This window comes from Comamonas composti DSM 21721, from assembly GCF_000429845.1.
GTDB lineage: Bacteria > Pseudomonadota > Gammaproteobacteria > Burkholderiales > Burkholderiaceae_C > Comamonas > Comamonas composti.
On the sequence record NZ_KE386971.1, the window covers coordinates 288,421 to 343,402 of the forward strand.

Genomic DNA, 54,982 nt, shown 5'->3' on the forward strand with positions numbered 1-54,982 from the left:
GAGGGTGTTGAGATCTTCCGCATTGATGCTGGTCTTGTTACGGAACAACAGCACCAAGATGGCCAGACCGATAGCTGCCTCAGCGGCTGCCACTGTGAGGATGAAGAACACGAACACCTGGCCGTGCATGTCATCCAGATAGCTGGAGAACGCCACGAAGTTCGTGTTCACGGCCAAGAGCATGAGCTCGATGGCCATGAGCAGCACGATGAGGTTCTTGCGGTTCAGAAAAATGCCCACGACGGCCATGGCGAAAAGCATGGCGCCCAGCGTCAGAAAATGGCCCAAAGTCAACGTCATGCTTTTGTCTCCTCGTCAGATGGGGCCACGCCTGCGGGTACCTGTGCTGCCGGCGTAGGTTGCACCTTGACCATCTGCAGACGGTCGGCGGCACGTACACGCACCTGCTCTGCAGGGTTGATGGCCTTGCTGTCCTTGCGCTTGCGCAGCGTCAGGGCAATTGCGGCAATCATGGCCACCAGCAGGATCACGGCGGCGATCTCAACGGGGTACAGGTATTCGGTATAGAGCAGCTTGCCCAGGGCCTGGGTGTTCGAGTACTGCACGACCTGGCCGGCGGCGTTCACCGTGGCGGTCACGGTCTTGGCCTCTTCCACACCGCTGAAGCCGCTCATCAGCACCACGCCCATTTCGAAGGCGATCAGCGCGCCGATCAGCGCCGCGAACGGGAAATGCTTCCAGAAGCCCTGACGCACGGCGTCGATGCGTATGTCCAGCATCATCACGACGAACAGGAACAGCACCATGACGGCCCCCAGATAGACCAGGATCAGCGTGATACCCAGGAACTCGGCCTTGAGCAGCAGCCAGATGCCGGCCGCCTGCGAGAAGGCCAGGATGAGGTTGAGCACGGCATGCACGGGGTTGCGCGCCGTAATCACCCGGAAGGCTGCGAACAGCAGCACGACCGAGAACAAATAAAAGAAACCAGTTTTGGCGTCCATGGATCGATTCTTTTCTCAAGTGATCAAGGAGCCGCTTCAGCGGTACTTGGCATCCGCCGCCTTGTTGGCAGCGATCTCGGTTTCGTAGCGATCACCGACGGCCAGCAACATGTCCTTGGTGAAGTACAGGTCGCCGCGCTTTTCTCCGTGGTATTCGAAGATATGCGTCTCTACGATGGAGTCCACGGGGCAGCTTTCTTCGCAGAACCCGCAGAAAATGCATTTGGTCAGATCGATGTCGTAGCGCGTGGTGCGGCGCGAGCCGTCGTCACGCACATCGGACTCGATGGTGATGGCCATGGCCGGGCACACGGCTTCGCATAGCTTGCAGGCAATGCAGCGCTCTTCGCCATTGTCGTAACGGCGCAGTGCGTGCAGGCCGCGGAAACGGGGCGACAGAGGGGTTTTTTCCTCTGGAAATTGCACCGTGACCTTGCGACGGAAGGTGTAGCGGCCCGTAAGGGCCATGCCCTTGGCCAGTTCCCAGAGCATGAAGCTCTTGAGGAAGTCTTTGATCGAAAAAGGAGTAGCAGCAACCGCAGACATTCTTGCTCCGCTTTAGTTCCAGATGTTCCAAGGCGAATGCATCCAGGCACCCACGATGACCAAGTACACCAGGGTCACAGGAATGAAAATCTTCCAGCCCAGACGCATGATCTGGTCGTAACGGAAGCGCGGGAAGGTGGCGCGAATCCAGATGAACATGGACACCACCAGGAAGGTCTTGATCGCGAGCCAGATCCAGCCAGGAATGAAGGACAGGAACTCGAACGGAGGCAGCCAGCCGCCCAGGAACATGACCACGGCCAGGATCGACACCAGCCACATGCTCGCGTATTCAGCCAGGAAGAAGACCGCAAAGCCCATGCCCGAGTACTCGACCATGTGGCCGGCCACGATTTCGGCTTCGCCTTCGACCACGTCGAAGGGGTGGCGGTTGGTCTCGGCCACGGCCGAAATCAGATAGACCACGAAGATCGGCAGCAGGGGCAGCCAGTTCCAGGAGAACAGGGTTCCCGCGAACACTCCGCCAAACGCCACGCCCTGGGCCTGACCCAGAACGATTTGCGTGAGGTTCATGCTGCCAGAGACCATGATCACGACCAGGAAGCAAAAGCCCAGCGCAATTTCATAGCTGACCATCTGGGCCGAGGCCCGCAGCGCGCCCAGGAAGGCGTACTTGGAGTTCGAGGCCCAACCCGCAATGATCACGCCATAGACTTCGATCGAAGTGATCGCCATCACCAGCAGCAGACCGGCATTCACATTGGTCAGTGCGACCTCGGGTCCGAAGGGAATCACCACCCAGGCCGCAAGAGCGGGCATGATGGCCATGACCGGGCCCACGTAGAACAAGCCCTTGGCTGCGGCCGTGGGCTGGATCAGCTCCTTGGTCAGCAGCTTCAGGCCGTCGGCCAGAGGCTGGAGCAGACCAAAGGGGCCCACGCGATTGGGGCCCATGCGCACCTGCATGAAGCCCAGCAGCTTGCGCTCCCACAGCGTGAGATAGGCCACGGCGCCCATGAGCGGCGCCACGATGGCGACAATGCCCAGCAGGATCCAGATGACGGGCCAGGCCACATCGGTCCACCAGGAAGCGGCGACAAGGCCGGCACCAGCGGTCTTGAGTGCGTCTATCATGCCGCACCTCCCTCATTCGCCAGACGGGCATCGGCCGTCAATTGCAACGACGTCGCGCGGCGCACGATGCCGTCAAGCTGATAAATACGGGCCACCACAGGCTCGCTCAGGTTTTGCGCGCTTGCAATGCTGTCCACCGCAGGCGCAGCATTGCCGAGCTTGCCCGCAGGCACGCGGGTCGCACCGCCGGTCGCGGCAGCCAGCACCTCTTGCGAGGTCTCGTAGTCCACGCCCTTGACGCCCAGCAGATTGCTGAGCACGCGCAGCACTTTCCAGGCGGGACGGGCCTCGCCCAGCGGTTTGACCACCGCATGGAAGCTTTGCAGCAGACCTTCGGCATTCACGAAGCTGCCCGAAGTCTCGGTGAACGGAGCAATCGGCAGCAGCACATCGCTGAACGCCATGTTCGCCTTGAACGGGCTCAGCGTCACCACCATCTCGGCCTTGGCCAGAGCTGCGGCGGCAGCCTTGCCGGCTGCGCTGTCGAATTCGGGCTCGTTGTTCAGCAGGATCGCGGCCTTGAGGCCGCCGGCCAGCATCTGGCCTGCGTTCTGTCCCGTGACATCGGGCTGGACGCCAACCCACTGGGCGCCTACGGTGTTCGCAGCCTCGGTCAGGTAACCAACGCTTGCACCCGTCTGCCCACCAATCCAGTTGGCCAGCGACAGCAGCACGCTGGCCTGTCCATGGTGAGCAGCGGCATTGCCGAGCAGGATGGCCTTGCGATCACCGCGCAGCAGCGCCTGGGCAATGGCCTGGGCTTCCGCATGTACATTGGCCGCAGCCACGGGCGCCTCAACACCCTTTTCCTGGGCCACGGCAGCAGCCACATCGGCCAGGGCCTGGGCCCAGTCGGCAGAGGCGACGACCGAAGCCATGACGGGCATGGCCCAGTCGCGCACGCCTTCGTTGATCGCCAGGACCGAACAGCCCTGGCGAGCCGCCTGACGTATGCGCTGTGCAAACAGCGGATGGTCCTTGCGCAGGTTGGAGCCCAGCACCAGAACCGATTGCAGCTTGGACAGCTCGGCGATGGGCAGGCCCAGCCATTGCACGCCTTGCGTGGCCGAAAAATCCGCACGGCGCAGACGGTGATCTATGTTTTCGCTTCCCAGACCACGCACCAGCTTGCCCGCGAGATACAGCTCTTCCAGCGTGCTGTGCGGGCTGACCAGGGCACCGATGGCATTGGCGCCATGCTCGGACTTGATCTGCTGCAGACCATTGGCCACGTACTCCAGGGCCGTCTGCCAGTCGACTTCCTTCCACTCGCCACCCTGCTTGAGCATGGGGCGGGTCAGGCGCTCTTCGCTGTTCAGCGCTTCATAGGAGAAGCGGTCGCGGTCGGCAATCCAGCATTCGTTGACGGCTTCGTTCTCGAAGGGTACGACGCGCATCACGCGGTGGTTCTTGACCTGCACGATCAGATTGGCACCGGTGGAGTCGTGGGGCGAGACCGACTTGCGGCGCGACAGCTCCCAGGTACGGGCGCTGTAGCGGAAGGGCTTGCTGGTCAGCGCGCCCACGGGGCAGATGTCGATCATGTTGCCCGAGAGCTCGGAGTCCACGGTATCACCCACGACAGTGGTGATCTCGGAGTGCTCGCCTCGGTTGATCATGCCCAGCTCCATGACGCCGGCCACTTCCTGACCAAAGCGCACGCAGCGGGTGCAATGGATGCAGCGGCTCATCTCCTCCATGGAGATCAGTGGGCCCACATCCTTGTGGAAGACCACGCGCTTTTCTTCCTCGTAACGCGAGCTGCTGCTGCCATAGCCCACGGCCAGATCCTGCAACTGGCACTCGCCACCCTGGTCGCAGATCGGGCAGTCCAGCGGGTGATTGATGAGCAAGAACTCCATCACCGATTGCTGGGCCTTGATGGCCTTTTCGCTCTTGGTGCGCACGATCATGCCCTGCGTCACCGGGGTGGCGCAGGCTGGCATGGGTTTGGGAGCCTTTTCCACATCCACCAGGCACATGCGGCAGTTGGCGGCTATGGAAAGCTTTTTGTGGTAGCAAAAGTGCGGGATATAGGTGCCGGCCTTCTCGGCTGCATGCATGACCATGCAGCCCTCGGCGACCTCCACCTTTTTTCCGTCCAGTTCAATTTCAACCATATGCTTGTCTCGCGATCAGGCGGCCGAGGCCGTCTGCTTGGAAGCGTTCTGGATCTTCGCTTCAAACTCGTGGCGGAAGTGCTTGATCATGGCGCGCACCGGCATGGCTGCGGCATCGCCCAAAGCGCAGATCGTGCGGCCCATGATGTTCACGGACACGGAGTCCAGCAACTCGATGTCTTCCGGACGGCCTTCGCCGTGCTGGATACGGTTCACCACGCGCCACAGCCAGCCTGTGCCTTCGCGGCAGGGTGTGCACTGCCCGCAGGATTCGTGCTGGTAGAAGTAGGACAGGCGCAGCAGGCTCTCGACCATGTCGCGCGAGTCGTCCATCACGATCACCGCGCCCGAGCCCAGCATGGAGCCGGCCTTGGCGATGGAGTCGTAGTCCATCGTGCATTCCATGATGATGTCGGCCGGCAGCACGGGCGAGGACGAACCACCGGGAATCACGGCCTTGAGCTTGCGGCCGGTGCGCACACCACCCGCGAGCTCCAGCAGTTTGGAGAACGGCGTGCCCATGGGCACTTCGTAGTTGCCGGGGAGATTGACGTCACCGCTGACCGAGAAGATCTTGGTGCCGCCGTTGTTGGGCTTGCCGCATTCCAGGTAGGCCTGGCCGCCGTTGCGGATGATCCAGGGAACGGCCGCAAAGGTTTCGGTATTGTTGATGGTCGTGGGCTTGCCATACAGACCAAAGCTGGCCGGGAATGGCGGCTTGAAGCGGGGTTGGCCCTTCTTGCCTTCCAGCGATTCCAGCAGCGCGGTTTCCTCGCCGCAGATATAGGCGCCAAAGCCGTGATGGGCATGCAGCTGGAAGCTGAAGTCGCTACCCATGATGCTGTCGCCCAGATAGCCGGCGGCACGCGCCTCTTCCAGCGCCACCTCGAAGCGCTCATAGACTTCGAAAATTTCGCCGTGGATGTAGTTGTAGCCCAGCGTGATGCCCATGGCATAGGCAGCAATGGCCATGCCTTCGATCACGATGTGCGGGTTGTGCATGAGGATCTCGCGATCCTTGCAGGTGCCGGGCTCACCCTCGTCCGAGTTGCACACCAGGTGCTTCTGGCCAGGGAAGGTGCGGGGCATGAAGCTCCACTTGAGGCCCGTGGGAAAGCCGGCGCCACCGCGACCGCGCAGACCCGACTCCTTGACTGCGGCAATGACCTGATCCTGGCTCAGGCCTTCGCCACCGTCCTTGCCCAGGATCTTGCGCAGAGCGGCATAACCGCCACGGGCTTCATAGTCCTTGATGGACCAGTTGCTGCCGTTCAGATCGGCATAGATCTGGGGCTCGATATGACGATCGTGGAAGCAGGTTTCCTTGCCCGAGGAGGCAAACCTGGCCAATACGGAATTCGCTGCGGCGTTCATTCTTGCTTGCCCTCCGCAGCCTTCAGTCCTTCGAGCAGCTCGTCCAGCTTTTCGTTGCTCATGAAGCTGCACATGTGACGGTCGTTGACCAGCATCACGGGGGAGTCTGCGCAGGAGCCCAGGCACTCGGTCTGCTGCAGCGTGAACAGGCCGTCGGCCGTGGTCTCGCCCATCTTGATGCCCAGTCTGGCCTCCAGGTGATGCAAGGCCTTGTAGCCATCGCGCAGCTGGCAGGGCAGGTTCGTGCAAACGCCCAGCTTGTACTTGCCAACGGGGCGCTGGTTGTACATGTTGTAGAAAGTCGTGACCTCATGCACGGCGATCTCGGCCATGCCCAGGTATTCCGCAATCACGGCTTCGCTCTCGGGACTGACCCAGCCCTGCTCCTGCTGGACTATGGACAGACAGGCCATGACAGCCGATTGCTTCTGGTCGGCCGGGTACTTGGCCACCTCGCGCGCAAAGCGCTCCTTGGTCGCTTCGGTAATCATCGGTCAACATCTCCAAACACGATGTCCAGGGTGGACAGCACCATCACGGCATCAGCCAGCATGTGGCCACGGCACATCTCGTCCATGGCGGACAAATGGGCAAATCCTGGTGGACGAATCTTGAGGCGGTATGGCTTGTTCGCCCCGTCGCTGATCAGGTAGATGCCGAACTCGCCCTTGGGGTGCTCGACAGCCGCATAGGCTTCGCCTTCGGGAACCTTGAAGCCTTCGGTGAAGAGCTTGAAGTGGTGGATCAGCTCTTCCATGTTGGCCTTCATGCCTTCACGGCTCGGCGGAGCCACCTTGTGGTTGTCGGTAATCACCGGGCCGGGGTTGGCACGCAGCCAGTCCACGCACTGCTTGACGATGCGGTTCGATTCACGCATCTCGGCCACGCGCACCAGATAACGGTCGTAGCAATCGCCGGTCTTGCCCACGGGAATGTCGAAATCCATGCGCTCATAGACTTCGTAAGGCTGGGACTTTCGCAGATCCCATGCCACGCCCGAGCCACGCAACATGGGGCCAGTCAGCCCCAGATTGAGCGCTCGCTCGGCATCGACCACGCCAATGCCCACGTTGCGCTGCTTCCAGATACGGTTGTCAGTGAGCAGGGTCTCGTACTCGTCCGCGCACTTGGGGAAGCGCTGGGTGAAGTCGTCGATGAAGTCCAGCAACGATCCATGACGGTTGCGGTTCATGAGCTCCAGCGAGCGTGCATTGCGCACCTTGCTGGCCTTGTACTGGGGCATGGTGTCCGGCAGGTCGCGATATACGCCACCCGGACGGAAGTAGGCCGCGTGCATGCGGGCACCCGAGACGGCCTCGTACATGTCCATGAGGTCTTCACGCTCGCGGAAGGTGTAGATCAGCGAGGTCGAGCTGCCTGCATCGTTGCCGCTGGAGCCCAGCCACATCAGGTGATTCATGATGCGCGTGATCTCCGAATACATCACGCGGATGTACTGGGCACGAATCGGCACCTCCAGGCCCAGCAGCTTTTCGATAGCCAGGCAATAGGCGTGCTCGTTGCACATCATGGACACATAGTCCAGCCGGTCCATGTAAGGCAGCGACTGGATGTAGGTCTTGCTTTCCGCCAGCTTTTCCGTAGCGCGGTGCAGCAGGCCGATATGCGGGTCTGCACGCTGCACCACTTCACCGTCGAGCTCCAGCACCAAGCGCAGCACACCGTGCGCTGCAGGGTGCTGCGGACCAAAGTTCAGGGAATAGTTCTTGATTTCAGCCATGGTCTTCCATCAAAAAGGCGCTTGACGCGCCTTTAGTGCAGGCCCCCGTAGTTGTCTTCGCGAATGATGCGAGGCGTGATTTCTCGGGGCTCGATGGTGACCGGCTGGTACACCACGCGCTGCTGCTCGGCGTCATAGCGCATTTCCACATGACCCGACAGAGGGAAGTCCTTGCGGAAGGGGTGGCCGATGAAGCCATAGTCGGTCAGGATGCGGCGCAGATCGTCATGGCCATCAAAGATGATGCCGTACAGGTCGAAGGCTTCGCGCTCGAACCAGTTGGCGCCACTCCAGATCGAGGAGACCGAGGCAACACAGGGAAAGTCATCGTCGGCGCAGAACACACGCACACGCACACGCTGGTTGCGGCTGATGGACAGCAGGTGGCTGACCACGGCAAAGCGCGGACCTTCACGCCCTATTTCGGCATAGGTTGAGTAGTCAACACCGCACAGGTCCATAAGCAGTTCAAACTGGCAATCAGGCGCTTCACGCAGGATCTGCATGACCTCGACATATTGAGCAGCCGAAACTTCAACGGTGACCTCGCCCAAGGCAAGGCTGACGCTGCGAGCCTTGTCACCCAAGGCAGCAGCCACCACGTCCCGAAGCACTTCGGGGTGAATTGCAATAGCAGTCATCATCAACTCCTTAGACGCGAGCGATGGTATGGGTGCGGCGGATTTTTTGCTGCAGCTGGATGATGCCGTAGATCAATGCCTCCGCAGTCGGAGGGCAGCCTGGCACATAGACATCGACCGGCACGATGCGATCACAGCCACGCACCACCGAATAGCTGTAATGGTAGTAGCCACCGCCATTGGCGCAGGAGCCCATGGAGATGACCCAGCGCGGCTCGGACATCTGGTCGTAGACCTTGCGCATCGCCGGAGCCATCTTGTTGCACAGGGTTCCGGCCACGATCATCAGGTCCGAATGCCGAGGGCTGGCACGGAACACCTCCGAGCCAAAGCGCCCTATGTCATAGCGGGCAGCTGCTGCGTGCATCATCTCCACGGCACAGCAGGCCAGACCAAATGTCATGGGCCATATGGAGCCCGTCTTGGCCCAGTTCACCACAGCGTCATAGCTGGTGGTGACGAAGCCTTCCTTCATCACGCCTTCGATCATCGTGCTTCCTTTGTTCTTTTGCTTATTCCCAGTCCAGGGCGCCCTTTTTCCACTCATAGGCAAAGCCCACGACAAGAACGGCCAGGAAGATCAGGACAGCAATGAAACCTTCCCCCCCCACATCCCTGAAGGCAACGGCCCAGGGCACAAGAAAGGCAATTTCCAAGTCAAAAAGAATGAACAAGATGGCAACGAGGTAGTAGCGCACATCAAACTTCATGCGCGCGTCTTCAAAGGCCTCAAAGCCACACTCGTAAGGGGAGTTCTTGGCCGCATCGGGCCTGTTCGGGCCGAGAACATAGCCCAGAAGCAGCGGCACCACACCAACACCGGCACCGACCAGTATGAACAGTAGGACGGGAAGATATTGATCGATGTTCATCGCGTGGCCACCATGAGGAGCACGCCCTAACCGATCACAGCCTGATCAGCGGGGCAGGCTCTTAGTTATTCGTTGGTGCCGTCGGCGAGACTCGAACTCGCACAGCTTTCGCCACTACCCCCTCAAGATAGCGTGTCTACCAATTCCACCACGACGGCTTCTTTACTCACCTCGCCCGGCTGCACCAAACTCTTCATTGCGAAGAAGCTGCTTACCGGACAATCCCTAGATTCTACCCCGAAAATTTCAGCGTTTTGAAGATCCCGGGGTTTCCAGAACATTTATTTGGTCGGGATCTGATCCGCACCTTCAGCAGCAGGCTGAGGCAACTCAGTCGCTGCCGGAGCCGTGACGGCAGGCGCCGCCACCCCCTCAAGCACGCTACCCGAGCTCACGGGGCGCACATTGCCCAGATAAGCCAAAGCCAGCGTCGCCACAAAGAACACCGTGGCCAGAACACCCGTGGTCCGCGAAAGAAAGTTCGCGCTGCCGCTGGCACCGAACAAGCTTCCCGAGCTGCCGCTGCCAAACGAAGCCCCCATGTCTGCCCCCTTGCCGTGCTGAATCAGAATCAGCCCGATCATGCCCAAGGCCGTCAGCATTTGAACAGCCAGAATTACGCTTGCGAATCCACTCATTGATAAACCTGCTTGCAATGGTTGAAAAGTACGCTGCCGCTTACTGGGCTGCAGCAATGATGCTCAGAAAGTCAGCAGCCTTGAGCGAAGCGCCGCCCACCAGACCGCCGTCGATATCCGCCTGGGCCAGCAGTTGGGCCGCATTGCCCGCATTCATGCTGCCGCCATAGAGCAAGACCATTTGCCCGGCCTGCTCGCTGGCAGCCGCCAACTGAGCGCGCAGCACGGCATGCACGGCCTGGGCTTGCTCCGGGCTCGCAGTCTTGCCCGTGCCAATGGCCCAGACGGGCTCGTAGGCCACGACCAGTTCGCTCACGCAGTGGCCGACCTGCTGAATCACGGCAGCAAGCTGACGCTTCACGACCTGCTCGGTCTGACCGGCCTCGCGCTCTGCCAGAGTCTCGCCAACGCAGACGATGGGAGTAATGCCCTTGGCCAGCGCAGCCAGCGCCTTCAGCGCCACGACAGCATCCGTCTCGCCATGGTACTGACGACGCTCGGAGTGACCCACCAGGGTGTAGCGCACACCAAAGTCCTGCAGCATGGCGGCCGACAGCTCGCCCGTGTAGGCCCCGGCTTCATGCTGGGATACATCCTGAGCAGCCACAGCGATCACGGAGCCCGCAAGTTCAGCCTGCGCCTGCGCCAGATAGGCAGCAGGCACGGCAACAGCCACACCCGCCTTGCAGTCACCAGCCAGGCCTTGCCTGAGGGACTCCAGCAGGGCGGCATTCGCAGCCAGGCTGCCATTCATCTTCCAGTTGCCGACGATTAGCTTTTTTCTCATGTCTACCATGTCAAAACAATTTTTCCAGTGTGCTGACTCGACTCCATCAGCGCATGCGCCTGGGCTGCCTGAGCCGCAGGAAAGCTGCTGTGAATCACGGATTTGATCTTGCCAGCCTCGATCAATGGCCAGACCTCGCGGCGCAAGGCCTTGGCGATGGCACCTTTGAAGTCCACGGGCCTGGGCCTCAAGGTAGACCCGGTCACCACCAGCCTTCGGCGCAGCACGAGACCGGCATCAAACTCGGCCTTGATGCCGCCCTGAACCGCAATGATGACCAGACGCCCCTCCTCGGCCAGACTCTGGACTTCACGCGCCACATAGCTACCGGCCACCATATCCAGAATCACGTCCACCCCGCGGCCTTCGGTAATGCGCTGCACCTCTTCGGCGAAGTCCTGGCTGCGGTAGTTGATCGCATGATCGGCCCCCAGGGCCAGGCAGTCCGCACACTTGGCGTCCGACCCCGCAGTCACGATCACGCGCGCACCCCAGGCCTTGGCCAGCTGTATGGCCGCCACGCCAATGCCACTGCTGCCACCCTGTATCAGCAAGGTCTCACCAGGCTGCAAGCGCCCGCGCTCGAACACATTGCTCCAGACCGTGAAGAAGGTTTCGGGCAAAGCCGCAGCCTGAACATCGTCCAGCCCCTTGGGCACGGGCAGGCACTGAACCACGGGGGCCACGCAGTACTCGGCATAGCCTCCGCCCGCCAAAAGAGCACAGACCCTGTCGCCCAGGCTGATGCCAGCCTCGGCCATCGCCGCCTCATCACCGGCAACCACCTCGCCTGCAACCTCAAGACCAGGCAAATCACTGACACCCGGAGGCGGAGCATAGTGCCCCTTGCGCTGAAGCACATCAGGCCGGTTGATGCCGCTTGCCGCAACCCGGATGAGCAACTCGCCCATACCGGCAACAGGCAGAGGTCGCTGCCCCAGTTGCAGCACCTGCGGGCCGCCAAAGCCCGCAAGCTCTACGGCGTGCATGATTTGCTTGTCCATTTCAGGCCTTCGACAAAGTGATCAAAAACACCAAAACGCCGGGCTGGCCGACGCTTTGATCGCTTGCAGCCAAGCAGCCCGGGCCATGGGCCCGGAGCCGCATTATTGCTGCTGCTGTTGCTGCTGATCGGCAGATTCCTCAGCAGGGCGAGGCTCGCGGGGCTCACGCGCTTCGCGGTACTCGCGCGGCTGACGCGCAGCACGCTCGGCAGGCGCAGGACGCTCGCCGCGCTCCATGCCTGCAGGACGCTCGAGCAAGGCCTTCATGGAGAGCTTGATTCGACCTTTTTCATCAGTCTCCAGCACCTTGACCTTGACGATCTGGCCTTCCTGCAGATAGTCGGTGACCTTTTCCACGCGCTCGTGCGCAATCTGGCTGATGTGCAGCAGACCGTCCTTGCCGGGCAGCAGATTGATCAGTGCACCGAAGTCCAGAATCTTGGTGATCGGACCTTCGTAGATCTTGCCGATCTCGACTTCGGCCGTGATCTCCTCGATGCGGCGCTTGGCCTCGTCGGCCTTGGCTGCATCGCTGGATGCGATGGTGATGGTGCCGTCTTCGCCAATATCGATTTGCGTGCCGGTCTCCTCGGTCAGCGCACGGATGGTGGCGCCGCCCTTGCCAATCACGTCACGGATCTTCTCGGGGTTGATCTTCATGGTGTAGAGCTTGGGCGCGAACGAGGAGATCTCGGTCTTGGCCTCGCCCATGGCATCCTGCATCTTGCCGAGGATGTGCATGCGCGCCTCCTTGGCCTGGGCCAGGGCAACCTGCATGATTTCCTTGGTAATGCCCTGGATCTTGATGTCCATCTGCAAGGCCGTGATGCCGCTGGTGGTACCTGCCACCTTGAAGTCCATGTCACCCAGATGATCCTCATCACCCAGGATGTCGGTCAACACCGCAAAGCGGTTGTCTTCCTTGATCAAGCCCATGGCGATGCCAGCCACATGGGCCTTGAGCGGAACGCCTGCATCCATCATGGACAGGCAGCCGCCGCAGACCGAGGCCATGGACGAGGAGCCGTTGGACTCGGTGATCTCGGAGACCACACGGATCGTGTAGGGGAACTCATCCTTGGCCGGCAGCACAGCCACCAGGGCGCGCTTGGCCAGACGACCATGGCCGATTTCGCGGCGCTTGGTCGAACCCATGCGCCCCACTTCGCCCGTGGCAAAGGGAGGCATGTTGTAGTGAAACAGAAAGCGGTCCTCGAACTCGCCGGCCAGTGCGTCGATGCGCTGCGCATCGCGCTCGGTGCCCAGAGTGGAGATCACCAGGGCCTGGGTTTCTCCGCGTGTGAACAGCGCCGAGCCGTGGGTGCGGGGCAGCACGGAGTTACGGATTTCGATGGGGCGCACGGTACGCGTGTCGCGGCCATCGATACGCGGCTCACCCGCCAGAATCTGCGAGCGCACGATACGTGCCTCGATATCGAACAGCATGCCTTCGACCTTGACGCCGTCGAACTCCACGCCCTGCTCGGCCAGGCCCGCCTTCACGGCGGCATAGGCTTCGCGGCAAGCCTGGGTGCGAGCCTGCTTGTTGCGAATCTGATAGGCCGCGCGCAGCGCCTCTTCACCCAGAGCCGAGACCTTGGCAATCAGCTCCTCATCCTTGGCAGGAGCCACCCAGTCCCATACGGGCTTGCCGGCTTCGCGCACCAGCTCATGGATCGCATCGATCGCGACCTTGCCCTGCGCATGACCAAACACCACGGCGCCCAGCATCACGTCTTCAGGCAACTGCATCGCCTCGGACTCGACCATCAGCACAGCGGCCTCGGTACCGGCCACGACCAGATCCATCTGCGAGTTCTTGCGCTGGGTCTGGCCAGGGTTGAGCACATATTCGCCATTGATGTAGCCCACGCGGGCGGCGCCAATGGGGCCATTGAAAGGAATGCCAGAAACCGACAAGGCCGCAGAGACGGCAATCATGGCGACGATGTCGGCATCCACTTCAGGGTTCAACGAGATGGTGTGGATCACCACGTGCACATCGTTGTAGAAGCCTTCGGGGAACAGAGGCCGAATCGGACGGTCGATCAGGCGGCTGGTCAGCGTCTCCAGCTCGGAAGGCTTGGCTTCGCGCTTGAAGAAGCTGCCAGGGATCTTGCCAGCCGCATAGGTCTTCTCGATGTAGTCAACAGTCAGAGGGAAGAAGTCCTGACCTGCCTTGGCGATCTTGGAGGCCACCACGGTGGCCAGCACCACGGTGTCATCGATGTTGACCAGGACGGCGCCCGAGGCCTGACGGGCAACTTCCCCGGTTTCCATGGTGACCGTATGCTGGCCCCACTGGAAAGTCTTGGTCACTTTATTGAACATTGTCATTTCTTGCTCCTGAAAAAGTAGCTGCACCCGCTGGATACAGCTCAATTGGAGTGCAATACAGAACACGATGCCATTCCAGTGCTGCGCTTGCCGCTACAAGTTTCGCAGCATTGGAATGACACAGCTTCGCTCTGTTTTGCGCTCTCCGAAGTAAAAAACGCCTGAGCTAGCGCACTAACTCAGGCGTCTCGATCTCTCACCGTGCTTACTTGCGCAGGCCCAGCTTGGCGATCAGTGCGGTATAGCGATCAGCGTCCTTGGCCTTGAGGTAGTCCAGCAGCTTGCGGCGGCGGCTCACCATGCGCAGCAGGCCTCGACGACCATGGTGGTCCTTGGCATTTTGCTTGAAGTGAGGAGTCAGCTCGTTGATGCGGGCCGTCAGCAGGGCCACTTGCACTTCGGGACTACCAGTGTCGTTCTCGGAACGGGCATTGGCCTTGACAACTTCAGCCTTGATAGAGGCAGCGATCATTTGGTTTTCCTTGGGATTTGGCACTCTCGCAGGAGCACCTTGGTTACTTGCGCCAGGACTGGAAAGGCCCTGACGTGCGTTCTGCACCATGCAAAACCGCACGATTATATCAACCCCACTCAAGCGCCCCTTGAGCAGGCCGGCTCAAGCACAGATCACACGGTTTTCACCATGCTCGCCCCCCACTTGACAAGGATTGACAGCGCAGCAAGGCTCGGCCGCACAAACCCTGCCTGCAACACGGCAAGCCCTGCGCAAAATGTCCGTCATGACCACAACGCCATGGAGGCCGCATGCAGCAGATCACACACCGTTCTCTGACCTTCCTGGGCAGTTGCCTTGGCTGCTACCTGGCTCTTGCGGCCATGCTTGCAGCCGCAGCCACCCCCAGCCCAGCCCAGGCCGGCGGCAGCGAAAGCAGCCAGGGCAAGGCCTACAAACGCCAAAGCAACCGTATCAAGCTCGCACCAACGCGCAGCAGTTCGGAAGAAAGCACGGCCGAGCGGGACAGGCGCCTGTACCGAGAATGTCAGGGGCGCCCCAATGCAGGCGCCTGCGCGGGGTACACACAAAGGCCGCCGTCGCGCCAGCGCTGAGCGCAGCTGAACGCCTCGGACGATCAGAAGGCAAGCCCGCAAAACCCATGTTTTCGCCACTGGTCCGGAAACAAAGCCCACTCGTCCAACTGCCCGGCCACACAGCACAGGCAATACCTACCATGCATGCCATGCATGTTCCGCCCCCTTCGACCTTGCCCGCACCAGAGTCTGCGGCCCGAGGCTTTACCAGCATCGAACTTCTGGTGACCATTGCCATACTGGCCGTGCTGGCCGGCTTGGCTGCCCCCAGCTTCACGCCACTGATCGAGCGCTGGCGTGTGCGCCAGGCAGTCGAAGAGCTGCAGTCGACGTTCTACTTTGCGCGCTCTGAAGCCGTCAAACGGGGAGCTGCCACCATCACCAGTGGCAATTGCGATGCGCAGGATGGTGGCACCAACTGGAGCAATGGCTGGATGGTCTGCAGCACCACCACGATTCTTCAGCAAAGTACAGCCCCCTCGAACGTGACCATCAGCACCGCCACGAAGGCCGAACCCATCATCATTGATCGCTGGGGCCAGTTTCCCAGCGACTTTGCCTTCAGATTCCATCCATCGGGCAAGGACAGCAGCCACGCCAGCGCCGCAACCCTTTGCGTCAGCAAAAGCGGTCGCATCAGGCGCCTCGACTCAGGAAGTGATTCCTGCTGAAAGAAACCAACACCGTATCCGCCGCCATATGTCTTGACCCGTTTCATCATGAGGTATTCGTATGTGCATTCCATCTTGCGCCCCTTTGCAGCCCATTGCGGCAAAAGCCATGGCCCACGGGTTCACCACGGTAGAGCTCATGGTCACGCTATCGATAGCAGCGGTTCTGGCGGCCCTCGCAGCTCCGGGCTTCAGATCCCTCATCGAAAGCTGGCGAGTGACGAAGGTCGCCAGCGATATGAAGTCATCCCTGCATTTCGCCCGCTCCGAAGCCATCAAGCGCGGCGGCAATGTCTATCTTGAAAAGCTGCCCAAGACAACGGCGGGCTGCATCACCGACGGCACCAATCAAGACTGGGACTGCGGCTGGGTGGTTTTCGTGGATACCAATGGCAACAAGCGCTGGAATACCGGAGAAGAAATCCAGCGCATTGATGTTCCAAGAAACATGAACGTCACCCGCTCCAGATCAGGCGCCACGATCCGCGTCGATCGCTGGGGAATGATGGATGGTGCCAGTCTCATCGGCTTCACCATCTCCCCCTCTCCTGCCGGAATTGCCTCACCTGCAGCCAAGGGCGTTTGCTCGGCTGCAGGAGGTCGCATCAGAGTCATCAATCAAAAGGATATTCCATGCCAATAGATCACCGTCCACCTGTGCCCTTAGAGCGGCAACGTGGCATCACCCTCATTGAGTCTCTGGTCGCCATCGTGATTGCAACCTTGGGGATTCTGGGGATTCTGGGGATGCAAATGCGCACCTTGAGCGATACCCAAAGCACCGTGCGCCGGGCCCAGGCCATTCGCCTGATCGAGGACTTGAGCGAGCGCACAAGAGTCAACCCGAATGCCATGGCAAGCATCGAGTCCTATGTTTCAGACTTTGACGACAAGCCCACCCCCGGCAGTTGCCAATCTCAAGGCTGCAGTCATGCCGAGCTCGTCGCCTACGACCTCGGAACCTGGAAGCAGGCTGTCGCCAATACCCTGCCCTTGGGGGAGGCCAAGATATTTCTGCCCAAAGCGGAAAAAAATGCCGATAACAACCGCCGCCAGCTGGGCGTGATGGTTGCCTGGAGAAACAGCGAAAAAACGCCTCTTCCCGAAAACCCAGACAAGGCCAGCCAGGACTGTCCATCTGACATGAGCTGCCACCTCCAATACATCACCGTGGCTGCGCGCTGCGCCCCCTATCTGGGCGCCGTCAAGGATGCAACCAAGTATTTTTGCGCGGGAGCCTGAACATGTGTCACAAGCAGATTCAGGGCTGCCCCAGGACTGGGGAACCAATGCACTTCCAAGCACGCCGGCAAACAGGGGTTACGCTGCTCGAACTAATGGTCGGCATCGCCATAGGCCTGTTGATTGTTGCCGTAGCCATGGGAGCTCTTATAGGCTCGCGCAGTGTGTCAGGCACAGTGAGTGATGTCAGTGGCATACAGCAGCAAGCTGCCTACGCGATGCGCGTCATCGGACAGCAACTGCGTCAGACGGGATCGCTTCGGCTCAACCTCAACCCATCCGGCGCTCCAGCGGATAGTTCCTCGCTGATCCCGGTCGGTTTTGAAGCCCTGATCCCTCTTGACGGCGCCTCCAAGGCCACGGTCATTCCTCTCGTCCACACGACGAACGGCTTCACGACCAACTACAGCCGCTACAAGGAAAGCGCCTTCTCGAACACCAGTGGGACGTCCTTTGCACGCAACTGCCTTGGAGGCCCGAAAGACTCCGAGAGTGACACGCTGCTGGAAAGCATTTTCCAGTTCAGCAATGGCCAGCTCAAATGCGGCGGCAACGGAGAAAGCCCCCAGCCCATGGTGTCCAACGTAGCCGACTTTCAGGTCAGCTATCTGCAGCAGGACAACACCACCCGGGGCGAAACCAGGATCAAGTACATCAGGACCGCCGCAGAAAAAAGCGCATTGCAGTCAACCACCGATGGCATGCTCAAAGTACAGGCCGTTGAAGTCTGCCTGCTTCTCTATGGCGATGAACTCATGGATCTCCCTGCTGACGGCACCTATACCGACTGCAGTGGAGCCTCCCAGAAATACGCAAGCCTCACAGGCACACGTGCACGGCGCATGCATCTGGCATTTCGCAGTGTCTTCCAGTTGCGCAGCCAGGGGCTGATCACGAGCTCGACTTAGACCATGTCCCAGAAGTTTCATATGCGCAGCAAAGCGCCATTACAACAACGCGGCGTGGCGCTGTTCGTCGTCATCGTCTTTGTCATGCTTTCCATGCTGCTGGCCCTATGGGCTTCGCGTACCTCGCTCTTCAACGAGCTCGTGGTCAGCAATGACGCCGACTACCAACGCGCCTTTGAGGCCGCCCAGGCCTTGCTTCAGGATGCCGAACTCGACATTCGAAACGAAAACTCCGATGGCTCGACGTGCGCCACGCCGACCAGCACAGAGGGCAAGGAGCTTCTCTGCCGCCCTGGAAATATTGACAAGGTCCCCCTGGAAGCCCAGGCAATCCTGCCCTTGCTCACAGCCCTGGATGCCCAGCCCAGCAAATGCCGTTATGCACTGTGCTCCAAGCGTGCCAGCGAGCAGGACTTCTGGAACGACAAAGACACATTGAAAGAGATGACCAAGTCCAATGTGGGTGCCAGGTATGGCGACTACACAGGGGCCGCCCCCGGCACCCCCGAGGAGCCGGCCAACCCCATCCTCGCCGATCGCGGCGAAAAAAGCGGCGGTTGGTACTGGATCGAAGTGCTGCCTTATGACGAGAGCAGCAAAAACTCAGGCCTATTCGTGGACAACCAAAGCAAGCTGCTGGGCCTGAACCTGACACCCAACGTGATCTATCGCATCACGGCCTTGGCTTACGGACGCAAAGCCGAAACCATGGTTGTGCTGCAACAGACCTATGCACAGCAAAAGCTCAAGGATTGAGCCTTTGCTGTCATCGCCAATTTCAGTCGCAGGTGCCCGCACCGCTGGCACCTGCGGATCGACGAGAACCATACCAAAGCTACTCCAGGAGGAGGATGCCATGCATCGCACTATGCCCCCCCGTTTCCGCAAAAACCTGCTGGCCCTCGCGGTCGGTGCCGCCCTCGGCCCGCAGATGGCCCTGGCCCTTGACCTGGCACAGGCACCGCCGGGCACGACCGAGCCTTATGTGGCTCCGAACGTCATACTCTCCCTGGACGATTCGACCAGCATGAACGCCACCATGCGCAGCGCCACGGGCGTCGACCTGGGCTGGCGCACAAACGTATTGAAAAACGCAGTCATCGACGTATTCAAAGATACCAACCTGCTGCCCGACGGAAAAATCCGTCTGGCTTGGCAAACCATGGGCAACTGCACCACGGTCAACAGACAGGCCTGGGCCGTTCCCCTGGATGCGAGCTCCGGCACCAACAAGAATGTCATGCGCGTACTCGAGGGCCAGCATCGCGCAAACTTCTTGCAGTACATGGGAAACTACACGGCCTGCACCAACACGCCAACACACTTGATGGTCAGGCGCGCCCATGACTACATGACGGCCAAACTCAACGTCAACGGTCCCTGGGCCTCCGTCCCCGGGGAGAAGGCAAAGCCTTACCTCGGTTGCCGCCGCAATTACCACATTCTGCTGACTGACGGGGGCTGGAACGCCCAGACGCAAAACACCGACCCCAGGAACTATGACGGCGCCAGGCACGTTCTGCCTGATGGAACCGTGTATGACATCAACAGTCCCCAGACCCGCCTCTATCGCGATACCGAAAGCGCAACCACCATTGCAGACTGGGCTTTCTACAGCTGGGCGACTCAGTTGCAAGATCCCAAAAACCTAGAAGGACTCCCTCAGCCTTCGTCGGCCTACCGCAAAGCCCCGTCTCACGAAACATTCACCAGCAAGGAGACGGGAGCCAAAGTCGAGTTGGAGCGCTACTGGAACCCACGCTACGACCCCGCGACCTGGCCCCACCTGGTGACCTTTACCATTGGCTTCAGCAACGATGCCCTGCCCAAGAACAACTACACCAGCAGCGGAGTTCGCAAGAGCACGATCACAGCCCCCTCGTCCATGCTGCCCTATGGCTTTGACGGCAACCTGGCTGATTACGCGAATGGCACCTATGGCTGGCGTGCCGCCGGCAACGACAAGGGCCATGACATGTGGCATTCGGCCCTGAATGGCCGGGGTGAGTTCTACGCCGTAGAAAAAGGGGAGGATCTGAAAAAGGCCTTTGAGCAGATCATAGGCACCATCAACCCCTTGACCGAATCAGATCCCACATCCACGGCCACCAGCGGATCAAACATCACGCGCTCCAGCGTATTCAAGTTCACCAGCGCCTATGAGCCTCAGAATGCCTGGAAGGGCTTGATCAAGGCCGAGACGGTAGGGACCAACGGTGAGCCAGTGCCAGCCGCCGCATGGGGCGGCAAGAATACGGCCGACAAGCTCGACGCCATGGATCTGGGCAAGCGCCTGATTCTCACCTGGAGCGATGTCCGAAGCGGAGACGGCTACAAAGGCGGCGTGCTTTTCAAGTGGGACAGCGCAGAGACGTATCTGAGCACGGCCCAGAAGGCCATGCTGGGACTGAACCCCAATGCGCCCGGAGTCACGGTTGCAACCAACGGGGAAAACCGGCTCAACTACCTGCGAGGCGACACCAGCCTGGAAGATCGCAGCGCCTCCACCTACAGCAGCTCCAAGCCCTTCAGAAAGCGCAAGAGCCGCCAGGGCGACATCATCAACTCCGTGGTCTGGTATGCGGGCGCTCCGGTCAGCAATTACGCGCTCAAGGGGTATGCAACGTTTGCCACGAAAGATCCTGCGCGCACGTCCATGATTTATGTGGGCGGCAACGACGGCATGCTGCACGGCTTTTCTGCTGCCGATGGCAGTGAAAAAATCGCCTATGTCCCCCGAGGCGTGATCCCCTCTCTGCACAAGCTCACCGATCCTCAGTACGACGATATGCACCAGCATTTCGTCGACGGCTCGCCCATGACCGGCGATGTAGACCTGGGCACGGGTGTTCAGGCGCCTGACGATCCGCTCTACAGCAGCTCCTATGCGCCAGACTGGCGCACCATGCTTGTGGGCGCGCTCGGAGCCGGCGGCAAGGGCTACTTCGTGCTGGACGTGACCGACCCGGCCAGCTTCTCGAAAAACAGCGTCAGGCTGGACCGCACCCGAGGCTCGAGCGAAGCCGCACCGAATTGCGAACAAAACGGTCTGACCTCCACCCAAAAAGCCGCCTGCGTGAAAGCCGTGGAGGAAGACAGGGACATAGGCCATATCACGGCCCAGCCCGTACTCGACGAAGCCAACCCCATGCGCACCACGCAGATCACGCGCATGAACAACAACCGCTGGGCTGCCGTCATGGGCAACGGCTACAACAGCACCAACCAGCGCCCCGTGCTGTTGATCCAGTACCTGGACAACAACGAGCTGCTGCGTATTGCGGCCACGAATGATGCGCCGGGCCAGGATCTTGCCGCAGACAACGGCCTGTCTGCACCGCGCCTGGTCGACCTCAACGGAGACGGCCGCCCCGATATCGCCTATGCCGGCGACAACCTGGGCAATCTCTGGAAATTCGACCTGACCGACATAGACCACAGCAAGTGGAAGGTAGCCTTTGACGGCAAACCCCTGTTCACGGCGACAGGGCCGGCCTCGCTGGGCTCGGCACGCAGCCATGCCCAGCCCATTACCGTTGCGCCCACAGTCCGGGCCAATGATCGCTTAATGGTTGTGGGCACCGGCACCAATACCAAGACCCAATCCGTGGGCGGCATGATGGTGGCTTTTGGAACCGGCCGCAATGTGGACCTGGAGGATCCCAACAGCGTCCGGGTGCAAACGCTGTATTCCGTGCTGGACAACACCCGCTACGGCCTGGTCAAAACCAGCAAGGGCATGCGCCTTGCGGTCAAGCCTGGAGACAGCGGATGCACGGCCGCCTCGACCACGGCATGCATACCGCAATCCAAGCCCCTGGGCTCAGGGGTTGTCGAGGCCAAGCTGGCCGAACAGAAAATCACCGAGGTCGACAGCGGCAATTTCGGCACCCTGGGGGCATCCAGCACCGCCAACGCTCTCAAGCCCGCCACCTGGAAGGACTTCAACGGCTGGTACATGGATCTTCCGGCAATTGGCGAGCGCCTGCTCAAGCCCATGGAGTTCTACGACGGCAGCAACGTCCTGGTGGTCTACTCCCAGGTGCCGGCCAAGGGCTCCAAAGTGGACGTCGACGTCGAAAGCTGCGAGTCCACCTCCATCGATGAAGAGCGCCAATATCGCACCCTGGTCAACATCATGGACGGCCAGCCTCCGTCGATACAAATCGTGGACAAGAACAAGGACGGCTTCTACAACGATGCGGATGGCGGCGTTTCCCGGGCCAAGGTCTCCAAGGGCTCGCATACCTTGATCACGCAGCAAAACAGAATCATCGACCTCAGCACCAACCCTGGCAAAGACCAGGACAACAAGGAGCTTCTGGCCCGCATGCCCGAGCAATCCTTGCGGCCCAGCTGGCGCCAGGTGCAATGACGCACAGAAAAAGGAAAAGGAACGCCATGAAATACAAGAATCAAGGCTTTACGCTGATCGAGCTCATGATTGTTGTCGCCGTGGTCGGCATTCTGTCGGCCATCGCCTATCCCAGCTATACCGAGTACATACGCCGCGGCCACCGCGCAGATGCACGCGCCGGCCTGCTACAGGCCCAGCTATGGATGGAGCGCGCCGCAACCGCCATGGGAACCTACCCCACGAATGCGGACAAGACCAAGGTTCTGCCGGATGCACTTTCCTGGAAAAACAACTCATCCAAACGCTACGAGATCGGACTCAAGGCGAGCACGGACAAAAGCTTCACGCTGATTGCAAAGCGCAAAAGCCCCGGGCCCCAGGCCGGCGACAAGTGCGGTGACTTAACCCTGTCCCATACAGGAGACCAAGGAGCAGACAACCTTGCATCAGGGGCATCTGCATCCGACTGCTGGAGCAGGTAAAAGCACGCCCCCTGCATTACCATCGCCGGCATGACCAACCATGCCAGCCATATGCATCAGGCGCTTGAGCAGGCCGCTCAAGCGCTTTTTCTTTCCTCGCCCAATCCTCGCGTGGGCTGCGTTCTCGTGGCACCGGATGGCCGCACCATAGGCCAGGGCTTCACCCAGCAGGCCGGGGGCGCGCATGCCGAGGTCATGGCACTGCGCGATGCGGCCGCTCATGGGCAGGATGTGCGTGGCGCCACGGCTTATGTGACGCTGGAACCCTGCTCCCACCACGGCCGCACCGGGCCCTGCTGCGACGCCTTGATTACGGCCGGCATTGCACGCGTGGTGGCCGCTCTGCCCGACCCCAACCCCGAGGTCGCAGGCCGGGGCTTTGCACGCCTGCGGGCGGCCGGAGTCGAGGTGGAAACCGGTCCTGGAGCCGCCGAGTCGCGCGAGCTGAACATCGGCTTTTTCAGCCGCATGCTGCGCGGCACGCCCTGGGTACGCATGAAGGCGGCCAGCTCTCTGGACGGCGCCACGGCCCTGCACAATGGTGCCAGCCAGTGGATCACCGGCCCCGAGGCCCGCGCCGACGGCCATGCCTGGCGTGCGCGCGCCTGCACCCTGCTCACCGGCATAGGCACGGTGCTCGCCGACAACCCGCGCCTCAATGTGCGCGAAGTCAACACACCGCGCCAGCCGCGCGTGGCCGTGGTCGACAGCAAGCTGGAGATCCCACTGGATGCTCATGTTTTAAAAGCGCCTAGCGCTTGCCTTATCTACACTACAAGCACAAACAAGGCCAAGATCGAGGAGCTGCAAGCGCTAGGCGCTACGGTTATTGATATGCCCAATACCCAAGCCAAGGTCGATCTTGCAGCCATGATGCGCGACCTGGCCGGGCGGGGCACGAACGAGCTGCACGTCGAGGCCGGCTTCAAGCTCAATGGCTCGCTGGTTCGCGAAGGCCTGGTGGACGAGCTCTTGCTCTATCTGGCTCCCAGGCTTCTGGGCACGGGCGCCATGGGCCTTGCCAACTTCGGCCCGCTGGACAGCCTGTCCCAGGGCCTTTGCCTGGAGCTGGCCGAGGTGCAGCAACTGGGGCCTGATCTGCGGCTGCGCGCGCGCATCAAAGAGCGGGCCGACTTTTAAGCCTGCATGCCATGGCGCACAACAGCTCTCGCCCGCACTCTTCCAAGGCCCTGGATTCTTGCGTCCGGGCGCTGGCGCCCCTGCTTTTCATGGCCCTGCTGCTTGCCGGCTGCGCCAGCCAGTTGCCAGTCCATGTGGAGCGCCCCGTCTCCACCGCCCTGGCCCAGCCGCAAGATACGGCCCTGGGCCAGTTGATCGAGCGACAGCGCCCGGCCCGCGTCAAGCCTCAGGCCTCGGCGTTTCACCTGCTGGCCGGCGCCCAGAGCGCCTATGGCGCCCGCCTGGCGCTGGCCGAATCAGCCCAGCACACCCTGGATCTGCAGTACTACGCCATCCATGCCGACCAGAGCAGCCAGCGCCTGCTGCGCAGCCTGGTCTCTGCAGCCCGGCGCGGTGTGCGCGTGCGCGTTCTGCTCGACGACTTCCACAGCACCGGCGCCGATGCCCAAGTCATGCGCCTGGCCTTCGTGCCCGGCATAGAGATGCGCATGTTCAACCCGCTGGCCGGCGCGCGCAGCTCGCCCCTGGGTCGCGCCTATACCGTGCTCACCGACTTCCAGCGCGCCCAGCAGCGCATGCACAACAAGCTGTTTGCGGCCGACAACGTCATGGCCGTGGTCGGCGGGCGCAACCTGGGCGATGCCTATTTCGATGCCGACATCAACGGCAACTTCGTGGACCTCGATGTGCTCGCCGCCGGCCCTGTGGTCAAAGAGCTGTCGCGCAGCTTTGACAGCTACTGGAACAATGCCCGGGCCTACCCCGTACAGTCCCTGATCGGACTTGACGAGCTGCGGCAGCTGCGCGCGCGGTATGCGCAGGACGATGAGCAGACCTCGCAAGAGCTGTCCGACGCCGCTCGGGCACAGCCCGCGCCCGGAATCTGGGATCAGCGCCCCTTGAAGCTCGATGCCACGCCATGGGTCTGGGCTTCGGCCGTGGTACTTGCGGACCGTCCCGCCAAGATCGCGTCCGAGCATGAAGACGCTCTGGAGCAGCCACCCCCTGCCCACCCTGCCCCTCAAAGCCAGGGGCAAAACCTGCGATTGCGCGAGCAGTCGGCCCCGGCCCTGCAGGCCGCCACCGTGGTGGACGGCCTGCTTGCGCTCGTGCGCTCCGCGCGCCGCGAGCTGCTCGTGGTCTCGCCCTACTTCGTTCCCGGGCCCGACATGATGCAGGCCTTTGCCGAGGCGCGCTCACGCGGCGTCAGCGTGCGTGTGCTGACCAACTCCCTGGCCTCCAACGATGCGCCCCTGGCCCATGCCGGCTATGCGCGCCACCGCAAGCAATTGCTGGAGATGGGCGTGGAGCTCCATGAACTGCTGAGCCAGCCCGCGAACCTGCGCTCGGCGCTCAGGGCCGGCCGCAGCGCCTGGGGCAGCTCCGGCACCTCGGGCGCATCGCGCGCCATGCTGCACACCAAGCTGCTGGTCATCGACAACCACCTGGTCGTGATCGGCTCCATGAATCTGGACCTGCGCTCCCAGCTGCAGAACACCGAGCTGGCCTTGCTCATCGCCAGCCGCAGCCTGGCCGGACTGGCCACGCACAGCATAGATGCCAGCCTCGCCTATGGCAGCTGGCACCTGCAGCTGGGCCCCGAGCAGCAGCTGACATGGCGGGCCCCCAGGGACAGCGAGCGCGATGACGAACACAGCGAGCCCGATGCCAGCTGGGGCCTGCGCCTGCTGCTTAGGCTCATAGGCCCGCTGGCACCTGATGAGCTGCTTTGATCAGCCCGGCTGCGCCTCGTCGGCGGCACGCCGCACCAGCGCCTGAATCCATAACGTGATCTCGCGCTGGTCGGTCTGGGTGCGCAGCTCCTGATAGGCCTGTTCGCCTTCGGGAAAGCGCCGGCGCAGCAGGTTCAGCCACTGCTTGAGGCGCCCGGCCCTCTGGCGCGGCTCCAGGCCCTCGCAGACCATGTGCCAAAAGCGCTCCAGCTGCGGCGTCAAGTCCTGCCAGCTCAAGGGCTTGATGGCTGCCGCACCCACGGCAGCGCGAATGTCCAGCGCCAGCCCCGGATCGGCCACGATGCCACGGCCCAGCATCAAGTCCATGCAGCCCGACTCGGCCTGGCAGCGCAAGGCATCCGCCACGCTCCAGATCTCGCCGTTGGCGATCACGGGCACGGCCACGGCTTCGCGTATGCGCGCAATCCTGTCCCAGTAGGCGGGCGGCCTGTAACCATCGAGCTTGGTGCGACCATGGACCACGATTTCGCAGGCTCCGCCATCGGCCATGGCCTGGGCGCAATCGAGCATCAGGCTGCTGTCGTTGAAACCCAGACGCATCTTGGCCGAGACCGGCATGGGCGCCGGCACGGCCGCACGCACGGCCGCAACCACGCGCGCAATCTGCTCAGGCTCCTGCAGCAGGGCCGCGCCACCGCCATGACGATTCACGACCTTGGCCGGACAGCCGAAGTTGAGGTCTATGCCCTCGGGCCCCAGGCGTGCAAGACTGGCCGCGTTCTCGGCCATGCTCTGCGGATCGGAGCCCAGCAACTGGGCGCGCACAGGCACGCCGGCCAGCGTACGGCTGCCATTGCGCAGCTCGGGCATGGTGCGCAGAAACACCTTGTCCGGCAAAAGACTGCCGGTGACGCGAATGAACTCGGACACGCAGCGATCGGCCCCGCCCACACGGGTGAGCACGTCGCGCAGCACAAAGTCCAGCAAGCCCTCCATGGGGGCCAACAGCAGTTTCATGGTCGAGAATCTGCGGGCAGCCCCGCGCGTCATTTTTCCAAGCCGGCATTGTGCACTCGCCCATACCCGAACCGGAGACTCGCCTGTTCATGACCTCGTCATATTTGTTACATCCAATGACGATTGCTTGAACTTCACGCCACGCCATGCAGCTGCAAAAAACCGCCAAAGCCCAAGAGGAGCTGCTGCCCGGCAAACGCAGCCTGCCGCTGCGCCAGCGCTCGCTGCTGCTCATGGTCGAGAGCCACGACCTCGCGGACTTGCGCGACATCTTCGGTCAGGAGATGGAGGCACTGCTGGAGCAGCTCATGGAGCACGGCTATCTCAGGCCCCAGCGACCGGACGTCCCGGTCAAGCCCAGATCCGGCCAAAGCGGCAGAACGGCCCACCCGGCGCTCAGCCTGGACAGGCCCGAGCCTGCCCCTGCTGCAAGTGTCAATCTCGCCAGCACGCGCATGTATTTGTTCGACATGTGCGAACGCCTGTTTGCCAACCGCCATGAGGACAAGGCCCAGGCCATGCGCGAGATGCTGCGCCAGGCCCGTGATCTGTCCAGCCTGCAGGCCGCAGCCCGGGTGTTTCTGCATGCCGTGCGCGAGCATGCGGGCGAGGAAAGGGCCGCCGGCATACGCCAGCGACTGAGCCTGCTGCTGGCTCAGGCCTGAGCGGACTGGGCCAACCCCAGGCGCCAGAGCGAAGTCAGCTCGGCGGCCCGCGCCTTGTGCAGCGGATCGCTCTCATCTGCAGCCTTGCCATGGCGCGGACGGATATCGTCGCGCCCCAGAACCTGCAGGCCGGCATCGCTGATCCAGCCCAGCAGCTCCTCGCGCGTGCGCAGGCACAGATGCTCGGCCAGGTCGGACACGATCAGCCAGGCCTGGCCGTCGGGCAGCAAATGCGTGCCAAGGCCTTGCAGAAAGCCGCGCAGCATGCGGCTACCCTCGTCATACACCGCCTGCTCCAGCCTGGAGCCGGGCTTGCCCGGCAGCCATGGCGGATTGCAGACGATGAGGGCAGCGCGGCCCTCGGGAAACAAATCGGTCTTGAGCAGGCTGGCGCGCTCGCCCAGCCCCAGGCGCTGCAGATTGTCCTCGGCGCAGGCCAGGGCCTGATCGCTGAGGTCCGTGGCCACCACCCTGGGCACACCACGCCTGAGCAGCAGCGCTGTGAGCACTCCCGTGCCCACGCCTATGTCCCAGACCCGGGCCTGGCCCTGATCAGCCTCCAAGAGTGCGGCACGGGGCAAAGCGGCCCGCGCCACCAGCTCCAGATACTCGCCTCGCACCGGAGAGAACACGCCGTAATGCGGATGAATGCGCATGGCAGGCAGATCCGGCAGACTGAGCTCCACGCCCTTTTTGCGCCACTCGCTGGCTCCAAGGGCGCCCAGCAGATCGCGCAAGGACATGACGACCGGCTTGCCCGGCAAGACACCAAAGGCCTGCTGGCAGGCCTGGCTCCAGTCGGGCGCACGGCGCAGACTGCAATGCCAATGCTGATCGAGCTCGATCAGCAGGCTGCCCAGCAGGCGCGCGCGCTGGGCCTGAGCCTGGCGGTAAAGGTGAAAACCGTGGGGAAACTGCAGACTCTGCCCGGCCTTGCTGCGGCGCTTGGACGCCGTGCTCTGGCGCTTTTCCCAGCGCCGCCCCAGGGCCAGCAGCAGTTGGCGCGCATTCTGAAAATCGCCGCGCCAAAGAAGCGCCGTGCCTTCGCTGGCCAGACGAAAAGCCTGGTCGGCGGACAGGCTGTCATCCACCACCTCGACCCGACGCGGCAGGCCCGCATCGGCACGCCACAGCGCACTGCGCGGCGCATCGCCTTCCTGCCAGCACAGCTCGGCCCAGGCCGAAGAAGAAGAGCAAGACATCTGCATAGAAAAAGCCCAGGTAAGCCAGCGAGCAATCAGCAAGCCATGGAGTTGATCACACCGATTGCATAAAACCGGCTCCGCCCAACTCAGGGATGCCGAGCCAGGGCTGCCCCGCAGCCAAGGCAGCGTCCCCCTCCCGAACAGAGGCGAAGGCGTGCAAGCGACTCAGGGGCAGTTGGGTTCAGTTCAAGGGGCGCTTGAGACGCACTTCCTCGATCTTGATGGCGCCGATCTGCGCGGTCTTGGCCGTGGTCATCTCGCGCTTGAAGCCCGCAAGCTCGTGAAAGCGCAGGGCGCGCTCATTGCGCAGCGGCACCCAGGCCGTCACATTGGTACAGCCCTCTTCAAGAAGGCCATCGCGGGCAGCGTCCCACAGGGCAACGCCAACGCCCTGGCTCCAGTGTGAAGGAGAGGCATAAATGGCCCAGATCTCGCCCGTGGTCTGGCGCGATTTTTCATCGCGAGAACGGTCGAAACCCACAAAGCCGACAATCTTGTCGCCATCAATGGCGACCTGTACCTGGGGTTCGCAGAATTCAATGGCCTCGCGCCAATAGGCTTGGCGTTTTTCAACCGAGGACATGCTCTTGAGCTGGTCGTCAGGAAGTAGCCCTCGGTAGGCCTCCAATGCGGAGGCAGTATGGATTTGAGCAATCGCTTTTGCATCACGAAGTGTGGCAGGGCGGACCTGAATACTGGACATGGGAAAACTGAAACGAAAACAGGTGAAAATGTGAGGGCGTGATTGTCACCCCATTCGCGCTTTTTGCGTGTATCCCGGCTCTTAGCCATGCACGCAAGTACGGCTGTGGTCGATTTCTTGCCCTCTGAATGAGGATGTGTTAGGTGCTCATCATTAATGAGCAATTAACACTTGTCCCACAAGACTTTGCGGGGAGCTGCACTGGCTGAAAGGCGCTCGGCGCGATCTGAGAGCGTACCTACAGCCAGCGCTTGAGCAATGCCATGACGTTGTCGAACTTGGGCCCGTAAGGCGGGTAGAGCAGCGAGGCGGCCGACCAGCGCGACTGCACGAACACCGCCTTTTGATGGCTGAAGCGCACAAAGCCCTGCTCGGAGTGGTAAGCCCCCCAGCCGCTATCGCCCACGCCGCCAAACGGCAGGTTGTCGTGTGCGAAGTGCATGAGCGTGTCGTTGATGGACACCCCCCCGCTCACGGTCTTGCTCAGGACCGCATCGCGCACCTTTTCATCGCGGCCAAACCAGTACAGGGCCAGGGGTCTGGGCCCGGCATTGATCGCGTGGATCACATCGTCAAGCCTCTCATAGCTGATCACGGGCAGGATGGGGCCGAAGATCTCCTCCTGCATGAGCTGCATCTGCGCCGTGGCATCGAACACCAGGGCCGGCACCATCTGCCGCTCCACGGCATCGCCCCAGGCGGACTGGCTGCCTGCAGCCGCGCTCTTGCTGCCATCTTCCATCCACTCCACGCGCGCTCCCATGCCCTGCGCCTGGTGCAGCATCTGGCGCAGACGCGCAAAGTGGCGCTTGGTCAGAATCGAGGCATAGTCGGCATTGCCCGCGAAGCTTGGGAAAAGCTTTTGTGCAGCCTGGCGAAAGGCCTGCGCAAACGCCATCTCCTGACCGCGCGGCAGCAGCACGTAGTCGGGGGCAATGCAGGTCTGCCCGGCATTGATCAGCTTGCCGTGGGCGATCTTGAGCGCAGCATCCTCCAGGTCACAGTCCTCGCCGAGGATGCAAGGTGATTTGCCGCCCAGCTCCAGCGTGGTCGGCGTCAGGTGCGCGGCGGCAGCCTGGGCCACGCGCCGCCCCACCGAGGTCGAGCCCGTGAACACCAGGTGGTCAAAGCTCAGGCCCGCGAACTGCGTGGCCACGCTGACATCGCCTTCTATGACGGCAAACTCCTCGGGGGCGAAAAACTGTGAGATCAGGGCCGCAAGCTGGGCCGAGGTATGGGGCGTGAGCTCACTGGGCTTGAGCATCACGCGGTTGCCCGCAGCCATGGCCGTGATGGCCGGGCCCAGTGCCAACTGCACGGGATAGTTCCAGGGCGAGATCACGCCCACCACGCCCAGAGGCTGGCGCTCTATCCAGGCCTTGCCCGGCATCAGCATCAAGGGCGTTGCCACCTTCTGGCGCCGCGACCAGCGCGCAAGATGGGCCAGCACATGCTTTAGCAACTTGCGCGTGACGAACAGATCCAGCATCTCGGTCAGCCTGGGCGAGCGCATGCCGAAATCGGCCTGCACAGCTGCAGCCAGCACTCCGCCGTGTTCGTCCAGCAGCTTTTGCATGCGCAGCAAACGCTCTCGGCGCACCACAAGCGGCGTCTCCACCTGGGCCCTGCTGGCCTGGTGCTGGAGTTCGAAGACCTGGCGTAAATCCATTTGCGTCATAAACCAAATGATAAAAAGCAGCAGCCTGTGACCATAACAGGCCAGCCACTCGACTGCTACAAAAAAAGGGAGCCCCCACATGGGCTCCCTTTACGAGTGGAAAGGACACGCTCCGGCACCCAGGCCGCAGCCAGATGGGGAGGCTCAGGGCTCACGCACCTCCCGTGGCTGAACATCCGTCACCTCACCTGCGCCAGGCAGGGCTCCGGCGCGGCGGCCCGCAGCATAACCGCGCTGGCTGCGCTCGCCCGAGCCGGCCTGGGCCATCCACTGTGCACCTGAGCGATACACGGTTTCCCAGCCCGTACGCGGATTCATGCGCATGGCCCAGGGCGTGATCGGCTGACCCGTGAGCTTGGCCCACAGTGCCCTGATGCCCCAGATCAGCGCCAGCAGCGCCGCAGCAGCAATCAGACTGGCCACAAAAACCAGACCGACCAGCACCAGCACGATGCGAACGGTCCAGCGGCTCAACGTGGTGACGAAATCGTTCAAAACCAAACCTTTCTAGTCCAGTCTCGGGCTTCAGGCCTCGCCTGCTGCCTCGAACCGGAAGACTCCCGGATCCTGTACCGGGTCCACCTGCACCTCAATCGTGCTCTTGGGCGGGAACCTGCCCTCCAGCAACAGCCTGGAGAGCGGATTCTCAATCCTCTGCTGTATCGCCCTCTTCAGCGGTCTTGCGCCGAATACGGGATCAAATCCAACCTTGGCCAGCTCGGCCAGGGCCTGATCGGAAACAACCAAACCGAGATCCATTTTCTCCAAACGGCGCTCAAGCAGTTGGAGCTGTATCCGCGCAATCGACTCGATATTCTTCGCATCCAGAGAGTGAAACACCACGGTCTCGTCGATGCGGTTCAGGAATTCGGGCCGGAAATGGTTTTTAAGTTCCCCCCAGACCGCTTCTTTTACGTCCTCATACTCTGCGCCCACCATGGACTGTATGAGCATGGAGCCGATATTGCTGGTCATCACGATAACCGTGTTCTTGAAGTCCACAGTGCGGCCCTGGCCATCGGTGAGACGGCCGTCGTCCAGCACCTGCAGCAGCACGTTGAACACGTCGGGATGGGCTTTCTCCACCTCATCGAGCAGCAGAACACTATAGGGCTTGCGGCGCACGGCCTCGGTCAGATAGCCGCCCTCTTCATAGCCCACATAGCCAGGAGGCGCTCCAATCAAGCGCGCCACGCTATGCTTTTCCATGAACTCGCTCATGTCTATGCGCACCAGGTGGTCTTCGCTGTCGAACAGAAAACCGGCAAGCGCCTTGCACAGCTCGGTCTTGCCCACGCCCGTGGGGCCCAGGAACAGAAAGGAGCCTGTGGGCCGGTTGGGATCGGCCAGGCCGGAGCGCGAGCGGCGTATGGCATTGGCCACGGCCGAGATCGCCTCGTCCTGGCCGACCACGCGCTCGTGCAGCTTGTCCTCCATGCGCAAAAGCTTGTCCTTCTCGCCCTGCATCATCTTGGCTACGGGAATGCCCGTGGCGCGGCTCACCACTTCGGCGATCTCCTCGGCCCCGACCTGGGTGCGCAACAGCCTGTGCGAGGACTCGCCGGCCTGGCCCTCTTCGCTGGCCTGGGCTTCATGCAACTGTTTTTCGAGCGCGGGCAGCTTGCCGTACTGCAGCTCGGCCACCTTGTTGAAGTCGCCCTTGCGCTTGAGTTCCTCGATCTGTATGCGGATCTGGTCGATCTCCTTGCGGATCTGCTCCGAGCCCTGGGCACTGGCCTTCTCGGACTTCCAGACTTCCTCCAGGTCCGCGTATTCGCGCTCCAGGCTGGCGAGCTCTTCCTCGATCAGCTGCAAGCGCTTTTGCGAGGCCTCGTCCTTTTCCTTCTTCACGGCCTCGCGCTCGATCTTGAGCTGGATCATGCGGCGTTCGAGCTTGTCCAGAGCCTCGGGCTTGGAATCGATCTCGATCTTGATCTTGGCCGCAGCCTCATCGATCAGGTCAATGGCCTTGTCGGGCAGAAAGCGGTCGGTGATGTAGCGGTGCGAGAGTTCGGCCGCAGCCACGATGGCCGGATCGGTGATGTCCACGCCATGGTGGGCCTCGTAGCGCACCTGCAGACCGCGCAGGATGGCAATCGTGTCCTCGACCGTGGGCTCGTTGACCAGCACCTTCTGAAAGCGCCGCTCCAGCGCCGCATCCTTTTCGATGTACTTGCGGTACTCGTCCAGCGTGGTCGCGCCAATGCAGTGCAACTCGCCGCGCGCCAGGGCCGGCTTGAGCATATTGCCGGCGTCCATGGCGCCATCGGCCTTGCCCGCGCCCACCATGGTGTGGATTTCGTCGATGAAGAGGATGATGCGCCCCTCTTCCTGGGCCACTTCCTTGAGCACGGATTTGAGGCGCTCCTCGAAGTCGCCACGGTACTTGGCGCCGGCCAGCAGGCCGGCCATGTCCAGCGACAGCACGCGCTTGTTCTTGAGCGATTCCGGCACCTCGCCGGCCACGATGCGCTGGGCCAGGCCTTCGACGATGGCGGTCTTGCCCACGCCGGGCTCGCCGATGAGCACCGGGTTGTTCTTGCTGCGGCGCTGCAGCACCTGGATGGAGCGGCGGATCTCGTCGTCACGGCCGATCACGGGGTCGAGCTTGCCGCTTCTGGCGCGCTCGGTCAGATCCAGCGTGTATTTCTTGAGCGCTTCGCGCTGGCCTTCGGCCTCGGCGCTGTCCACGCTCTGGCCGCCGCGCACGGCCTCGATGGCCGTCTCCAGGCTGGAGCGCGAGACGCCGGCCTCCTTGAGCAACTGGCCTGCGCGCGTGGATGCGCCGCTGCCATCGGTGAGCGCCAGCAGGAACAGCTCGCTGGCAATGAACTGGTCGCTGCGCTTCAAGGCCTCCTTTTCCGTGGCCTGCAGCAGGCGCGCCAGCTCCGAGCCCACCTGCACCTGGTCCTGATGCTGGACCTTCGGCAGATCGGCCAGCGCCTTTTCGGCCACGGTCTGCAACTGGCCCACATTGGCGCCCGCACGCTGCAGCAGCGCGCGCGGCCCGTCCTCCTGGCGCAGCAGGGCCACGAGCACGTGCAAGGGTTCGATGCTGGCCTGATCACCTCCCAGCGCGAGAGACTGGGCATCGGCCAAAGCTTCCTGGAATTTCGTCGTCAGTTTGTCGATTCGCATGTTTGTTCTTGCTCCAAAACAGAGTCACTGCTCTGAATCTGGGAGCCTCATGCGAGATTTCAAGATTCAGGGCGACCTGCTCAGCCAGCTTGGCCTTTGAATCCCGCAAACTGTGTAGGTCCAAACCCCATCCTCAAACCGCTTCCTCAAACGGAAAAGCCAAGCCAGCGCGCTGGCTCAACGCGGCATTCAGCCACACTCCGCTTTGGCGTCACTTTTTTGCCGCAGCAGGCTCGCTCGTTGGAGATGCAGACTTCTTCTTGCCAGCGGCCTCCATAAAAACACCTGGCCTGTCAAGCGTTCTTGATCTTTTTCTTCCCACGGGCTGCCAACGGTGCTGGCAGCACGCGATCACCATACAACTGCCCTTTGGCGCGCAGTTCCGTCAGATTCTGATTGAAGCTGCGGCGGTAGTTGTTGCCTATCCAGGCCACGAAACCCACCAAGCCATCGCTGATGAGCTGGCCTTGGTAGGCCAAAAGTCCGCACTCGATAAAGGCGCCACTATCACCAACCAGTTCCTTGAGCCTGGTGGTCAGGCATTTGACGGCATAAGCGGCCTCTTCATTGCGGGCATCCATCAGCACGCTATAGCTCGTTGTGTCACGCAGGTAAACCCAGTGGTCCACCCGCAGGCTGAGCACGGCCTTTCGCACATCCTCGGCAACGGAGAGGCCTTTGTCCTGCAGGCTTTGCAGCGCTTGCTCGCACAGTCCGGGGTCAGCCAGCATGGCCGTGCGAGCCGCCACCAGCATCTCGCTCACACTGCCCCACCCCTCCTGCCGCTTGACCAGGCCGCTGATCAAGGCAACCTCGGTCAGCAGCTCCTGATAGTGATTAATGAAATGCAAGGCTTGTTCTTTGGCTATCAGCATGTACAGATTCGGCTCACTGCCGATCCAGGATGAATAAAAAATGCAGGACCGCTCACAGTCCCAGACTCCACCTCTCCAGCGCCTGCTCGTCGCTCACGCGCGCATCCACCCAGCGCGCGCCGGCCGGGGTCTGCTCCTTCTTCCAGAACGGCGCCAGGGATTTGAGATAGTCCATGATGTATTCGCAGGCCTCGAAAGCCTTGCCCCGGTGGGCGGCCGTGACGGCCACGAGCACGATCTGCTCCATGGGCGCGAGCAGGCCCACGCGGTGGATGACGCGCGCACCATGAATGCCAAAGCGCGCCTGGGCCTGGTCGATGATGGCTTCTATGGATTTTTCGGTCATGCCCGGGTAGTGCTCCAGCTCCATGCTGGCCACTTCGTCGCCTTCGTTGCGGTCGCGCACCAGGCCCACAAAGCAGCAGGCGGCACCCACACCTGCATCGCCGGCGCGCAGCGCAGCCAGCTCGGCCGAGACATCGAAGTCCTGGGTCTGTATGAAAACACGGGCTTGTTGCATGCCTGAATTGTCGCAGGCCGGCCCAGCCCGCTGCACAAGCGCTAGCATTGGCCGGATTCATCTGCTTGACGCTCGTATGGCCACCCTGACGATTACCACCCCCGACTACACGCTCTACCCCTCGCCGCGCAACGAGGTACGCGTGGTGTTCGAGCACCAGCTGTTCGTGCCCCACCCCTACAGCATGATCCACCTGCCCGACTACGGCTTTCGCGGCCAGGCCACGCTGTTTGCGGCCCAGCGCCTGGCCGACGGCAGGATGGGCCAGCTCGTGAGCTGCGAGCTGGCCGAGGACATCGCGCGCTTCGAGCGCCTGTTCGAGCCTGACTGAGAGCCGCCATGGACGAGACCAGCCAGATCCAGCCGCCACCGAGCTTCATGGCCTTGTTCGCCGACCGCCTGGGCCGGCTCAAGACCGCGCAGGCTGAAGTCCTTGCACGCTACGAGCTCTGCGAAGACCTGGCCTGCCACCTCGTGGAGCAGGCACAGACGATTTATCACAGCGGCAACTCTTCGGAGGAAGGCGTGCTCGAGGCCATGCACGCCGGCCTGGCCGGCCAGGGCTCGCCCGTGAACCCCGCCGAGGCGCGCTGGATTGTGCTGCGCCTGGGCGAGCTGCTCGAATGGCGCGCGCCCGAGCTCAGGCCGTGCGAGCCGCCGCTCACACCCGGGCAAAACTGAGCAACGGTGCACGCAAACGCTGCCAGGCCAGATGGCGCCAGGCAGCACTGCCATAGCCCGCGCACAGATCGCGCCCCATCGCAGCCCAGGCGGCATCGCTCGCATCCAGGCCCAGGGCGGTGATGAAAGGCGCCTGCACGATGAAGCACTGGCGCCTGTAGGGCAGCAAAAAGCCTTCGGGATCATCGGCCAGCACGGCGGCTGCCTCTTCGTGGCGCGCAAACCAGATGTGCAGCAAGATGCCCGTGCGCGGCGCATGCCAGAAGCTGCCCATGTCCTCGCCGCAGCCGGCCGCGCCGCCCAGCACATGGCGCGCATGCGCCCAGTCGGCAAAGCCAGTCTCGCGCGCGGCGGTGTGCAGTTGATCGCGCAGCGTGCCCGCAGGCTCGGCCCCTTCGCGGCGTGCGGTGTTGAGGCGCACGCGTGCGCGTATCTTGAGCTCGCCGACCAAGTCCTGGGACTTCATGCGGACTCCCCGGGCTGTGGTTGCAGCTCGGCCTGCCACAGTGCGAGCAAGGCCTGGAGTTCGGCTTCGTAGTCGAAATCGGGATCGGTGCGCTGCCTGACACGGTCGAGCACCTCGAAGCGAAAGCCCGCCTCGCCATGGCTGGCCCAGGCCCGGGCCAGCGCGGCATCGCGCCGCAGGCCGGTGGCCAGCTCAAAGCGTATGCGGTTGAGCATGCCGTCCACATTGCGGCTGGCGCCCAGGCGCAGCAGGCCTGCGGCATCGCAGCGCACGGCATAGATTCCCATGGCGGGAAACGCCTGTTTGTAGTTGCGCAGCAGCGTGCGGCGCGCTTGCGGGGAAAGGGGAGAAATGGTCATTGACAGGGCTCCTGGTTGCGTCGACAGCCCCCCGCGCTGGGCCATGACTAACCTGGGTCCATCAAGACAGAAATGCATGTCTTCATGTCCGGGCCGGGCGGCAAAGCGTCCAGGCCTGGGCAGAAACAACCGGGTGAGAGCCTCTTGTGCGGGCGGGCGCCCCTGTTGCACCCGAGTTGCGGATTCTAAACGCAGCCGCGTTGGATGGCTTTCGGGCTCAGTCTTCGCCGCCGGCTTCGGGCAGGCCGTCGGCATAGCGGTTCAAGATGCGCTGAACCTGGCCATGCGTCCATGGCCCGCCGCGCGCCGCCACAATGCCGCGCGCATTGAGCTCGGCCGCCATGGCGCGATGCGTCAGGCCGCGCGACTGCAGCTCGTCGAACAAGGCCTGGTGCTGGCGCGCAAATGCATCCGCATCGGCCTTGCGCTTTTGCACCGTGGCCTGCAGATTCGCGGCCCCCGCCTTGCCCAGTTGCACGCCGCGCGCGCGGGCTTCGGACAAGGCCTTGCGCGTGCGCGCGCTGATGTCGGGATCTGCGGGGGGCTTGTTGCTCATGAGGAATGCATCAAATAAAGGAGCTGCTAGCGCTTGCTGTTAATCACTTTCAAGCCATTAAGCATCTGAAATGTCCGTGTAGAAAGCGCAAGCAGCTTTGATTTCAATAGCGGTTCGAACCCGTTCAGCCACCGGTCACGGGCGGGAAGAAGGCCACCTCGTCGCCACTCTTGATCTGCGCTCCGCTCTCGCACAGGGCCTGGTTGAGCGCCATGCGCACGGCCCGGCCCGGGGCCAGCACCTGGGCTGCGGCGCCGCCGCGCGCAATCAACTCGTCGCGCAGCGCGCCCACGCTGGCGGCCTCGGTGTTCACGGTCTCGCAGCCCGTGCCCATGGCTTCACGGATGGAGGCGAAGTAGCGCACGCTGATGGTCTGGTTCATGACAGCAGCTCCGCAAAGGAAATGAACTGCACGCGGTCGCCGCGCGCAATCGTCTGGCCTGCTGGGTTGTCGATGACGCCATCGCCCCAGGCGGCCGAGGTCAGCACGCCCGAGCTCTGATTGCGGAATAGCTCCAACCCGCCCTGGTCATTGATGCGCACGCGCAGGAACTCGCGCCGCTTGTCGCCGCGCGGCCAGTCGAAGTCGGCACGCATGGGCAGGGCGCGCGGCGCGGTGCGTGCCGCTCCCTGCAGGCGCAGCACAAAGGGCCGCACCAGCAGCAAAAAGGTCACGTAGCTCGACACCGGGTTGCCGGGCAGGCCGATGAAGTGCGCAAAGCCCGCGCCCTGCTGCCCATCCCGGTTCACGCGGCCATAGGCAAACGGTTTGCCGGGCTTGACCGCGATCTGCCAGAGGTCGAGCTGGCCCAGGGCCTCGACCGCAGGTTTGACATGGTCTTCCTCGCCCACGGAGACGCCGCCGCTGGTGAGGATCAGGTCATGGGAGCCGGCGGCCTCGCGCAGCGCGGCCAGCGTGGCCTCGCGCCGGTCGGGAACAATGCCGAAGTCCGTGACCTCGCAGCCCATGCGCTCCAGCAGGGCGCGCAGAAAGAAACGGTTGCTGTTGTAGATGCTGCCTGCCGGCATGTGCTCGGGCGCCACCGTGCCCGGCATGACCAGCTCGTCCCCCGTGGAGAACAAGGCCACGCGCGGCCTGGGCGCCACGGCCAGGCGTGCCAGGCCGATGCTGGCGGCCAGCCCCAGTTCGGCCGGCGCCAGGCGCGTGCCCGCGGCGATCACGGTGGCGCCCAGCTGGATGTCCTCGCCCGCGCGCCGTATCCACTGACCGGACTCGGGCCGCGCCTTGATGCGCACGCGCCCGTCGTCCAGCAGCTCGCAGTCCTCCTGCATGACCACGGCATCCGCGCCCTGGGGCACGGGCGCGCCCGTGAAGATGCGCGCCACCGTGCCCGGCTCCAGCGGCTGGCCCACGCTGCCCGCAGGTATGCGCTGGGACAGGGGCAGCACGGCCTCGCCGCTGTGGCATTCGGCCGCGCGCACCGCATAGCCGTCCATGGCGCTGTTGTCCTGGGGCGGCACCTGCAGGGGCGAGACCGCATCCTGGCGCAGCACACGCCCGTCGGCCTCGAAGCAGTCCACGCTGTCCTCGCCGGCCAAAGGCCGGGCCTGGGCCAGCAGTTCGGCCAGGGCCTGATCCAGGGGCTTGAGTGGGGCTCGCATCATGTTCTCCTTATTTCATCGTCCGGCCGGCGGCCGGTAGTCCAGGCGCGGTGCCTGCTCCAGCAGCCATTGCAGCACCCGGGCCGGGTCATTCAGATCCAGCAGGGGCTGGAGCGGTGGCGAAGGCAGGGCCTGTACCGCATCCGTGGCCACTGCCAGCACATGGGGGTCATGGGGGTAGAGCGGCTCCAGGCTCTTGCCTGCGCGCGCACGCTCGGCCTGGGCGCGCCAGATCTCGATCTTGGGCAGATCCGCATGCTTGAAGCCTTCGACCAGCACCCAGTCCACCCCGGGGTCGAGCTCGGCAATCATCTCATGCACGTCCAAATCCCGGGGCTCCCCAAACTCGCGCATCAGCACCAGGCGCCGGCCCGAGGCCAGAACCACCTCGCTGGCACCGGCCTTGCGGTGGCGCCAGCTGTCCTTGCCGGGCTGGTCCACATCAAAGTCGTGGTGCGCATGCTTGACCACGGAGACACTCTGGCCCTGCTCACACAAGAGACGCACCAGGGACTCGACGAGGCAGGTCTTGCCCGAACCCGAATAGCCCGCAAAGCCTATGACCTTCATGCTTGGCCTGCCCTTTTGAAAACACCTGTTTTGATAGCTTGCAGCGCTTGCTGCACAAGCGCTTCAGAGCATTCAGCCCCAAAAAAGAACAGCACCTGCAGCCAGGCTCCAGGTGCTGTCTGCATGCGGCCGACTCAATCGCAATGCTGGGCAATGAATGCCTTGACCTGCTCCGCATCGGCCGCCATCACAGTGACGCGCTTGGGCAAGGCTTCGATGCCATCGAACTTGGCCGGGCGATCGGGCGATCGGCCCAGGGCCTCTTCGATGGTGGCGGCAAACTTGATGGGCAGGGCTGTTTCCAGCACCAGCATAGGTTCAGCCCCCAGATGCTCGCGCGCCACCTTCACGCCGTCGGCGGTGTGGGTGTCAATCATCTGGCCAAAGCGCTGGAACGTGTCCTTGATGGTGGCCAGGCGATCGGCATGGGTGCTTGTGCCGCTGACAAAACCATATTTGGCCGCAGCGTCCTTGAACACAGGGTCGGCACTCAGATCGAACTTGCCGGCCTGGGCCACGCCGTCGACAAACAAGGCCTTGGTACGGGCGCCGTCGCGGCCCACCAGGTCGAACACAAAGCGCTCGAAATTGCTGGCCTTGCTGATGTCCATGGAAGGGCTGGAGGTCTCATAGGTGTTGGCCGCGCCGCGCACCTGGTAGACGCCGGTGCGGAAGAACTCGTCCAGCACATCGTTTTCGTTGGTGGCCACCACCAGCTTGGCAATCGGCAGGCCCATTTGCCGCGCCACATGGCCGGCGCAGATATTGCCGAAGTTGCCGCTGGGCACGGTGAAGCTCACCTTCTCGGCATTGGTCTTGGTGGCCTGCAGATAGCCCGCGAAGTAGTACACCACCTGGGCCAGCAGACGGGCCCAGTTGATGGAGTTGACGGTGCCGATCTTGTACTTGGCCTTGAAGGCATGGTCGTTGCTGACGGCCTTGACGATGTCCTGGCAATCGTCGAACACGCCTTCGATGGCGAGGTTGTGGATGTTGGCGTCCTGCAGGCTGAACATCTGTGCCTGCTGGAAGGGGCTCATGCGGCCGTGCGGGCTGGTCATGAAGACGCGCACGCCTTTTTTGCCGCGCATGGCGTATTCGGCCGCGCTGCCGGTGTCGCCGCTGGTGGCGCCCAGGATGTTCAGCTCGGCATTGCGGCGGCCCAGTTCATATTCGAACAGATTGCCCAGCAGTTGCATGGCCATGTCCTTGAAGGCCAGCGTGGGGCCGTTGGACAGGGCTTCGATGTGCAGCACGCCATCGAGCTGGCGCACGGGAACAATGGCCTCGGTGCCAAAGACTTCCTGGGTATAGGTCTTGGCGCACAAGGCCTTCAGATCCGCTGCAGGAATATCGTCGATGTACAGCGACAAAATTGCGAAGGCCAGGCCGGCATAGCCCTGCGTGGCCAGCGTGCTGCGCAGCTGGCTCAGTTGGGCGTCGTCGATCTGGGGATAGCGCTCGGGCAGGTAGAGGCCGCCATCGGGGGCCAGGCCTTCGAGCAGGATGTCGCAAAAACGCTTGCGGTCGGCGTGACCACGTGTGGACAGATAAAGCATGGGCTTCCTTGTCAGTAATCCAGGGCGCTGCGCATGAAACCGGCGCAGCCCAACTCAGAGACACCGCGCAAGGGCCGCCTTGTATCCGTGGCAAGCGCTGGTGTCGCCCCCTTCCAGGGGGAAGCGGCAAAGCCGCTCAGGGGGAGTTAATTCAGTTCCTCTTTGCGGATGCGGGTGATGGGCGCCAGCACCGTGGGCAGGGCCTGGATCTCGGCCAGGGCCTGGTCCATATCACCTTCGCGCGTGTCGTGGGTGAGGATGATGAGGTCGGTCTGGGGGATGCCTTGCGTCCCCTCGGGGTTCGAGCCCTCACCGCCTACTTCGTCGGCTTCGCGCTGCAGCATGGCGTCGATGCTGATGTCGGCATGGGCCAGGATGCCGGTGATCTTGGCCAGCACGCCGGCCTCGTCGGCCACGCGGATGCGCAGGTAGTAGCTGGTGACCACCTCGGCCATGGGCAGCACGGGCAGCTCCTTGCCGGCAGCGCCCAGGGTGTTGCTCTGGAAGGCCAGCGGCGGCACGCTGTGCGCCAGATCGGCACCGTGCAGGCGGGCAATGTCCACCAGGTCGGCAATCACGGCCGAGGCGGTGGGCTCGGAGCCCGCACCCTTGCCGTAGTACAGCGTGGTGCCCACGGCGTCGCCATGCACCACCACGGCGTTCATCGCGCCTTCCACATTGGCAATCAGGCGCTTGGCCGGCACCAGGCTGGGGTGCACACGCAGCTCGATGCCCTTGTCGGCGCGCTTGGTGATGCCCAGCAGCTTGATGCGGTAGCCCAGTTGCTCGGCATAGCGGATGTCGGCGCCGGACAGCTTGGTGATGCCTTCCACATAGGCCTTGTCGAACTGCACGGGGATGCCAAAGGCAATGGCGCTCATCAGCGTGGCCTTGTGGGCGGCGTCCACGCCTTCGATGTCGAAGGTGGGGTCGGCCTCGGCATAGCCCAGGGCCTGCGCTTCTTTCAGCACCACGTCGAAGTCCAGCCCCTTGTCACGCATCTCGGACAGGATGAAGTTGGTCGTGCCGTTGATGATGCCTGCCACCCACTGGATGGAGTTGGCCGTCAGGCCTTCGCGCAGTGCCTTGATGATGGGAATGCCACCGGCCACGGCCGCTTCATAGGCCACGATCACGCCCTTCTCGGCCGCGGCCTGGAAGATCTCGGTGCCGTGCACGGCCAGCAAGGCCTTGTTCGCCGTGACCACATGCTTGCCGGCGGCAATGGCTTCCAGCACCAGGGCCTTGGCAATGCCGTAGCCACCGATCAGCTCCACCACCACGTCGATGTCGGGGTTGGCAATGATTTCACGCGCATCACCCACCACCTTGGCCGCATCGCCCACCACCTGCTTGGCGCGTGTCATGTCCAAGTCGGCCACCATGGCAATCTCAATGCCACGACCCGCACGGCGGCGGATCTCTTCTTGGTTGCGCTGCAGCACGCTGAAGGTGCCGCTGCCCACGGTGCCAATGCCCAACAGGCCTACTTGGATCGGTTTCATAAGGTTTAAAAATCACCAGCAAAAAGGACTGCAGCGCTTGCTGGATCTGCGCATGCAGCTATCAAAACAAAAGGCTCATGCCATCCTGACAGGCCCAAGCCCTTATGGGGTCAGGCCACGGCCTTGTCGGCCTTGGCCTTGCCGGGCTTCAGCAGGCTCAGCTTGTCCGTGCCATGGCGCTGGCGGTACTTGGCAAGGAAGGCGGCAAGGCGGTTGATGGCTTCACGCAGATCGGTTTCATGCGGCAGGAAGACGATGCGGAAGTGGTCCGGCTCGGGCCAGTTGAAGCCCGTGCCCTGCACCAGCATGACTTTGGTTTCCTGCAGCACCTCGAGGAAGAACTCCTGGTCGTCCTGGATGGGATAGACCACGGGGTCCAGGCGCGGGAACATGTACAGCGCCGCCTGGGGCTTGACGCAGCTCACGCCCGGAATGGCATTGATCATTTCCCAGGCCAGATCGCGCTGCACACGCAGGCGGCCACCGGCCTGGACCAGCTCGTCAATGCTCTGGTGGCCTCCCAGCGCCGTCTGCACGGCCCACTGGCCGGGCACGTTGGCACACAGGCGCATATTGGAGAGCATGTTCAGGCCTTCGATGTAATCCTTGGCGGGCTTTTTGTCGCCCGAGATCACCATCCAGCCCGCGCGGTAGCCACAAGAGCGGTAGGCCTTGGACAGGGAGTTGAAGGTGATGGTCAGCACATCGGTGGACAGGCCGGCCAGGGGCGTGTGCTTGACATCGTCGTACAAGACCTTGTCGTAGACCTCGTCGGCAAAGATCACCAGACCATGCTCGCGGGCGATCTGCACAATCGCCAGCAGCAGCTCCTTGGAGTACAGCGCGCCCGTGGGGTTGTTGGGGTTGATGACCACGATGGCGCGGGTAGCCGGCGTGATCTTGGCGCGGATGTCATCGAGATTGGGCATCCAGCCATTGGACTCGTCGCACATGTAGTGCACGGGCGTGCCACCGGACAGGCTGGTCACGGCCGTCCACAGCGGGTAATCGGGGGCCGGCAGCAGCATTTCGTCGCCGTTGTCCAGCAAGGCATTGGTGGCCAGGGCGATCAGCTCGGAGGCGCCATTGCCCAGGTAGATGTCGTCCAGAGTCACACCCTTGATGCCCTGTTTTTGCGTCTCGTGCATCACGGCCTTGCGGGCCGCAAAAATGCCCTTGCTGTCCGAGTAACCGGCCGAGTTGGGCAGGTTGCGGATCATGTCCTGCTGCACTTCCTCGGGGGCATCAAAGCCGAACACGGCCAGATTGCCGATGTTGAGCTTGATGATCTTCTGGCCGTCTTCCTCCATCTTCTTCGCCGCGTCCATGATCGGCCCGCGGATGTCATAGCAGACGTTGGCTAACTTGGCAGATTTTTGAACGGTTTTCATGCTTCAAAGTGGATAGTGGGCAAATACGGCGGCGTCCCGGCCCCAGGCTCGAACGCCGGCCCCAAAATACCATGGGCGGCCCTCTGAACCTGGCGGAACCTATAATTTGACCACATATCCGCCTTCGGCCACTTGCAGACGCTTTTGCGGCCGTCATTGCTGTCTTTGGCAGCGCATCATTTCCAGGCCGGCCCAGCCTCGGCCGCGCCCCAGCTCCATGAAACTCCATGCCGACAAGTCAGACACGCAAACCATTACCGGCTATGGCACGGGCTGGCTGGCGGTGGACAGAAAGCAGTACGAACACAGCCTCATCGTGGGTGCAGGTGGACTGCTCCAGCCCTGGGACTGCCAGCGTTTCGAGGATTTGACGCTTGCGCACTTCGAGGCTCTGGCCCAGCTGGATGCCGAGGTGATCATCTTCGGCAGCGGTGCACGCAACCGCTTTCCGCCTGCGGCATGGCTCAGACCGCTGATGGAAAAACGCCTGGGCCTGGAGGCCATGGACACACAGGCGGCGTGTCGCACCTACAACATTTTGGCCAACGAGGGGCGCAACGTGATCGCAGCCCTTCTCTTGGAGTAGACTGCTACGCCCCCGATTCGGCAAATTCGGGTTTTCGAGGTAAAATTACAGGTTGCGGTTGGGGGCAATTGGAAATAATAAAAGCAAAAGACCAGTATCGCCCTCGGCATTTCAACGACTACACCCGAGAGATACAAACGCATGGCGATCGTTGTCAACAAACCCCTTCCTGAATTTGAAGCCAACGCTACCGGCGGGATCAAGGTGAGCAACACCTCCCACACGGGCCAGATTCTGATTCTGTATTTCTACCCCAAGGACAATACGCCTGGCTGCACCACCGAAGCCATGCAGTTCCGCGACAAGTACAAGGACTTTGCCAAGGCGGGCGCCACGGTATTCGGCGTCTCCCGCGACAACATGAAGTCCCACGACGACTTCAAGGAGAAGCTGGAGCTGCCCTTTGAGCTCATCGCTGATACCGAGGAGAAAATGTGCCACATGTTTGGCGTTGTCAAGAACAAAATCATGTATGGCAAAAAGGTTAAGGGCATCGAGCGCTCCACCTTTCTGGTCGGACCCGACGGCATTCTGGTCCAGGAATGGCGCGGCCTCAAGGTTCCCGGCCATGTGGACGAGGTTTTGAAGGCTGTCAAGACTCTGAAATCCCTGAAGCAGGCCGCCTGATCCGCAAAGCCTGTTGACGCAAATCGGAACAGCTTCCATCCGCCCGTCACAGGGCTATGCATAATGGGCCGATGCCCCAGTGCAAAGTCGCTTCTTCTGATTCCATGAACAAAGCCGCCTCGGTTTCCAGGCGGCTTTGTGCTTTTTGTTCTTGCTAAGGAACGATTCACCCACTATGCCCCTGCCTCCCGCACCCGGCCGCCGCGCCGCCAAGCTCTCCAACGACGCCTATCTCCCGGCCCGCAATGCCAAGCGCGCGGCCACCCCGGCAGACGACGAGCCGCAAGACACCTTGCCGGCCGTGGCCACCGCGCCCGCACGCAAGAGCACACAGGCGTCAGCCAAGGTGAGCGCCAGTGCCAAGAAGACGGCCGCCAAGACGGCTCCTGCCAAGACCACAGCCGCCAAAGCCCCCGCGCGCAAAACGGCTGCCGGCGCAGCCGCAGCCCCGAAAACCACGCCTGCCGCACAGTCCTCTGGCGCAACGAGCACACGCCCCGGCAGCCGGGCCGCGAGCGAACTGCCCAAACCCTCGGCCGCTCCGGTACGCCAGCGCCGTGCACGCTCCGGCCCGAAGACGCTGTTCGTGCTCGACACCAATGTGCTGCTGCACGACCCGACCAGCCTGTTCCGCTTCGAGGAGCACGACATCTTCCTGCCCATGGTGGTGCTCGAAGAGCTCGATGGCCACAAAAAGGGCATGACCGAGGTGGCGCGCAACGGCCGCCAGGTCAGCCGCATGCTGGACTCGCTGGTCGCATCCCAGCCTTCACAGACCCTGAACCAGGGCCTGCCGCTCAACGCCACCGGCCAGCGCAGCGCCACCGGCACGCTGTTCTTCCAGACCGAGCCGCTGGATACCGGCCTGCCCGGCAGCCTGCCCCAGGGCAAGGCCGACAATCAGATCCTGGGCGTGGTCTCGGCGCTGAACAAGAAATTTGCCGAACGCGAGGTCGTGCTGGTGTCCAAGGACATCAACATGCGCGTCAAGGCCCGCGCCCTGGGCCTGGCCGCCGAGGACTACCAGAACGACAAGGTGCTCGACGACGGCGACCTGCTGTACTCGGGCGCCCTGGCCCTGCCGCCGGACTTCTGGATCAAGGCCGGCAAGAACGTGGAAAGCTGGCAGGAAGGCGCCATCACCTATTACCGCGTCAGCGGCTCGGTGGTCGACCAGTTGATGATCAACCAGTTCGTCTACTACGAGGCCCCGGGCGAGCCCAGCCTGTTCATGCGCGTGACCGAGATCCGCGACAAGACGGCCGTGCTCAAGACGCTCAAGGACTTTGGCAACCCCAAGTACGCGGTCTGGGGCGTGACCACACGCAACCGCGAGCAGAACTTCGCCATGAACCTGCTCATGAATCCCGATGTGGATCTGGTCACGCTCACGGGCACGGCGGGCACGGGTAAGACGCTGCTGGCCCTGGCCGCCGGCCTGGCCCAGGTGCTGGACGAGCGCCGCTACACCGAGATCATCATGACCCGCGCCACGGTCAGCGTGGGCGAGGACATCGGCTTTCTGCCCGGCACCGAGGAGGAGAAGATGGGCCCCTGGATGGGAGCGCTCGACGACAACCTTGAATTCCTCGCCAAGGGCGATGGCGGCAATGCCGGCGAATGGGGGCGCGCCGCCACGAATGAGCTGATCCGCAGCCGCATCAAGATCAAGAGCATGAACTTCATGCGCGGGCGCACCTTTCTGAACAAGTACGTGATCATCGACGAGGCGCAAAACCTCACACCCAAGCAGATGAAGACCTTGATCACGCGCGCCGGCCCGGGCACCAAGATCATCTGCATGGGCAATCTGGCCCAGATCGACACGCCCTATCTGACCGAAGGCTCCTCGGGCCTGACCTATGCGGTCGACCGCTTCAAGGGCTGGCCGCACAGCGGCCACATCACGCTGGCGCGCGGCGAACGCTCGCGCCTGGCCGACTTTGCGAGCGAGGTGCTCTAAGCCATGGCCATCAGCTGGATTACCGCGCTCAAGATGGTGCCCTGGTCGGATGTGATCGAGGCCACGCCGCAGGTCGTCAAGGCGGCCAAAAGCCTTCTCGGCAAAAAGCAGGCCGCCGAGGCCGCCGCGCCCCGGCAGACAGCGGCCAAGCTGCCGCTGTCGAGTACCGAGCAGGCCTTCCAGCTCATCCAGACCCTGGAGCAGCGCGTGCAGCAGCTGGAGCAATCCCAGCGCCAGTCGCTGGAGATCATCGAGAAGCTGGCCGAGCAGAACGCGCAGATCGTGGCCACGGTCGGCGCACTGCGCACCGGCGCCCAGCGCCTGGCCTGGGCCGTGGGCACTCTCGGCATCTGCCTTGCAGCCACGGTGATCCATCTATGGCGCGGCTGAAGCTCACGCCTAGCACTCACCACCAATAGACAAGCGGCTCCCCGGAGCCGCTTTGTTTTGCACCTATGGAAAAAACAGGAGCTGCCAGCGCTTGCCACATATGGATTTCAGGCACGAATCAGCTTGAAATCCAATAAAGACAAGCGCTGGCAGCTCACTTTTCATCAGTACTCATCGCTGCCATAGCCCATGGCCAGGTTCTCGAAGCGCGTCTGGTTCTTCTGGAAGAACAGCTTCACCGTGCCCGTGGGGCCGTTACGCTGCTTGCCGATGATGACTTCGGCGATATTGGGCTCCTTGCTGTCCTTGTTGTAGTAGTCGTCGCGGTAGATGAACATGATGATGTCCGCGTCCTGCTCGATGGCGCCGGATTCCCGCAGGTCGCTCATCATGGGGCGCTTGTCGGTGCGCTGCTCCACCGAGCGGTTGAGCTGGGACAGCGCGATCACCGGGCACTGCAACTCCTTGGCCAGCATCTTCAGGCCGCGCGAGATCTCGCCCAGTTCGGTGGCGCGGTTGTCGGCGCTGGAGGCACCCGAGCCGCTCATGAGCTGCAAATAGTCGACCACGATCAGCCCCAGCTTGCCGCAGGTGCGCGCCAGACGGCGCGCGTTGGCGCGCAGCTCGCCGGGCGTGAGGCCTGGCGTCTCGTCGATGTGCAGTGACACCGTGCGCAGGCGCTCTATGGCCTCGGCCAGGCGCGGCCACTCCTCGTCATTGAGCTTGCCGGTGCGCAGATTGCCCTGGTTGACCTTGCCGATCGAGCCCACGATACGCACGGCCAGCTGGGCCGCGCCCATTTCCATGGAGAAGATGGCCACGGGCAGGCCTTCGTTGAGCGCCACATGCTCGGCGATGTTCACCGCAAACGAGGTCTTGCCCATGGAAGGGCGCGCAGCCAGCACCACCAGATCGCCAGCCTGCAGGCCGCTGGTCATGCGGTCCAGATCGGCAAAGCCCGTGGGCACGCCGGTCACATCCATGGGGTTGTCGGCCATCTCCTGGACGCGGTCCAGCAGGTCGACCACCAGGGTACCCAGGGACTGGAAGCCCTGCTTGTTGCGCGAGCCCTCTTCGCCGATGGCAAAGATCTTGGACTCGGCCTCATCCAGAATGCGCTCCACCGTCTTGCCCTGGGGGCTGAAGGCATTCGTCGCGATATCGTCGCTGGCCGTGATCAGCTTGCGCAGAATGGAGCGCTCACGCACGATTTCCGCATAGCGGCGGATGTTCGTGGCACTGGGCACATACTGCGCCAGCTGGTTCAGATACAGCAGGCCGCCGATCTCCTCGGCCTTGCCCATGCCCTGCAAATGCTCGTAGACCGTGATCACGTCGGCAGGCTTGCTCGCGTTGATGAGCTTGCCTATGGCATCGAAGATCAGCTTGTGCTCGTGACGGTAGAAGTCGCCCTCGGTCAGCAGATCGCCCACGCGGTCCCAGGCATTGTTGTCCAGCAGCAGGCCGCCGAGCACGCTGGACTCCGACTCCATGGAGTGCGGCGGCACACGCAACTGGGCCACCTGCAGATCATCGGTCGGCAAAGGGCCCAGCCCATGCCCGTGGTCATCATCGATATCTAGCGGAGGCATTACAGAGGACATGAGATTCCTAGAGTCAAGCCCGCCATGGTAGCGGCTGGGCCTGGGCCATGCCAGCACTCGGCAGGCAGGCCGCGGAGAAAACAAAAAGCCGCCCAAGGGCGGCTTTTTCGACAGAGGGCACAAGCCCTTGCTTTAAGAGTGGTCGCCGTAGACGGAAACCGTGACTTCGGCGCTCACGTCAGTGTGCAAGGCCACGATCACGGTGGCATCGCCAACCATCTTGATGGGGCCGTTGGGCAGGCGAACCTGGGCCTTGACCACTTCAAAACCGGCCTTGACCAGCTCTTCGGCGATGTCGGCATTGGTGATGGAGCCGAACAGACGGCCATCCACGCCAGCCTTTTGCGTGATCTTGATGTTCATGCCATTGAGCTTCTCGCTCAGGGCTTGAGCCGCAGCCAGCTTTTCAGCGGCGATCTTTTCCAGTTCGGCGCGCTTGGCTTCGAACTCGGCCTTGGCAGCAGCCGTGGCACGACGGGCAGCGCCCGTGGGGATCAGAAAGTTGCGGGCGTAGCCGTCCTTGACCTTGACGATATCGCCGAGGTTACCCAGGTTCACGACCTTGTCGAGCAGAATGATTTGCATTGCCGTGCTCCTTAGATCTTGTGCTGGTCGGTGTAGGGCACCAGAGCCAGGAAGCGGGCGCGCTTGATGGCGGTGTTCAGCTGACGCTGATAGATGGCGCGCGTGCCGGTCAGGCGGGCGGGCACGATCTTGCCGTTCTCAGCGATGAAGTCACGCAGGGTGTCGACATCCTTGTAGTCGATTTCTTCGACGCCAGCGACGGTGAAGCGGCAGAAGCGCTTGCGCTTGAACAGCAGAGACTGCGTGTTGCGCTTGGGGCGCTTGTCCTTGTTGAATTTCTTGAACGTGGCCATTTCTGGACCTCTTGAAAATTAGTTTTGTTGAATATCCTGGATGTGCAAAACCAGCTGCCGTCCATTGCGCGGCGAAGCCAGAAAGCCCCTGAAATCCCACTGGCTGCCAAGAGCCTGGCGGGCCAGTCTTTCGGCCAGAGGACCGAAAGCCACGGCTTTCACGGATGCTGCGACGCTGCGCTGGACACCGGCCTCTTTTTGCTGCGACGCATGTTCGAGCCGCAAGTCCAGTGCAGGCAGCCCTGCCGGCGTGTACCGCAAAGCCGCAAGCTCTGCGATGGAGGCCGTCAGTGCAACGCTGTTTTCCACTCCTACAGGCTGATGGCTTAGGCTTGCTCGGCTTGGTTGGCCTTGCGTGCTTCTTCGCGCTCGACGGTCTTCATCATCGAAGAGGCGCTCGTATCGGCCTTCTTCTTTTGAACCGTCAGGTGACGCAGCACAGCATCGTTGAACTTGAAGGCGTGCTCCAGTTCAGCCATCACAGCCTGATCGGCTTCGATGTTCAGGCACAGGTAGTGGGCCTTGGCGAGCTTGTTGATCATGTAGGCCAGCTGACGGCGGCCCCAGTCTTCCTCGCGGTGCACCTTGCCACCGCCAGCGGTGATCATGCCCTTGTAGCGCTCCAGCATGGCGGGAACCTGCTCGCTCTGATCCGGATGGATCAACAAAACGATTTCGTAATGACGCATAAAGACTCCTTTTGGGAAAACGCCGCCCACTGCGTCTGTAGTGGTGCGGCAAGGCAAAGCAGGAAATTATAGCCAGGAGCCCACCATCTTGACTAGTCTCCTCATGCTAACCCCCGATATTTTCTCTGGAATTGCACAGCCGCAAGCCAAAGTTCCACGCCTTGCGCGGCGCGGCTGAGACAATTGCCGGCTGCGCAAGCCGGGCCGTACCTGGCTGGCCTGGGCCCCGGCCCTTGAAATCCGGCCGGACGCACCCAGCTAGTAGCCACAGCGCCCAAGGCGCACCTTCACTGTTGTTGACCTCAATCCAACCCATGTCTGAAAACCAAAGCACTCCCTTGCAAGACGCATCCCCCGAGGAAACCGAAGCTGCCATGGCCGCCAACGCTGCCGATGAGATGCAGCGCCTGCAGACGGAACTGGCCGAGCTCAAGACCAAGAGCGCCGATCTGGCCGACCAGTATCTGCGCGCCAAGGCCGAAGCCGAGAACGTGCGCCGCCGCGCCGACGAGGAAGTCGCCAAGGCCCGCAAGTTCGGCATCGAGAGCTTTGCCGAAGGTCTGCTGCCGGTCTGCGACAGCCTGGATGCGGCCCTGGCCATAGAGAACGCAAGCGCCGAACAGTTGCGCGAGGGCTCGGATGCCACGCTGCGCCAGCTGCTGTCCGCGCTGGAGCGCAACAAGGTCGTGCCCATCAACCCCGCTGCCGGCGAGAAGTTCGACCCCAACCTGCACCAGGCCATCTCCATGGTTCCTGCCGAACAGGAAGCCAACACCGTGGTCGGCGTGCTGCAAAAAGGCTATCTGATTGCCGAGCGCATTCTGCGCCCGGCCCTGGTCACCGTCGCCCAGCCAAAGTAAGCGGCCACCGACAGGTAAATCAATTGCGCCGCTAGTCTTGAAACCAGCGCCAGCCGCCTCCAGTTAGCAAGCATTCAAATATTTCATAGATCTCGGAGAAAACAAAATGGGAAAAATCATCGGCATTGACCTCGGCACGACCAACAGCTGCGTGGCCATCATGGACGGCAACACCACGCGCGTGATCGAGAACAGCGAAGGCGCACGCACCACGCCTTCCATCATCGCCTACCAGGAAGATGGCGAAATCCTGGTCGGCGCCTCGGCCAAGCGCCAGGCCGTGACCAACCCGAAGAACACCATCTACGCATCCAAGCGCCTGATCGGCCGCAAGTTCGAGGAAAAGGAAGTTCAGAAGGACATCGACCTGATGCCCTACACCATCGTCAAGGCCGACAACGGCGACGCATGGGTGGAAGTGCGCGGCCAAAAGCTCGCCGCGCCCCAGATCAGCGCCGAAGTGCTGCGCAAGATGAAGAAGACCGCCGAGGACTTCCTGGGCGAGACCGTGAGCGAGGCCGTGATCACCGTGCCCGCCTACTTCAACGACGCCCAGCGCCAGGCCACCAAGGACGCCGGCCGCATCGCAGGCCTGGAAGTCAAGCGCATCATCAACGAGCCCACGGCGGCTGCCCTGGCCTTTGGCCTGGACAAGAGCGACAAGGCCGACCGCAAGATTGCCGTCTATGACCTGGGTGGCGGCACCTTTGACGTGTCCATCATCGAGATCGCCGACGTGGATGGCGAAAAGCAGTTCGAGGTGCTGTCCACCAACGGCGACACCTTCCTGGGCGGCGAAGACTTCGACCAGCGCATCATCGACTACATCATCACCGAGTTCAAGAAAGAGCAAGGCGTTGACCTGTCCAAGGACGTGCTGGCTCTGCAGCGCCTCAAGGAAGCGGCCGAGAAGGCCAAGATCGAGCTGTCCAACTCGGCCCAGACCGACATCAACCTGCCCTACATCACGGCCGACGCTTCGGGCCCCAAGCACCTGAACCTCAAGCTCACGCGTGCCAAGCTCGAAAGCCTGGTCGAGGATCTGATCGAGCGCACCATCGCTCCCTGCCGCACGGCCATCAAGGACGCAGGCATCAGCGTGTCCGACATCAATGACGTGATCCTGGTCGGTGGTCAGACCCGCATGCCCAAGGTGCAGGAAAAGGTCAGGGAGTTCTTCGGCAAGGATCCGCGCAAGGACGTGAACCCCGACGAAGCCGTGGCCGTGGGTGCCGCCGTCCAAGGCCAGGTGCTGTCGGGCGACCGCAAGGACGTGCTGCTGCTGGACGTCACCCCTCTGTCCCTGGGCATCGAAACCCTGGGCGGCGTGATGACCAAGATGATCACCAAGAACACCACCATCCCGACCAAGTTCGCCCAGACCTTCTCCACCGCCGAGGACAACCAGCCGGCCGTGACCATCAAGGTTTTCCAGGGCGAGCGCGAGATGGCATCGGGCAACAAGATGCTGGGCGAGTTCAACCTCGAAGGCATCCCGCCCGCAGCGCGCGGCACGCCCCAGATCGAGGTGACCTTCGACATCGACGCCAACGGCATTCTGAACGTCTCGGCCAAGGACAAGGCTTCGGGCAAGGAAAACAAGATCACCATCAAGGCCAACTCGGGTCTGTCCGAGGATGAGATCCAGAAGATGGTCAAGGACGCCGAGCTCAATGCTGCCGACGACAAGAAGAAGCTGGAGCTGGTCCAGTCCCGCAACCAGGGCGAAGCCGCGGTGCACAGCGTCAAGAAGGGTCTGACTGACCACGGCGACAAGCTCGAAGCTGCCGAAAAGACGGCCATCGAGGAGGCAGTCAAGGAGCTCGAGGAAGCGCTCAAGGGCGAGGACAAGGATGCCATCGACGCCAAGACCACGGCCTTGATGACGGCCAGCCAGAAGCTGGGTGAGAAGGTCTATGCCGATGCCCAGGCTGCCGCAGGCGGTGCCGACGCAGCAGCCGCGGCTGCCGCCGCAGGAGCAGCCGCAGGTGGTGCGGCGGGCGCAGCCGACGACAATGTGGTCGATGCCGAAGTCAAGGAAGTCAAGAAGGACTAAGCACAGCGTGGTCCTGCACTGACCGCTTGCCGCCGCGCTGGGCTCAGGCCTGCGCGGCGTTGTTCCGTTTCAGGTCGGACATGAACGCAGGCACTGCATGTTTGATGGGAAATGGAATCACTGTTCTGATTGGCTAACAACACCATGTCCAAACGCGACTATTACGAAGTCCTAGGCGTTGCCAAGAACGCCTCGGACGACGATATCAAGAAGGCTTATCGCAAGCTTGCGATGAAGTACCACCCCGACCGCAACCAGGGTGATGCGGCCGCCGCAGCCGAAGAGAAATTCAAGGAGGTCAAGGAGGCCTACGAGATGCTCTCCGACGGCCAAAAGCGCGCAGCCTATGACCAGTACGGCCACGCTGGCGTGGACCCCAACCGCGGCATGGGCGGCGGCGAAGGCTTTGGCGGTTTTGCCGAGGCTTTTGGCGACATCTTCGGCGACATGTTCAACCAGGGCCGCCGGGGCGGTGGTGGCCGTCAGGTCTATCGCGGCAACGACCTGAGCTATGCCATGGAAGTCACTCTGGAAGAGGCCGCCAAGGGCAAGGATGCGCAGATCCGCATCCCCAGCTGGGACAACTGCGACACCTGCCACGGCAGCGGCGCCAAGCCCGGCACCAGCCCCAAGACCTGCAGCACCTGCAACGGTGCAGGCAGCGTGCAGATGCGCCAGGGTTTCTTCAGCGTGCAGCAGACCTGCCCGCACTGCCGAGGCACGGGCAAGATCATTCCCGAGCCCTGCACCAGCTGCGGCGGCCAGGGCCGCGTCAAACGCCAGAAGACGCTCGAAGTCAAGATTCCGGCCGGCATAGACGACGGCATGCGCATACGCTCCTCGGGCAACGGCGAGCCGGGCACGAATGGCGGGCCTGCAGGTGATCTCTACATCGAGATCCGCATCAAGGACCACGACATCTTCGAGCGGGATGGCGACGACCTGCACTGCAAGGTACCCGTGAGCTTCATCACGGCCGCCCTGGGCGGCGAGATCGAAGTCCCCACGCTCTCGGGCAAGGCCGCCATCGACATTCCCGAAGGCACCCAGGCCGGCAAGCAGTTCCGTCTGCGCGGCAAGGGGATCAAGGGCATTCGCTCCAACTATCCCGGCGATCTCTATTGCCACATCGTGGTCGAGACCCCGGTCAAGCT

The 54,982-nt window shown here is 62.4% G+C and carries 59 protein-coding genes and 1 tRNA gene (2 of these 60 running past the window's edge); 20 read left to right on the top strand and 40 right to left on the bottom strand.

All coding sequences use genetic code 11. The features are described 5' to 3' along the window. The 17 genes from nuoK to rpsO form a co-directional block, all read right to left on the bottom strand. On the bottom strand, positions 1-300 hold the 5' portion of the coding sequence (gene nuoK / locus G486_RS0118300) for an NADH-quinone oxidoreductase subunit NuoK (protein ID WP_027016829.1). 9 nt of this gene lie to the left of the window's left edge; 300 of the gene's 309 nt are visible here — the first part of the coding sequence; the start codon lies at positions 298-300; the stop codon falls past the left edge of the window. Next, on the bottom strand, positions 297-965 hold the full coding sequence (locus G486_RS0118305) for an NADH-quinone oxidoreductase subunit J (RefSeq protein WP_027016830.1): 669 nt from the start codon (positions 963-965) through the stop codon (positions 297-299). The genes nuoK and G486_RS0118305 overlap by 4 nt, the downstream gene beginning before the upstream one ends. Before the next feature lie 36 nt (positions 966-1,001). Next, positions 1,002-1,511 carry an NADH-quinone oxidoreductase subunit NuoI gene (gene nuoI, locus G486_RS24455; protein WP_027016831.1) on the bottom strand — a complete coding sequence of 170 codons (510 nt, stop codon included), beginning with the start codon at positions 1,509-1,511 and terminating at the stop codon, positions 1,002-1,004. Positions 1,512-1,523: 12 nt separating this feature from the next. Further along, a complete protein-coding gene (nuoH, locus tag G486_RS0118315) occupies positions 1,524-2,606 on the bottom strand; it encodes an NADH-quinone oxidoreductase subunit NuoH (protein ID WP_027016832.1) in 1,083 nt (360 codons plus the stop codon). Then, positions 2,603-4,726: an NADH-quinone oxidoreductase subunit NuoG gene (gene nuoG / locus G486_RS0118320; protein ID WP_027016833.1), complete on the bottom strand. Its 2,124-nt coding sequence runs from the start codon at positions 4,724-4,726 to the stop codon at positions 2,603-2,605. The genes nuoH and nuoG overlap by 4 nt, the downstream gene beginning before the upstream one ends. A 15-nt stretch (positions 4,727-4,741) precedes the next feature. Continuing rightward, positions 4,742-6,100 (bottom strand): NADH-quinone oxidoreductase subunit NuoF, encoded by a 1,359-nt coding sequence (gene nuoF / locus G486_RS0118325; protein WP_027016834.1) that lies wholly within the window; start codon positions 6,098-6,100, stop codon positions 4,742-4,744. Next, positions 6,097-6,591: an NADH-quinone oxidoreductase subunit NuoE gene (nuoE, locus tag G486_RS0118330; RefSeq protein WP_027016835.1), complete on the bottom strand. Its 495-nt coding sequence runs from the start codon at positions 6,589-6,591 to the stop codon at positions 6,097-6,099. The genes nuoF and nuoE overlap by 4 nt, the downstream gene beginning before the upstream one ends. Then, a complete protein-coding gene (locus tag G486_RS0118335; protein WP_027016836.1) occupies positions 6,588-7,841 on the bottom strand; it encodes an NADH-quinone oxidoreductase subunit D in 1,254 nt (417 codons plus the stop codon). Before G486_RS0118335 ends, nuoE begins: the two co-directional genes overlap by 4 nt. Positions 7,842-7,873: 32 nt before the next feature. Continuing rightward, on the bottom strand, positions 7,874-8,482 hold the full coding sequence (locus tag G486_RS0118340) for an NADH-quinone oxidoreductase subunit C (RefSeq protein WP_027016837.1): 609 nt from the start codon (positions 8,480-8,482) through the stop codon (positions 7,874-7,876). 10 nt (positions 8,483-8,492) lie between these two features. Next, positions 8,493-8,972, bottom strand: coding sequence for a NuoB/complex I 20 kDa subunit family protein (locus G486_RS0118345; RefSeq protein WP_027016838.1), 480 nt, complete (start codon positions 8,970-8,972; stop codon positions 8,493-8,495). A gap of 22 nt (positions 8,973-8,994) precedes the next feature. Beyond that, positions 8,995-9,354 carry an NADH-quinone oxidoreductase subunit A gene (locus tag G486_RS0118350; protein WP_027016839.1) on the bottom strand — a complete coding sequence of 120 codons (360 nt, stop codon included), beginning with the start codon at positions 9,352-9,354 and terminating at the stop codon, positions 8,995-8,997. A gap of 73 nt (positions 9,355-9,427) precedes the next feature. Continuing rightward, positions 9,428-9,512 (bottom strand) — tRNA-Leu (locus G486_RS0118355). A 123-nt stretch (positions 9,513-9,635) separates the two neighbouring features. Then, the gene (secG, locus tag G486_RS0118360) at positions 9,636-9,992 is read right to left on the bottom strand and encodes a preprotein translocase subunit SecG (protein WP_027016840.1); all 357 of its coding nucleotides are present in this window, start codon (positions 9,990-9,992) and stop codon (positions 9,636-9,638) included. Positions 9,993-10,032: 40 nt separating this feature from the next. Next, positions 10,033-10,779, bottom strand: a complete 747-nt coding sequence (tpiA, locus tag G486_RS0118365) for a triose-phosphate isomerase (RefSeq protein WP_027016841.1) — start codon at positions 10,777-10,779, stop codon at positions 10,033-10,035. Between the two features lie 2 nt (positions 10,780-10,781). After that, positions 10,782-11,783: an NAD(P)H-quinone oxidoreductase gene (locus G486_RS0118370; RefSeq protein ID WP_034388344.1), complete on the bottom strand. Its 1,002-nt coding sequence runs from the start codon at positions 11,781-11,783 to the stop codon at positions 10,782-10,784. A gap of 102 nt (positions 11,784-11,885) precedes the next feature. Beyond that, on the bottom strand, positions 11,886-14,120 hold the full coding sequence (pnp, locus tag G486_RS0118375; protein WP_027016843.1) for a polyribonucleotide nucleotidyltransferase: 2,235 nt from the start codon (positions 14,118-14,120) through the stop codon (positions 11,886-11,888). Positions 14,121-14,325: 205 nt separating this feature from the next. Then, a complete protein-coding gene (gene rpsO / locus G486_RS0118380; protein ID WP_027016844.1) occupies positions 14,326-14,592 on the bottom strand; it encodes a 30S ribosomal protein S15 in 267 nt (88 codons plus the stop codon). Positions 14,593-14,885: 293 nt separating this feature from the next. Here rpsO and G486_RS0118385 point away from each other — a divergent pair, with 293 nt between their 5' ends. The 10 genes from G486_RS0118385 (at position 14,886) to G486_RS0118430 (ending at position 25,703) form a co-directional block, all read left to right on the top strand. Continuing rightward, positions 14,886-15,188, top strand: a complete 303-nt coding sequence (locus G486_RS0118385) for a hypothetical protein (RefSeq protein ID WP_051303666.1) — start codon at positions 14,886-14,888, stop codon at positions 15,186-15,188. Between the two features lie 131 nt (positions 15,189-15,319). Further along, positions 15,320-15,841 carry a GspH/FimT family pseudopilin gene (locus tag G486_RS0118390; RefSeq protein ID WP_342667344.1) on the top strand — a complete coding sequence of 174 codons (522 nt, stop codon included), beginning with the start codon at positions 15,320-15,322 and terminating at the stop codon, positions 15,839-15,841. A 61-nt stretch (positions 15,842-15,902) separates the two neighbouring features. Further along, positions 15,903-16,484 carry a GspH/FimT family pseudopilin gene (locus G486_RS0118395; RefSeq protein ID WP_211233811.1) on the top strand — a complete coding sequence of 194 codons (582 nt, stop codon included), beginning with the start codon at positions 15,903-15,905 and terminating at the stop codon, positions 16,482-16,484. Next, positions 16,475-17,083 (top strand): type IV pilus modification protein PilV, encoded by a 609-nt coding sequence (pilV, locus tag G486_RS0118400; protein WP_034388347.1) that lies wholly within the window; start codon positions 16,475-16,477, stop codon positions 17,081-17,083. The genes G486_RS0118395 and pilV overlap by 10 nt, the downstream gene beginning before the upstream one ends. A gap of 47 nt (positions 17,084-17,130) precedes the next feature. Next, complete coding sequence (locus G486_RS0118405) at positions 17,131-17,991, top strand: PilW family protein (RefSeq protein ID WP_027016849.1); 861 nt, start codon at positions 17,131-17,133, stop codon at positions 17,989-17,991. A gap of 3 nt (positions 17,992-17,994) precedes the next feature. Further along, positions 17,995-18,747 (top strand): pilus assembly PilX family protein, encoded by a 753-nt coding sequence (locus G486_RS0118410; RefSeq protein ID WP_027016850.1) that lies wholly within the window; start codon positions 17,995-17,997, stop codon positions 18,745-18,747. Positions 18,748-18,847: 100 nt separating this feature from the next. Next, positions 18,848-22,366, top strand: a complete 3,519-nt coding sequence (locus G486_RS0118415; protein ID WP_027016851.1) for a pilus assembly protein — start codon at positions 18,848-18,850, stop codon at positions 22,364-22,366. Positions 22,367-22,392: 26 nt separating this feature from the next. Further along, positions 22,393-22,830 (top strand): type IV pilin protein, encoded by a 438-nt coding sequence (locus tag G486_RS0118420; RefSeq protein ID WP_027016852.1) that lies wholly within the window; start codon positions 22,393-22,395, stop codon positions 22,828-22,830. A 30-nt stretch (positions 22,831-22,860) separates the two neighbouring features. Beyond that, positions 22,861-23,970 (top strand): bifunctional diaminohydroxyphosphoribosylaminopyrimidine deaminase/5-amino-6-(5-phosphoribosylamino)uracil reductase RibD, encoded by a 1,110-nt coding sequence (gene ribD / locus G486_RS0118425; protein ID WP_027016853.1) that lies wholly within the window; start codon positions 22,861-22,863, stop codon positions 23,968-23,970. A gap of 89 nt (positions 23,971-24,059) precedes the next feature. Further along, positions 24,060-25,703: a phospholipase D family protein gene (locus G486_RS0118430; protein WP_245587368.1), complete on the top strand. Its 1,644-nt coding sequence runs from the start codon at positions 24,060-24,062 to the stop codon at positions 25,701-25,703. On the opposite strand, the gene G486_RS0118435 is transcribed toward G486_RS0118430, so the two are convergent. Further along, positions 25,704-26,681 (bottom strand): tRNA dihydrouridine synthase, encoded by a 978-nt coding sequence (locus G486_RS0118435; RefSeq protein WP_027016855.1) that lies wholly within the window; start codon positions 26,679-26,681, stop codon positions 25,704-25,706. Positions 26,682-26,827: 146 nt separating this feature from the next. On the opposite strand from G486_RS0118435, the gene G486_RS0118440 reads away from it, so the two are divergent. Beyond that, complete coding sequence (locus G486_RS0118440; RefSeq protein ID WP_027016856.1) at positions 26,828-27,346, top strand: hypothetical protein; 519 nt, start codon at positions 26,828-26,830, stop codon at positions 27,344-27,346. On the opposite strand, the gene G486_RS0118445 is transcribed toward G486_RS0118440, so the two are convergent. The 7 genes from G486_RS0118445 to G486_RS0118475 all read right to left on the bottom strand — a co-directional run bounded on the left by G486_RS0118445 (position 27,337) and on the right by G486_RS0118475 (position 35,465). Then, entirely contained in the window at positions 27,337-28,548 is a 1,212-nt protein-coding gene (locus tag G486_RS0118445; protein WP_027016857.1) for a N5-glutamine methyltransferase family protein, read from the bottom strand. The two genes, G486_RS0118440 and G486_RS0118445, sit on opposite strands and share 10 nt — an antisense overlap. 184 nt (positions 28,549-28,732) lie before the next feature. Further along, complete coding sequence (locus G486_RS0118450) at positions 28,733-29,254, bottom strand: GNAT family N-acetyltransferase (RefSeq protein WP_027016858.1); 522 nt, start codon at positions 29,252-29,254, stop codon at positions 28,733-28,735. A 238-nt stretch (positions 29,255-29,492) separates the two neighbouring features. Continuing rightward, positions 29,493-30,932 (bottom strand): coniferyl aldehyde dehydrogenase, encoded by a 1,440-nt coding sequence (locus G486_RS0118455; RefSeq protein ID WP_027016859.1) that lies wholly within the window; start codon positions 30,930-30,932, stop codon positions 29,493-29,495. A 144-nt stretch (positions 30,933-31,076) separates the two neighbouring features. Next, a complete protein-coding gene (locus G486_RS0118460) occupies positions 31,077-31,427 on the bottom strand; it encodes a hypothetical protein (RefSeq protein WP_027016860.1) in 351 nt (116 codons plus the stop codon). Between the two features lie 30 nt (positions 31,428-31,457). Then, positions 31,458-34,070 (bottom strand): ATP-dependent chaperone ClpB, encoded by a 2,613-nt coding sequence (gene clpB, locus G486_RS0118465; protein ID WP_027016861.1) that lies wholly within the window; start codon positions 34,068-34,070, stop codon positions 31,458-31,460. A 293-nt stretch (positions 34,071-34,363) separates the two neighbouring features. Further along, a complete protein-coding gene (locus G486_RS0118470; RefSeq protein WP_027016862.1) occupies positions 34,364-34,945 on the bottom strand; it encodes a hypothetical protein in 582 nt (193 codons plus the stop codon). Positions 34,946-34,997: 52 nt separating this feature from the next. Next, positions 34,998-35,465: a molybdenum cofactor biosynthesis protein MoaE gene (locus G486_RS0118475; protein WP_027016863.1), complete on the bottom strand. Its 468-nt coding sequence runs from the start codon at positions 35,463-35,465 to the stop codon at positions 34,998-35,000. A 76-nt stretch (positions 35,466-35,541) separates the two neighbouring features. Between G486_RS0118475 and G486_RS0118480 the strand changes: the two genes are divergently transcribed. Together G486_RS0118480 and G486_RS0118485 are read left to right on the top strand one after the other, a co-directional pair. Beyond that, positions 35,542-35,796, top strand: coding sequence for a hypothetical protein (locus G486_RS0118480; protein ID WP_027016864.1), 255 nt, complete (start codon positions 35,542-35,544; stop codon positions 35,794-35,796). An 8-nt stretch (positions 35,797-35,804) separates the two neighbouring features. Then, positions 35,805-36,146 (top strand): hypothetical protein, encoded by a 342-nt coding sequence (locus tag G486_RS0118485; RefSeq protein WP_027016865.1) that lies wholly within the window; start codon positions 35,805-35,807, stop codon positions 36,144-36,146. On the opposite strand, the gene G486_RS22810 is transcribed toward G486_RS0118485, so the two are convergent. From G486_RS22810 to G486_RS0118535, 10 genes are all read right to left on the bottom strand, one after another. After that, positions 36,127-36,612 carry a hypothetical protein gene (locus G486_RS22810; protein WP_051303667.1) on the bottom strand — a complete coding sequence of 162 codons (486 nt, stop codon included), beginning with the start codon at positions 36,610-36,612 and terminating at the stop codon, positions 36,127-36,129. The genes G486_RS0118485 and G486_RS22810 overlap by 20 nt on opposite strands. Beyond that, entirely contained in the window at positions 36,609-36,971 is a 363-nt protein-coding gene (locus G486_RS0118495; RefSeq protein WP_027016866.1) for a GIY-YIG nuclease family protein, read from the bottom strand. The genes G486_RS22810 and G486_RS0118495 overlap by 4 nt, the downstream gene beginning before the upstream one ends. Before the next feature lie 217 nt (positions 36,972-37,188). Then, on the bottom strand, positions 37,189-37,527 hold the full coding sequence (locus G486_RS0118500; protein WP_027016867.1) for a recombinase family protein: 339 nt from the start codon (positions 37,525-37,527) through the stop codon (positions 37,189-37,191). A gap of 124 nt (positions 37,528-37,651) precedes the next feature. After that, complete coding sequence (gene moaD, locus G486_RS0118505) at positions 37,652-37,909, bottom strand: molybdopterin converting factor subunit 1 (RefSeq protein WP_027016868.1); 258 nt, start codon at positions 37,907-37,909, stop codon at positions 37,652-37,654. Continuing rightward, a complete protein-coding gene (locus G486_RS0118510) occupies positions 37,906-39,150 on the bottom strand; it encodes a molybdopterin molybdotransferase MoeA (RefSeq protein WP_027016869.1) in 1,245 nt (414 codons plus the stop codon). Before G486_RS0118510 ends, moaD begins: the two co-directional genes overlap by 4 nt. Before the next feature lie 15 nt (positions 39,151-39,165). Beyond that, a complete protein-coding gene (gene mobB / locus G486_RS0118515) occupies positions 39,166-39,720 on the bottom strand; it encodes a molybdopterin-guanine dinucleotide biosynthesis protein B (protein WP_027016870.1) in 555 nt (184 codons plus the stop codon). After that, complete coding sequence (locus G486_RS24730) at positions 39,717-39,845, bottom strand: hypothetical protein (RefSeq protein ID WP_281171919.1); 129 nt, start codon at positions 39,843-39,845, stop codon at positions 39,717-39,719. Before G486_RS24730 ends, mobB begins: the two co-directional genes overlap by 4 nt. Positions 39,846-39,854: 9 nt before the next feature. After that, positions 39,855-41,279: a threonine synthase gene (gene thrC, locus G486_RS0118525; protein WP_027016871.1), complete on the bottom strand. Its 1,425-nt coding sequence runs from the start codon at positions 41,277-41,279 to the stop codon at positions 39,855-39,857. Positions 41,280-41,425: 146 nt separating this feature from the next. Next, positions 41,426-42,784: a homoserine dehydrogenase gene (locus G486_RS0118530; protein ID WP_027016872.1), complete on the bottom strand. Its 1,359-nt coding sequence runs from the start codon at positions 42,782-42,784 to the stop codon at positions 41,426-41,428. A gap of 110 nt (positions 42,785-42,894) precedes the next feature. Continuing rightward, complete coding sequence (locus tag G486_RS0118535) at positions 42,895-44,175, bottom strand: pyridoxal phosphate-dependent aminotransferase (protein ID WP_027016873.1); 1,281 nt, start codon at positions 44,173-44,175, stop codon at positions 42,895-42,897. A gap of 217 nt (positions 44,176-44,392) precedes the next feature. On the opposite strand from G486_RS0118535, the gene G486_RS0118540 reads away from it, so the two are divergent. The 4 genes from G486_RS0118540 to G486_RS0118555 all read left to right on the top strand — a co-directional run bounded on the left by G486_RS0118540 (position 44,393) and on the right by G486_RS0118555 (position 47,741). Continuing rightward, positions 44,393-44,761 (top strand): Mth938-like domain-containing protein, encoded by a 369-nt coding sequence (locus G486_RS0118540; RefSeq protein ID WP_027016874.1) that lies wholly within the window; start codon positions 44,393-44,395, stop codon positions 44,759-44,761. Between the two features lie 141 nt (positions 44,762-44,902). Beyond that, positions 44,903-45,388 carry a peroxiredoxin gene (locus G486_RS0118545; protein WP_027016875.1) on the top strand — a complete coding sequence of 162 codons (486 nt, stop codon included), beginning with the start codon at positions 44,903-44,905 and terminating at the stop codon, positions 45,386-45,388. A gap of 175 nt (positions 45,389-45,563) precedes the next feature. Next, a complete protein-coding gene (locus tag G486_RS0118550; protein ID WP_027016876.1) occupies positions 45,564-47,351 on the top strand; it encodes a PhoH family protein in 1,788 nt (595 codons plus the stop codon). Positions 47,352-47,354: 3 nt separating this feature from the next. Next, the gene (locus tag G486_RS0118555; protein ID WP_027016877.1) at positions 47,355-47,741 is read left to right on the top strand and encodes a hypothetical protein; all 387 of its coding nucleotides are present in this window, start codon (positions 47,355-47,357) and stop codon (positions 47,739-47,741) included. A 164-nt stretch (positions 47,742-47,905) separates the two neighbouring features. On the opposite strand, the gene dnaB is transcribed toward G486_RS0118555, so the two are convergent. The 5 genes from dnaB to rpsF form a co-directional block, all read right to left on the bottom strand. After that, entirely contained in the window at positions 47,906-49,345 is a 1,440-nt protein-coding gene (gene dnaB, locus G486_RS0118560) for a replicative DNA helicase (RefSeq protein ID WP_027016878.1), read from the bottom strand. A 132-nt stretch (positions 49,346-49,477) separates the two neighbouring features. Next, positions 49,478-49,930, bottom strand: coding sequence for a 50S ribosomal protein L9 (gene rplI / locus G486_RS0118565; RefSeq protein ID WP_027016879.1), 453 nt, complete (start codon positions 49,928-49,930; stop codon positions 49,478-49,480). Positions 49,931-49,941: 11 nt separating this feature from the next. After that, positions 49,942-50,223 (bottom strand): 30S ribosomal protein S18, encoded by a 282-nt coding sequence (gene rpsR, locus G486_RS0118570; protein ID WP_027016880.1) that lies wholly within the window; start codon positions 50,221-50,223, stop codon positions 49,942-49,944. Positions 50,224-50,241: 18 nt separating this feature from the next. After that, a complete protein-coding gene (gene priB, locus G486_RS0118575) occupies positions 50,242-50,532 on the bottom strand; it encodes a primosomal replication protein N (RefSeq protein WP_027016881.1) in 291 nt (96 codons plus the stop codon). A gap of 17 nt (positions 50,533-50,549) precedes the next feature. Continuing rightward, a complete protein-coding gene (rpsF, locus tag G486_RS0118580) occupies positions 50,550-50,912 on the bottom strand; it encodes a 30S ribosomal protein S6 (RefSeq protein WP_027016882.1) in 363 nt (120 codons plus the stop codon). Between the two features lie 314 nt (positions 50,913-51,226). On the opposite strand from rpsF, the gene grpE reads away from it, so the two are divergent. From grpE to dnaJ, 3 genes are all read left to right on the top strand, one after another. After that, positions 51,227-51,772, top strand: a complete 546-nt coding sequence (gene grpE / locus G486_RS0118585) for a nucleotide exchange factor GrpE (protein WP_027016883.1) — start codon at positions 51,227-51,229, stop codon at positions 51,770-51,772. Between the two features lie 106 nt (positions 51,773-51,878). Further along, positions 51,879-53,828 carry a molecular chaperone DnaK gene (gene dnaK / locus G486_RS0118590; protein WP_027016884.1) on the top strand — a complete coding sequence of 650 codons (1,950 nt, stop codon included), beginning with the start codon at positions 51,879-51,881 and terminating at the stop codon, positions 53,826-53,828. Positions 53,829-53,972: 144 nt separating this feature from the next. Next, positions 53,973-54,982: the 5' portion of a molecular chaperone DnaJ gene (dnaJ, locus tag G486_RS0118595; protein ID WP_027016885.1), read on the top strand. Its footprint extends 118 nt past the window's final position; 1,010 of the gene's 1,128 nt are visible here — the first part of the coding sequence; the start codon lies at positions 53,973-53,975; its stop codon lies off the right edge, out of view.

Coding starts and splice junctions, on each gene's coding strand:
- G486_RS0118305 (WP_027016830.1), bottom strand. CDS start 965: ATGGACGCCAAAACTGGTTTCTTTTATTTGTTCTCGGTCGTGCTGCTG.
- nuoI (WP_027016831.1), bottom strand. CDS start 1,511: ATGTCTGCGGTTGCTGCTACTCCTTTTTCGATCAAAGACTTCCTCAAG.
- nuoH (WP_027016832.1), bottom strand. CDS start 2,606: ATGATAGACGCACTCAAGACCGCTGGTGCCGGCCTTGTCGCCGCTTCC.
- nuoG (WP_027016833.1), bottom strand. CDS start 4,726: ATGGTTGAAATTGAACTGGACGGAAAAAAGGTGGAGGTCGCCGAGGGC.
- nuoF (WP_027016834.1), bottom strand. CDS start 6,100: ATGAACGCCGCAGCGAATTCCGTATTGGCCAGGTTTGCCTCCTCGGGC.
- nuoE (WP_027016835.1), bottom strand. CDS start 6,591: ATGATTACCGAAGCGACCAAGGAGCGCTTTGCGCGCGAGGTGGCCAAG.
- G486_RS0118335 (WP_027016836.1), bottom strand. CDS start 7,841: ATGGCTGAAATCAAGAACTATTCCCTGAACTTTGGTCCGCAGCACCCT.
- G486_RS0118340 (WP_027016837.1), bottom strand. CDS start 8,482: ATGACTGCTATTGCAATTCACCCCGAAGTGCTTCGGGACGTGGTGGCT.
- G486_RS0118345 (WP_027016838.1), bottom strand. CDS start 8,972: ATGATCGAAGGCGTGATGAAGGAAGGCTTCGTCACCACCAGCTATGAC.
- G486_RS0118350 (WP_027016839.1), bottom strand. CDS start 9,354: ATGAACATCGATCAATATCTTCCCGTCCTACTGTTCATACTGGTCGGT.
- secG (WP_027016840.1), bottom strand. CDS start 9,992: ATGAGTGGATTCGCAAGCGTAATTCTGGCTGTTCAAATGCTGACGGCC.
- tpiA (WP_027016841.1), bottom strand. CDS start 10,779: ATGAGAAAAAAGCTAATCGTCGGCAACTGGAAGATGAATGGCAGCCTG.
- G486_RS0118370 (WP_034388344.1), bottom strand. CDS start 11,783: ATGGACAAGCAAATCATGCACGCCGTAGAGCTTGCGGGCTTTGGCGGC.
- pnp (WP_027016843.1), bottom strand. CDS start 14,120: ATGACAATGTTCAATAAAGTGACCAAGACTTTCCAGTGGGGCCAGCAT.
- rpsO (WP_027016844.1), bottom strand. CDS start 14,592: ATGATCGCTGCCTCTATCAAGGCTGAAGTTGTCAAGGCCAATGCCCGT.
- G486_RS0118385 (WP_051303666.1), top strand. CDS start 14,886: ATGCAGCAGATCACACACCGTTCTCTGACCTTCCTGGGCAGTTGCCTT.
- G486_RS0118390 (WP_342667344.1), top strand. CDS start 15,320: ATGCATGTTCCGCCCCCTTCGACCTTGCCCGCACCAGAGTCTGCGGCC.
- G486_RS0118395 (WP_211233811.1), top strand. CDS start 15,903: ATGTGCATTCCATCTTGCGCCCCTTTGCAGCCCATTGCGGCAAAAGCC.
- pilV (WP_034388347.1), top strand. CDS start 16,475: ATGCCAATAGATCACCGTCCACCTGTGCCCTTAGAGCGGCAACGTGGC.
- G486_RS0118405 (WP_027016849.1), top strand. CDS start 17,131: ATGCACTTCCAAGCACGCCGGCAAACAGGGGTTACGCTGCTCGAACTA.
- G486_RS0118410 (WP_027016850.1), top strand. CDS start 17,995: ATGTCCCAGAAGTTTCATATGCGCAGCAAAGCGCCATTACAACAACGC.
- G486_RS0118415 (WP_027016851.1), top strand. CDS start 18,848: ATGCATCGCACTATGCCCCCCCGTTTCCGCAAAAACCTGCTGGCCCTC.
- G486_RS0118420 (WP_027016852.1), top strand. CDS start 22,393: ATGAAATACAAGAATCAAGGCTTTACGCTGATCGAGCTCATGATTGTT.
- ribD (WP_027016853.1), top strand. CDS start 22,861: ATGACCAACCATGCCAGCCATATGCATCAGGCGCTTGAGCAGGCCGCT.
- G486_RS0118430 (WP_245587368.1), top strand. CDS start 24,060: ATGGCCCTGCTGCTTGCCGGCTGCGCCAGCCAGTTGCCAGTCCATGTG.
- G486_RS0118435 (WP_027016855.1), bottom strand. CDS start 26,681: ATGAAACTGCTGTTGGCCCCCATGGAGGGCTTGCTGGACTTTGTGCTG.
- G486_RS0118440 (WP_027016856.1), top strand. CDS start 26,828: ATGCAGCTGCAAAAAACCGCCAAAGCCCAAGAGGAGCTGCTGCCCGGC.
- G486_RS0118445 (WP_027016857.1), bottom strand. CDS start 28,548: ATGTCTTGCTCTTCTTCTTCGGCCTGGGCCGAGCTGTGCTGGCAGGAA.
- G486_RS0118450 (WP_027016858.1), bottom strand. CDS start 29,254: ATGTCCAGTATTCAGGTCCGCCCTGCCACACTTCGTGATGCAAAAGCG.
- G486_RS0118455 (WP_027016859.1), bottom strand. CDS start 30,932: ATGACGCAAATGGATTTACGCCAGGTCTTCGAACTCCAGCACCAGGCC.
- clpB (WP_027016861.1), bottom strand. CDS start 34,070: ATGCGAATCGACAAACTGACGACGAAATTCCAGGAAGCTTTGGCCGAT.
- G486_RS0118470 (WP_027016862.1), bottom strand. CDS start 34,945: ATGCTGATAGCCAAAGAACAAGCCTTGCATTTCATTAATCACTATCAG.
- G486_RS0118475 (WP_027016863.1), bottom strand. CDS start 35,465: ATGCAACAAGCCCGTGTTTTCATACAGACCCAGGACTTCGATGTCTCG.
- G486_RS0118480 (WP_027016864.1), top strand. CDS start 35,542: ATGGCCACCCTGACGATTACCACCCCCGACTACACGCTCTACCCCTCG.
- G486_RS0118485 (WP_027016865.1), top strand. CDS start 35,805: ATGGACGAGACCAGCCAGATCCAGCCGCCACCGAGCTTCATGGCCTTG.
- G486_RS22810 (WP_051303667.1), bottom strand. CDS start 36,612: ATGAAGTCCCAGGACTTGGTCGGCGAGCTCAAGATACGCGCACGCGTG.
- G486_RS0118495 (WP_027016866.1), bottom strand. CDS start 36,971: ATGACCATTTCTCCCCTTTCCCCGCAAGCGCGCCGCACGCTGCTGCGC.
- G486_RS0118500 (WP_027016867.1), bottom strand. CDS start 37,527: ATGAGCAACAAGCCCCCCGCAGATCCCGACATCAGCGCGCGCACGCGC.
- moaD (WP_027016868.1), bottom strand. CDS start 37,909: ATGAACCAGACCATCAGCGTGCGCTACTTCGCCTCCATCCGTGAAGCC.
- G486_RS0118510 (WP_027016869.1), bottom strand. CDS start 39,150: ATGCGAGCCCCACTCAAGCCCCTGGATCAGGCCCTGGCCGAACTGCTG.
- mobB (WP_027016870.1), bottom strand. CDS start 39,720: ATGAAGGTCATAGGCTTTGCGGGCTATTCGGGTTCGGGCAAGACCTGC.
- G486_RS24730 (WP_281171919.1), bottom strand. CDS start 39,845: ATGCAGACAGCACCTGGAGCCTGGCTGCAGGTGCTGTTCTTTTTTGGG.
- thrC (WP_027016871.1), bottom strand. CDS start 41,279: ATGCTTTATCTGTCCACACGTGGTCACGCCGACCGCAAGCGTTTTTGC.
- G486_RS0118530 (WP_027016872.1), bottom strand. CDS start 42,784: ATGAAACCGATCCAAGTAGGCCTGTTGGGCATTGGCACCGTGGGCAGC.
- G486_RS0118535 (WP_027016873.1), bottom strand. CDS start 44,175: ATGAAAACCGTTCAAAAATCTGCCAAGTTAGCCAACGTCTGCTATGAC.
- G486_RS0118540 (WP_027016874.1), top strand. CDS start 44,393: ATGAAACTCCATGCCGACAAGTCAGACACGCAAACCATTACCGGCTAT.
- G486_RS0118545 (WP_027016875.1), top strand. CDS start 44,903: ATGGCGATCGTTGTCAACAAACCCCTTCCTGAATTTGAAGCCAACGCT.
- G486_RS0118550 (WP_027016876.1), top strand. CDS start 45,564: ATGCCCCTGCCTCCCGCACCCGGCCGCCGCGCCGCCAAGCTCTCCAAC.
- G486_RS0118555 (WP_027016877.1), top strand. CDS start 47,355: ATGGCCATCAGCTGGATTACCGCGCTCAAGATGGTGCCCTGGTCGGAT.
- dnaB (WP_027016878.1), bottom strand. CDS start 49,345: ATGTCCTCTGTAATGCCTCCGCTAGATATCGATGATGACCACGGGCAT.
- rplI (WP_027016879.1), bottom strand. CDS start 49,930: ATGCAAATCATTCTGCTCGACAAGGTCGTGAACCTGGGTAACCTCGGC.
- rpsR (WP_027016880.1), bottom strand. CDS start 50,223: ATGGCCACGTTCAAGAAATTCAACAAGGACAAGCGCCCCAAGCGCAAC.
- rpsF (WP_027016882.1), bottom strand. CDS start 50,912: ATGCGTCATTACGAAATCGTTTTGTTGATCCATCCGGATCAGAGCGAG.
- grpE (WP_027016883.1), top strand. CDS start 51,227: ATGTCTGAAAACCAAAGCACTCCCTTGCAAGACGCATCCCCCGAGGAA.
- dnaK (WP_027016884.1), top strand. CDS start 51,879: ATGGGAAAAATCATCGGCATTGACCTCGGCACGACCAACAGCTGCGTG.